27 protein-coding genes are annotated in these 42,834 nt (G+C 38.6%); 12 read left to right on the top strand and 15 right to left on the bottom strand.

Features of this window, described 5'->3' with window-relative positions; all coding sequences use genetic code 11:
* Positions 1-1,708 precede the first annotated feature (1,708 nt).
* Together F6K23_RS22270 and F6K23_RS22265 are read right to left on the bottom strand one after the other, a co-directional pair.
* Positions 1,709-2,557: a hypothetical protein gene (locus F6K23_RS22270; protein ID WP_293159903.1), complete on the bottom strand. Its 849-nt coding sequence runs from the start codon at positions 2,555-2,557 to the stop codon at positions 1,709-1,711.
* Positions 2,558-2,912: 355 nt separating this feature from the next.
* Positions 2,913-6,122: an EAL domain-containing protein gene (locus F6K23_RS22265; RefSeq protein ID WP_293159901.1), complete on the bottom strand. Its 3,210-nt coding sequence runs from the start codon at positions 6,120-6,122 to the stop codon at positions 2,913-2,915.
* A 1,884-nt stretch (positions 6,123-8,006) separates the two neighbouring features.
* Between F6K23_RS22265 and F6K23_RS22260 the strand changes: the two genes are divergently transcribed.
* The 3 genes from F6K23_RS22260 (at position 8,007) to F6K23_RS22250 (ending at position 13,355) form a co-directional block, all read left to right on the top strand.
* On the top strand, positions 8,007-9,740 hold the full coding sequence (locus tag F6K23_RS22260) for a trypsin-like peptidase domain-containing protein (RefSeq protein ID WP_293159899.1): 1,734 nt from the start codon (positions 8,007-8,009) through the stop codon (positions 9,738-9,740).
* 632 nt (positions 9,741-10,372) lie between these two features.
* Positions 10,373-11,854 carry a DUF1800 domain-containing protein gene (locus F6K23_RS22255; RefSeq protein WP_293159897.1) on the top strand — a complete coding sequence of 494 codons (1,482 nt, stop codon included), beginning with the start codon at positions 10,373-10,375 and terminating at the stop codon, positions 11,852-11,854.
* A 274-nt stretch (positions 11,855-12,128) separates the two neighbouring features.
* Positions 12,129-13,355: a DUF1501 domain-containing protein gene (locus tag F6K23_RS22250; protein ID WP_293159895.1), complete on the top strand. Its 1,227-nt coding sequence runs from the start codon at positions 12,129-12,131 to the stop codon at positions 13,353-13,355.
* On the opposite strand, the gene F6K23_RS22245 is transcribed toward F6K23_RS22250, so the two are convergent.
* From F6K23_RS22245 to F6K23_RS22220, 6 genes are all read right to left on the bottom strand, one after another.
* Positions 13,347-13,589 carry a hypothetical protein gene (locus F6K23_RS22245; RefSeq protein ID WP_293159893.1) on the bottom strand — a complete coding sequence of 81 codons (243 nt, stop codon included), beginning with the start codon at positions 13,587-13,589 and terminating at the stop codon, positions 13,347-13,349. The two genes, F6K23_RS22250 and F6K23_RS22245, sit on opposite strands and share 9 nt — an antisense overlap.
* Positions 13,590-13,705: 116 nt before the next feature.
* Positions 13,706-14,563 carry a D-alanyl-D-alanine carboxypeptidase family protein gene (locus tag F6K23_RS22240; protein WP_293159891.1) on the bottom strand — a complete coding sequence of 286 codons (858 nt, stop codon included), beginning with the start codon at positions 14,561-14,563 and terminating at the stop codon, positions 13,706-13,708.
* Entirely contained in the window at positions 14,563-16,599 is a 2,037-nt protein-coding gene (locus F6K23_RS22235; protein ID WP_293159889.1) for an IMS domain-containing protein, read from the bottom strand. Before F6K23_RS22235 ends, F6K23_RS22240 begins: the two co-directional genes overlap by 1 nt.
* A 7-nt stretch (positions 16,600-16,606) precedes the next feature.
* On the bottom strand, positions 16,607-19,225 hold the full coding sequence (locus tag F6K23_RS22230; protein ID WP_293159887.1) for a hypothetical protein: 2,619 nt from the start codon (positions 19,223-19,225) through the stop codon (positions 16,607-16,609).
* A 13-nt stretch (positions 19,226-19,238) separates the two neighbouring features.
* Complete coding sequence (locus F6K23_RS22225; protein ID WP_293159886.1) at positions 19,239-20,132, bottom strand: TIR domain-containing protein; 894 nt, start codon at positions 20,130-20,132, stop codon at positions 19,239-19,241.
* 17 nt (positions 20,133-20,149) lie between these two features.
* A complete protein-coding gene (locus tag F6K23_RS22220) occupies positions 20,150-20,644 on the bottom strand; it encodes a hypothetical protein (protein ID WP_293159884.1) in 495 nt (164 codons plus the stop codon).
* Between the two features lie 368 nt (positions 20,645-21,012).
* Here F6K23_RS22220 and F6K23_RS22215 point away from each other — a divergent pair, with 368 nt between their 5' ends.
* The 3 genes from F6K23_RS22215 (at position 21,013) to F6K23_RS22205 (ending at position 23,413) form a co-directional block, all read left to right on the top strand.
* The gene (locus F6K23_RS22215) at positions 21,013-22,734 is read left to right on the top strand and encodes an MFS transporter (RefSeq protein WP_293159882.1); all 1,722 of its coding nucleotides are present in this window, start codon (positions 21,013-21,015) and stop codon (positions 22,732-22,734) included.
* Positions 22,735-23,023: 289 nt separating this feature from the next.
* Positions 23,024-23,152, top strand: a complete 129-nt coding sequence (locus F6K23_RS22210) for a hypothetical protein (protein WP_293159880.1) — start codon at positions 23,024-23,026, stop codon at positions 23,150-23,152.
* A gap of 87 nt (positions 23,153-23,239) precedes the next feature.
* On the top strand, positions 23,240-23,413 hold the full coding sequence (locus F6K23_RS22205) for a hypothetical protein (RefSeq protein ID WP_293159878.1): 174 nt from the start codon (positions 23,240-23,242) through the stop codon (positions 23,411-23,413).
* A gap of 299 nt (positions 23,414-23,712) precedes the next feature.
* On the opposite strand, the gene F6K23_RS22200 is transcribed toward F6K23_RS22205, so the two are convergent.
* Together F6K23_RS22200 and F6K23_RS22195 are read right to left on the bottom strand one after the other, a co-directional pair.
* Positions 23,713-23,853 (bottom strand): hypothetical protein, encoded by a 141-nt coding sequence (locus F6K23_RS22200; RefSeq protein ID WP_293159876.1) that lies wholly within the window; start codon positions 23,851-23,853, stop codon positions 23,713-23,715.
* Positions 23,854-23,890: 37 nt separating this feature from the next.
* Positions 23,891-25,234, bottom strand: a complete 1,344-nt coding sequence (locus F6K23_RS22195; protein WP_293159874.1) for a nitrate/nitrite transporter — start codon at positions 25,232-25,234, stop codon at positions 23,891-23,893.
* Positions 25,235-25,831: 597 nt separating this feature from the next.
* Between F6K23_RS22195 and F6K23_RS22190 the strand changes: the two genes are divergently transcribed.
* On the top strand, positions 25,832-26,935 hold the full coding sequence (locus F6K23_RS22190; RefSeq protein WP_293159907.1) for an AbrB family transcriptional regulator: 1,104 nt from the start codon (positions 25,832-25,834) through the stop codon (positions 26,933-26,935).
* Between the two features lie 1,484 nt (positions 26,936-28,419).
* Positions 28,420-38,187, top strand: a complete 9,768-nt coding sequence (locus F6K23_RS22185; protein WP_293159872.1) for a CHAT domain-containing protein — start codon at positions 28,420-28,422, stop codon at positions 38,185-38,187.
* A gap of 717 nt (positions 38,188-38,904) precedes the next feature.
* On the opposite strand, the gene F6K23_RS22180 is transcribed toward F6K23_RS22185, so the two are convergent.
* The 4 genes from F6K23_RS22180 to F6K23_RS22165 form a co-directional block, all read right to left on the bottom strand.
* Positions 38,905-39,297, bottom strand: a complete 393-nt coding sequence (locus F6K23_RS22180) for a hypothetical protein (protein WP_293159870.1) — start codon at positions 39,295-39,297, stop codon at positions 38,905-38,907.
* Between the two features lie 173 nt (positions 39,298-39,470).
* Positions 39,471-39,860, bottom strand: coding sequence for a hypothetical protein (locus F6K23_RS22175; protein WP_293159868.1), 390 nt, complete (start codon positions 39,858-39,860; stop codon positions 39,471-39,473).
* Positions 39,861-40,040: 180 nt separating this feature from the next.
* Positions 40,041-40,469, bottom strand: coding sequence for a hypothetical protein (locus F6K23_RS22170; protein ID WP_293159866.1), 429 nt, complete (start codon positions 40,467-40,469; stop codon positions 40,041-40,043).
* Between the two features lie 271 nt (positions 40,470-40,740).
* Complete coding sequence (locus tag F6K23_RS22165) at positions 40,741-41,001, bottom strand: hypothetical protein (RefSeq protein WP_293159864.1); 261 nt, start codon at positions 40,999-41,001, stop codon at positions 40,741-40,743.
* 91 nt (positions 41,002-41,092) lie between these two features.
* On the opposite strand from F6K23_RS22165, the gene F6K23_RS22160 reads away from it, so the two are divergent.
* The 4 genes from F6K23_RS22160 (at position 41,093) to F6K23_RS22145 (ending at position 42,600) form a co-directional block, all read left to right on the top strand.
* A complete protein-coding gene (locus tag F6K23_RS22160; RefSeq protein WP_293159862.1) occupies positions 41,093-41,281 on the top strand; it encodes a hypothetical protein in 189 nt (62 codons plus the stop codon).
* The gene (locus tag F6K23_RS22155) at positions 41,278-41,631 is read left to right on the top strand and encodes a hypothetical protein (protein WP_293159860.1); all 354 of its coding nucleotides are present in this window, start codon (positions 41,278-41,280) and stop codon (positions 41,629-41,631) included. Before F6K23_RS22160 ends, F6K23_RS22155 begins: the two co-directional genes overlap by 4 nt.
* Complete coding sequence (locus F6K23_RS22150) at positions 41,632-41,757, top strand: hypothetical protein (protein ID WP_293159858.1); 126 nt, start codon at positions 41,632-41,634, stop codon at positions 41,755-41,757. It begins immediately after the preceding gene.
* A gap of 216 nt (positions 41,758-41,973) precedes the next feature.
* Positions 41,974-42,600, top strand: a complete 627-nt coding sequence (locus tag F6K23_RS22145) for an amidohydrolase family protein (RefSeq protein WP_293159856.1) — start codon at positions 41,974-41,976, stop codon at positions 42,598-42,600.
* Positions 42,601-42,657: 57 nt separating this feature from the next.
* On the opposite strand, the gene F6K23_RS22140 is transcribed toward F6K23_RS22145, so the two are convergent.
* Positions 42,658-42,816 carry a hypothetical protein gene (locus tag F6K23_RS22140; RefSeq protein ID WP_293159854.1) on the bottom strand — a complete coding sequence of 53 codons (159 nt, stop codon included), beginning with the start codon at positions 42,814-42,816 and terminating at the stop codon, positions 42,658-42,660.
* Positions 42,817-42,834: the final 18 nt, after the last annotated feature.

The raw sequence follows: 42,834 nt of genomic DNA, 5'->3' as shown, positions 1-42,834 counted from the left end.
TTATCCTTTATTCTTTTTTGGCTACCCTGATTGATTGAGCCGATACGATCGCTCCCTTTTTTATCAATCCCTTTCATTGGCCTTGGCAGTTATCATCATTGCCTACCCCATCATATTGAGTGGATACTTTTCCTGCCGAATGCTTCCCTACCGGATGCACCAAGCAAACGCAAACAAAGTTTTTGCTCAAGCTTTTACATCTGCTGATCCAGGAATTGGTTCTTTCAATGACCAACCTTGCTTTGACCCGAACTTACCCTGTTTTTCCTTCCTGTTTTTTCTGTGCCAATGATTGTTTTGCTGATAGATACAATCCGAATTTTGGTCATAATCCCAGGATAGATTTTTTTTAACTCCTGTATGATTTTTTCGCTCTTGGTATCCATGAGCAAGTAAAATAGTAATTTTAGGAATGTTTACTGGAATTGATTTAAAGTAGTCAATATTGTCTGATCACATTTCTATACTTCCGACATCATCCCATACTGATGGCATTTGACAATGGGTAAAAAAAGCGCACCCCCCGCTCTCTCGGTTTCCTCAGAGTAAGGACGGAGCAAGAAGGAAAACCGAGACAATAAAACTGCACTCCGGTCTTTTAATGCCGTTGGTAGCTTTGTCAAAACAAAATCATGATTGACTTGATACCAGCATTGCAAGTATTTTTTACTGGTTGTGAATCAATAATTATTAGAGTTGTCCCCGAGCGCTTTTTTTTTACCTGAGCAGCGTAGTTGAGAGTACAATACATCTCTAATATTCAAGGGTTACCCCTGATGCTCGCCACCGAATGTAGCTGCCAAAATACTGTTGAATAAGGGGGCAAGTATGCAGGGTAAGTCACACCAATTACCGAATAATTAATAATTAATAATTAATAATTAATAATTAAATAATTCGCGCCTTGAAGCCTCCCCTTGGATAGGGGAAAAAAGCGGTCGAGGGATGGCGAGGTCCCCTCGCCATATCCAATCGACCAAGACAGCGGTCGTTTGCGGAGCAGTCCGTTAGGATGGGATGGCGAGGTCTCGGAGCTGTCCGACCATCGACCAAGAAAAGAAATAATATCTCCTGATATTCAATTCCGTAGCGGTTAAAACCCGAGGTAATTATCAATTATCCATGATCCATTATCAATTACAGCGGTTTTCATTTCGATAGACCACAGTAGGGGCAAACGGCCGTTCGCCCCTACAAGGTTTTGGTTATGACGATGTGGTTCATCCATCTGAAAAGCGCTGTAATGAAAACCATTCTTTAATTGATACAAAATACCATCTATAGCAATGTGCGCTGGCATATTTACAAATTGCAGGAATTGTCCAATAGCTAAAAGTCTTATATTATCAGCAATTTATTCCCCCTTCCGGAGCTGTTGCCTGTTGCCAGATGAGCTGCGTGCAGCGCTATAATATTTCTCTTTTGCTCCACTTTGTGGGACAAGTTTTCTTTTTTTTTGGTATGGGATGGCTCAATCAGAACCCACTATTTGTCTTTTAAACTACTTGAAGGCTGGCATTTACCCTGGTCTTGGTTATGATAATTGGTGTACGCTACTTGATGCGTAAAGTATATACTTTTTCCCCAAAAGATACGATCGGGGGTTCTATAAACGTTTCTAGAATGCTTGCTAGAATAGGAATATTTATTTTCTGGAGATGTCCAATATAATTTGTCAGAAGCAAGTAATAGACTAGAAAATATTTACCTACATGACAACAGCATCTGGATCGTCAGTAAGACCTGTTCCCCGCACCTCTTTATCACCGGCCCATTCAGAGCCATCAAAAACATTATACCAAAGCCAGCCACTATCTCCCCGGCCTTGGTGAAACACATAGATTTGGTCATTGTATACTACTGCTGATGGACTCGAAGTCATTCCTGTTCTCTTGACCTCGGTATCACCAGCCCATTCAGAGCCATCAAAAACATTATACCAAAGCCAGCCACTATCTCCCCTACCTTGGTGAAATACATAGATTTGGTCATTGTATACTACTGCTGATGGACCCGCAGTCATTCCTGTTCTCTTGACCTCGGTATCACCAGCCCATTCAGAGCCATCAAAAACATTATACCAAAGCCAGCCACTATCTCCCCTACCTTGGTGAAACACATAGATTTGGTCATTGTATACCACGGCTGATGGATCGGCAGTAATTCCTGTTCTCTTAACCTCGGTATCACCAGCCCATTCAGAACCATCAAAAACATTATACCAAAGCCAGCCACTATCTCCCCGGCCTTGGTGAAACACATAGATTTGGTCATTGTATACTACTGCTGATGGACCCTCGCTGATACCTGTGTCGGGTACTTTTTGATCGCCTGCCCATTCAGAGCCATCAAAAACATTGTACCAAAGCCAGCCACTATCTTCCATGCCCTGGTGGAACACATAGATTTGATCATTGTATACTACTGCTGATGGACCAGCAGTAATACCTGTATTGGGTACTTTTTGATCGCCAACCCATTCAGAGCCATCAAAGGTATTAGACCAAAGCCACCCATTGTCTCCTCTGCCTTCGTGGAACACATAAATATTGCTCATGAGATTATTGTCACCAATTAAATAATTATCCAAACATTATCATACTATGTAATTATAGAATTATAAACAGATATTATATAATCAGATTCTATGTGCAATTAACTGGATTTAATATTATAGAGGAGGTAGTCGGAAAAATTGTAAGAGTGATTTTTCTGCCATAATCGTCCCAAAATACTAGCTTTATGCAGCTCTTTGAGCTGAAAAGCTGGCACTTTTTTCGACCAAAAATGCTACAACCAATATAAGTCAATGCTTTGATATTTAATCAGCAAGCCCTACTTAAAGCTTCTTGTCAAAAGCTAAGTTTTTTGACTTTTAACTTTTGACTTCTCACTTGCGCGTCGCGCTATAACTATTTTTCCGAAGAGTTGATTGTAGAAATTAAACTTGTTGCTTTTGCCATATCTAGGGGCTTAGAAAATAAATAACCCTGAGCATATTCACATTTTAACGCTTGTAGTTGAAGAACTTGTTCTGTAGTTTCCACTCCCTCAGCTACAACATTTATACCTAAGTTGTGAGATAAAGTAATAATTGAACGGATAATTTCCGTAGGATCAATTGAACCCTCACTTACCATATTAGCAACACCTATTCTATTCACAAAAGAACGATCGATTTTCAAAGTATTCATTGGGAAACGGTGTAAATAACTTAAAGAAGAATATCCCGTACCAAAATCATCAATACATAACTCTATATTTCGCGCTCTTAACTGAGACATTTTTTCTGCAACAAACTCATGATTTTCTATTAAAGCACTTTCAGTAATTTCCAGTTTTAAATTACTACCATCAAGCTGAGTTTCTAAGATAATTTGGTCAATTTGTTCGATTAAATCTGCTTGAGCAAATTGTTTCACAGACAAATTAACACTCATTTTTAAAGGATAACTATTGGAAAATTCATTTTGCCATTGACGTAACTGCCGACAAGCTTCTCTCAATACCCACAAACCAAGAGGTATAATTAACCCTGTTTCCTCTGCCACAGGAATAAATTCAACAGGAGAAATTAAACCTAATTCTGGATGTTGCCAACGCACTAGGGCCTCAAAACCAATAATATTGTTTGTAGCGAGGGAAACAATTGGCTGATAGTTAAGCAAAAATTGAGATTGAGCTGTAGGTTGATTTTTAACAGCTTGTAGAGCACTTTGTAAATTGTTCTCCAACTTTAAACGTTTCAGAATTTGAGTGTGCATAGAGGTACAAAAAATTTGATAACATCCTCTACCTATATCTTTGGCAGATTGCATAGCTATTTCTGCATCTCGTAAAAAATTTTCTGCTGACCCCATACTTGGGGAGTTGAGAGCAATACCAATACTAGCAGTAATAAATACTTCATTTCCTTCTAAAATAATTGGTGAAGTTAGTTGTTCGTGAATCCGATTAGCAATACAGGTAGCATCACTAATTCCTGAAATATATTCTAGCAAAATTGCAAACTCATCTGCACCAAGACGAGCAACTGTATCTCCAGGAGAAAGTAATGCTTTTAGTTGTTCAGCGATCGCAATAATCAGTTGATTTCCCATGCTATGGCCAAGGCTATCATTAACAACTTTAAATCGATCAAGGTCTATAAATAGGACGGCAAAGGAAAAATTGTTTCGGCGTTCCGCATATTTAATTGTTTGCTCCAAACGATCCATAAATAGAGTACGATTAGGCAGATGGGTTAGTGGATCGTGTAGTGCATCATGTTTTAATTGTTCTTCAATTAGCTTGCGTTGAGTAATATCATGACTATTAATAATAATACCTGCTACCGCTGGGTCGTGTAAAAGGTTAGTGGCAACACCTTCAAAAAAGCACCAAGAACCATTACTATGTTTAACTCTATACTCAATAGGTGGTTGACTAATACCAGGATTTTCAATTGCTTTGTGAAAAGTGTGGGTGATGAGAGATAAATCATCCGTATGAATTAGATCGAAGATACCCTGGCCAACAGCTTCTTCTGGTATATATCCCAAAACCCTTATTAGTGATGGACTAATATAACGAGATATTCCCTCAGCATCAATAATCAAAATCAAATCGTTAGCATTTTCAATTAGGGCACGAAACTTCACTTCATGATTTCGTAAGGCTTGTTGTGCTTGTTTGCACTCTGTAATATTACGGATAAGCATCATCATAGCTACAAGCTGCTGTTGACTAGCAATAACAGTTTCTTCTGCGTGCTTATATTGTGTAATGTCTGTATTTGTTCCCATCATTTTGTTCGTTATTCCGGTTTCATTTTGAATAGCAACTCCGCAACAAAAAAACCATCGATAACTTCCATCTTTATGTTGCACCCTATGTTCGATTTCGTATTTTGGTGTCAGTCCTGCTAAGTGAGCATTTTTTGCTGCCATTACCTGTTCTCTATCTTCTGGATGCACCAATTGATGCCAATCATCCATCATGTTTCTAACTTCCCAATCTTCATAACCAAGCATTGCTTTCAATATAGGATCGAGGTAAATTGCATTCGTTTGTAAGTCCCATTCCCAAATTCCCACATGACTTGCTTCAATTGCAAGAGCATAGCGTTCCTGACTTTTGCGTAGATGCTCTTCTACTCGCTTGCGTTCAGCGATTTCAATTTGTGCTTGTTGATATAGTTCAGCTTGATGAATGGCAATAGCACAATGGTCAGCTATTGATTTCAATAGAGATAGTTCATCTTCTGTCCATTTTCTTTCTTGATCGCACTGGTCTAGAATAATCCCACCTTGGTAAGTATCCTGATACAACAGGGGTGTAATCAAGACTGAAATCACTTGAAACTCGTCGATAAGATTTTTAACTTCTGAGTCTATAGTTGTATCGAATTTACTAATTTTTACTTGCTCTCCTCTAGCGAGTAGCTCTGAATAATATTGATGAACATCGTAAGAAAAACTCACTTGACGATCGCATTCAACTGTCATATTATTTAAGTGACAAAGATTAATGTTTTTCTGATAGTCCAGCCTGACAATTATACAATGACTAACTTGCAAAACCTCATGTAACTGTTCAACAGTATTTTGTAGCACTTCATCCAGTAATAAAGTATTACGCATTCCTTGAACAATGCGATTAATAATTGCTTCTTGTTGAGCTTGTTTTTGTAACTTGAGAATGGCACGTTGCTGTTCTTTTTTTAACCTAAATTCAGCGATCGATCGCTCTAAAATAATAGATAAACTTAATAATTTATCTTTAAAAATATAATTATCAACCCCTGCTTTTAAACATTCAAAAGCTTCTTCTTCCTGTAAACAATCTGTGATTAAAATCACAGGAACTTCTTGTCCTAATTTTTGTAGTAATGTCAGTACCTCGAAGATATCAAAATCGGCTAAATAGTAATCTGACAATATTGCATCATATACATTATCTTGAAGTAATTTTTGGTAATTTAGTTTACTGCCTGCAACATTATAGGTAAATTTTACACCATTAGACTTTAAGGTGTTGACTATGAGCGCTAAATCTTCCATCACATCTTCTACAATTAGCAAATTTAGTTCTTTGCTAGATTTTAGTATTTTTTGATACTCGATATGTTTTCGCTCCACCATATAAAAGCCACTTAAACAAAATCAGCTTAATTTATTATAATCCATGTTTTCTATAGGCTACAATATTAAATTTTAGAAACATCATTAAATTAGTAGCTTTGGGGATAAGAGCATATAGCATTTTTTTTGCAAATAGTAAAGGTCTGAAAACTATTTGATTGCTGTTATTAGTCCAATCGTTTAGTAATATTTCGATTGAGCCGAATAAAATGAACTTTGATGATACTCCTATTTAAGTTATATATAGCATTTTTGCCTTAGTTTGGATTGACGAATGTAATACTGCGCCACCAAATTTATGGAACACAAAAGTTGCTATTGAACTATTAGTAATTAACTAACTGCATCTAGATTTTAAATTTGAAAAAACAAGAAAATCCTTGAAGGAACAATAAATGGTGGAGGTTAGATATATAGTAGGGAACAGCGGTGCGACCCCACGGGGTGCGACAGACGCCAGCAGTCGGAACCAGGCGTTTTGCTCCGCAACATTAAAAGCGAAGCTGCTCTGAACTTTTCGGGTTTCCTGTCCCTCCGGGACGTTAAGCGTTTTGCTCCGCAACATCTAATATCATGTCCGGATAATTAGTGATCAAAAAACTTTCTCCTTTTCCTCCTCTTTATTCTTTCTTTCTTCTTCTTTGTTGCTTCTTTCTTACCTTCTGAATCCTGACTCCTCTGTAATTGATTTATAACTGTCCTTCTGAATCCTGACTCCTCTGTAATTGATTTATAACTGTTCAACCGGACATGATATAAAACGTAGTTGTGCGAAGCGCAAACGCCATGGGAATGGCGACCAAGAGAGGGAAGGCGCACTCCTGTGAGGGAAGACAGGATCTGGTAACAGTGGGAAAAAAAATTCCGGCGTTGGTGATTGGAGGTATGAAATAAGTAATTTAGATAAATTAAGAGTCATTCAAAGATGGCAAAATTAGATATTGTCTTTACTTAATTGACCGAAAAGCACTTTCTTTCTCCTGACTTCTGATCTCAAATCCGTTTAATTCGGCACGTAAAAAATGTTCCATCTTCAACCATTACCAAATATTTCTAGATATCCCCTACTCCCCTACTCCCCTACTCCCTTACTCCCCTACTCCCTTACTCACTATCTAATTACACCGATGCTACCGGATTTGATCTGACTCCCCCTCCTGGGAGCAAGGGTGGGTTGACTCCTACAGCGGTTTTCATTTGGGTAGACCACAGTAAGGACGTTCCATGGAACGTCCCTACAGGATTTTGCTTGTGAAGATGTGGTTCATCAAGAGCGAAAAGCGCTTTAAGTAATTAAAATTAATATCATATACGCGCTTCAGCAACCCCACATTTCTCTGTCTGAGGTTCATCATCACTCTATGTCCTCACCTACCTGTCTATTGCTATAGATACATGATATAATAGACTTGTGGCTTTATAACTTAAAAAAATCCCAAAAACTTTGTTCTGTAAGGATTGTAGCTATTAGATGTTCAACAATGAATAATGAATAATGAATAATGAATAATGAATAATTACCTCTCCTTGAAAGAAGAGGATTGACTAATAATGAAAATTTTCTTCTCTTGGTCGATTGGATATGGCGAAGAGACCCGTTCTTGCAGACCCGCTCCGAATGGCGCCATCCCATCCTACGGAATGCTGCGCAAACGACCGCTTATTATCCCCTTAGAAGGGGAGGATTTTTACCACAATTTTTCGGTAAAAATCTTGGAATTATTGCTCTGTCTAGGTTAGAGTGATTTTACCCCTTTATTTAGTGACAACTCTAATGTCTATAAATAATATTCATAATTCGGCATAAAATATCTACTTCGGTTGGGAAGTAAAGTATTTGATTAAACATCTGAATCAAAAAAGCTGTTGCTGACAAATAAAAAAATGAACTTTCAGAAAATCATCACCATAATTATTATTAGTATTTTACCTCTAAAGACTATTAATATCAGAAACTTAATTATTAGTATCACTACCCTAATGCCACTAATAGCATCAGAAGTTGCTCTTGGTTTAACAGAATCAGAAATTAACAAAATAGCAGGAGAAATTACAGTTAGAATTGATGGACCAAACAGAGGCGGTTCAGGTGTAATTGTCGAAAAACAAGGAGATACATATTATGTACTCACCAACTGGCACGTTGTCAATAAAGTAGGAGATTATCAAGTACGCACACCCGATGGAGAAATGCATCCAGTGTACTATAGTCTCATTAAACAAGTACCAAATGTAGATTTAGCAGTCGTGCCATTTACCAGTTCTCAAAATTACCCTGTTGCCGAAACAGGAGACCCAACTCAGTTAATTCCGGGAAAAACAGTTTTTGTGGGGGGATGGCCACGTTCTGGCAGTAACCTCCAACAACGAATTTTTCTGAGTACACCAGGGGTAGTCAAAGGGCGTCAGCAACCTATCGGTGGTTATAGTTTACTTTATGATAATTTAGTCAGAGCGGGGATGAGTGGCGGACCAGTGCTAGATACAGAAGGTCGTCTAGTCGCTATTAACGGTATTGTCAAATTGCAAGAAAACTCTGATGCGATCGTTTCTGGAGGAATAGAAATTAATACTTTTTGGCAGTGGCGACAACAGGTTTCGTTGCCGACCATTTCTCAACAATCCCAGACACCTCAAACTACAACTACTCCAACAGAAGCAACAAACCCTGTTTCTACAACTATCTCGACAAAAGAAAATGGAACAGAAACTGCCGTAAATTTTACTTTGGCAAAGGCAATTTCTAATGAAGTAGGTGGAATAGTGAATTCTGTAGTTGCTTTAAATTCCTATATCATCAGTGGTAGTAGTAACGGGATGATTTCAGTCAGGGATATTAATAATGGCGAAGTCATAGCTATTTGGAAAGCTCACGCAGAATCAATAAATTCAGTGGCAGTATCTCCCAATGAAGAGTTAGTTATCAGTGGTAGTGATGACAAAACTATCAAAATTTGGAAACTACCCAAAAATAAAAATGTAACTGATATTACTCTGGTACAGACTCTCACTGGACATAACGATGTGGTAGATGCAGTAGCGATCGCTCCTGACGGTGAAACATTGGTAAGTGGGAGTTGGGATCGAACTATTAAAATTTGGAATTTAGGTAGTGGAGAGTCGAACCGAACCTTAGAAGGACATTCTGAGATTGTTAATGCGATCGCCATTAGTCCTGACGGTCAATTTCTAGCTAGTGGTAGTAAAGATAATATGATTAAATTATGGAACCTACAAACAGGTCAACTAATTCGTAGTATAAATACTAATTCTCTATCAATTTTGTCTGTAGTTTTTAGTCCTGATAGTCAGATATTAGCTAGTAGTAGTAGTAATGGCACGATTAACATTTGGAACTTGCAGACATATGAATTAATTCATAGTTTAAAAGAACATATAGACGGAGTATGGTCAATAGTCATTACTCCTAATGGTAAAACTTTAATTAGTAGCAGTTGGGATAAAACCATCAAGTTTTGGGAGCTGAGTACAGGTAAATTAAAAGGTAGTTTAAACGGACACACCAGTTATATTAGTACAGTAGCAATTAGTCCTGATGGTCAAACAATAATTAGCGGTGGTTGGGACCGGAAGATTAATATTTGGAAAGTTCCTTAATTTCATTAAAAATGAAGGGGTGCATCTCAATTCTGAATCAAGCCAAAAATTTATCGCTTTTAGGGAACAGGGATTAACGAAGTCAGAAGTCAGAAGTCAGAAGTCAGAAGTTATTTTTGTAACGGGGATGCGTGAGCAACTCTCCAAAAATATTTCGCCTTAAAAGGCGGGGTTTTACACCCACATTATTTTGATAAGAAAAAAATTTTTTTGCAAATATTGAGATGCACCCAAATCAAGTTTAGGTACTTAAAGAAGATAAAGTAATTCCCGATTTTTACAGAGAAATTTGGTAGTGGTAAAATTAAAATATTTAAGTTATGATTATTGATATGTTTTGCTGTAAATAACGTTTACTAAAATCAAAAACTTTCAGAATAGGACTCCCATACAAATGTATATAAAGCAATATAAAGATAGGGTACGAACATAGACTGATAATAATCTTTAGACAGGGAAATATTTTTCTTACTGTTGCCTATTGCCTATTCCCTGACTTCTGCAAGAAGTCTAATAGACATCTCCCATAATAAAAAATAAAATCAATTATTCAATATAAATTATCAATTATTTCCCCCTACTCCCTACTCCCTACTCCCTACTCCCTACTCCCTATTTTCTGGAGAAGTCTAATGAAAAAATCCTCTAATTACTGGATTATATCTCTGCTATTAAGCTTAATTATCTGGTTAGGATTACCAAGTCCTAGCTACGCTGATAGTCAATCTATCAATACCCAAACTATCCATATTTTGAATCGTCTAAGTTTTGGTCCTAGACCAGGAGATATAGAACGAGTTAAATCAATGGGAATTAACAGTTATATTCAGTCTCAACTTCAACCAGAAACCATTAGAGAACCTCAACAATTAACTAATCAACTGTTAACATTAACAACCTTAGACTTAAACCCAGTTCAACTTTATAACGAGTATGGTTCCCTACCTCCCAGAAAACAAAAAAAACTAACTCAAAAACAGAAAGAAGCAAGAATTAATCGGATGAGAATAATTCTGAACGAAGCTAGAAAAGCAAACTTTCTCAGAGCAATATTGAGTAATAGACAGCTCCAAGAAGTAATGATTAATTTTTGGTTCAATCACTTTAGTGTTTCTGTGAGTAGAGGAAGACCAATTCGCGTCTGGATAGGTACCTATGAAAGAGATGCAATTAGACCTTATGCACTTGGTAATTTTCGGACTTTATTAGGAGCAACAGCTCATCATCCAGCCATGTTATTCTATTTAGATAATTGGCTAAATACTGCACCGGGAAGTAAAGGTGCTAATAACACATTTAAAGGTTTAAATGAAAATTATGCCCGCGAACTTATGGAACTTCATACTCTCGGAGTAGATGGAGGTTATACACAAAAAGACATAGTAACCTTAGCAAAAATTTTTACTGGGTGGGGAATTATACGTCGAACAGGAGATGGTAGCGGATTTAAGTTTTATCCAGACCGCCACGATAATAGTGACAAAATATTTCTAGGAATACCGATCCAAGGAGGTGGGATAGAAGAAGGAGAAAAAGCCTTAGATATTCTGGCAAAGCATCCATCTACTGCTCGTTTTATTAGCTATAAATTAGCTCAATATTTTGTGGCAGATCGGCCTCCAGGAGCTTTAGTTAATCAACTAGCTCAAACATTTCAAGAAACTAATGGTAACATTCGTTCTGTTTTAGAAACCTTGTTCAACAGTAGTGAATTCTGGAATGAAAACTACTACGACCGCAAATTTAAAACTCCGTACCAATATATTATTTCTGCAGTTAGAGCAACAGGAACTAATAAATTTAGATGGAACCAAATTGCTGGAATGTTATACCAATTAGGAATGCACATTTATGCTTGTGGCACTCCTGATGGTTATAAAAATACTAAAGAAGCATGGTTAAACCCTGATGCAATGATGCGTAGAATTAGCTTTGCCACAAATATCTCCCGTGGTCAGTTAAATCAAGGAAAACCCAAACCCATAAACCGTCAGCAACTTTCTGCAACTTTAGGAAATAATTTTTCTGCTCAAACTCAAGCAATAATCAAAAATAGCCCAAATGATTTACAAGCAGCTTTAATGTTAGGTAGTCCAGAAATGATGTACAAATAAAGATGGAGGAGTCAGGAGTCAGGAGTCAGGAGACAGGAGAAATGGGAATTATAGAGGAGGTAGGAGTAAGAATTGTAAGAATGATTTTTCTGCCCAACTATGCGCCTAAAATACGCTCCTTTTTGAGTGTTTTAGACTGAAACAGGCGCACTGCAATTCGACCCTAAAAAGGCTAAAATCTTTGTGATTCTTTCTACTCCTGACTCCTGACTCCTGACTCCTGACTCCTAAAAACTTAACCATTCTATAACTGTTTAACCAGATTTGATATAATATGAAAAGACGTAATTTTTTACAATTTGCTAGCTTACTATCAGCTTCAGGAATAATCTCTGTTGGTAGTCATGGTTGGGTAGCAAAAGGATTAGCTCAAACCAACAACCGTAAAAGATTAATAGTTGTTTTTCTCCGAGGAGGAGTCGATGGATTAAATGTAGTTATTCCCCATCAGGAATACACTTATTATAATGCACGACCAAAAATAGCAATTCCTGCTCCAGGAGAAGCAGAAGGAGCGATCGACTTAGACGGTCAATTTGGCTTACATCCTGCTCTAGCAAGTATCATACCCCTCTGGCAAAATCGCAGTTTAGCATTTGTTCACGCCTGCGGTTTAAATAACGACACTCGCTCCCATTTTGATGCTCAATATTATATGGAAACAGGTATTCCAGGTAATAAAAAAATACCTGATGGATGGATGAATCGTTTGTTGGCAAATCTCCCAAAAGATAAACCTACTCAAGCTGTAAACTTAGGAGATACACCACCTCGCATTCTTATGGGTGCAATGCCAGTTGCCAGTCTTCCTACAGGGAGAAAATCAACCCGTAGTTTACCCATAGACCGCCCCAAAATTTATGAAGCATTCGATCGCCTTTATAGTAGCAATGACGAACTTAGTAGAGTTTACCAAGAAGGTCGCCAAGCAAGAGACTTACTGTTAGCTGACTTAGAGCAAGAAATGGCAGCAGCTTCAGCGGGAGCACCACCTCCACAAGGTTTTGCTGCCGATGCCAAAAATTTAGCTCAAATCATGGTGGGTGATTCTAAAACACAGTTAGGATTTCTCGCTCTCGGTAATTGGGATACTCATGTTAACCAAGGAAGCAGTCAAGGTGCTTTAGCAAGAAGACTAAAACCTCTGGGGGAAGGTTTGGTTACTTTAGTTCAGGAGTTGGGTCCGCTTTACTCAAATACAGTGATTTTAGTAATGTCAGAATTTGGTCGCACAGTTAACGAAAATGGTAATGGTGGCACCGATCACGGTCATGGTAACGTAATGTGGGTCTTAGGTGGTGGCGTGCGTGGTGCTCAGGTTTATGGACAATGGCCTGGTTTAGATGAGTCAGAATTGTTTGAGAAACGGGATCTGGCGGTGACAACGGACTTTCGGAATGTGATTTCTAGTGTGTTAGAACAGCATCTTGAGATTGAGCGATCGCAAATAGCACGGGTTTTTTCTGGTTATTCGTCTAATCAGCGTTTAGCTTTATTGTGAAATAAGTAATGGTTGATGATTTGGTGGTAAGAGTATTAATTCTTCTTCTGAGGGCGAATGCCATTCGCCCCTACATATGGGATTTTTAAGGTGAATTTTTGCGTAAGTCCTGATTATATGGTAGTCCTGCTTGCGTAATGGTTTACAGGAAAAAGGAATATCTGGCACGGGAGCAAGATGCTCCCACTGCCGTGCTTCATAAAAATCAGTTAATATATTTACAGCGCTTTTCAAATTGATGAACCACATCGTCATAACCAAAAACCTGTAGGGGCGAATGGCATTCGCCCTCTTGATTTAGTGTCCGTGCATAAGTCCTGAGATAGTTACATTCCAGACAACGGCCTGGACTAAAACTTTCTCGCTTGAGCAAAAGCAGCAGCAGCTTCTGGCGAACCTATATATCTCCAGTGCCAAGGTTCATAGCTTACTCCTTGTGAATTGTTTGGAGGAAAAGATAACTCAAAACCAAACTTCTGAGCGTGACGGGTTAACCACTGGAAAGCTTTGGTATTTTCAAAATCGATAGTTATATCCTTTTTGGGAAAGTTCCCATCAGTTAAGTCAATGGCAAAACCTGTATGATGTTCGCTGTATCCTGGTGGGGCAGAAACTTTTGCAGCAATTTCAGGCGAACCACGACGTTGAATCTGAGCTTTAAATAGCTCTTTCTGTTGTTCAACAGTGCGAAATCCTGAAACTGGAACTACCCATACCCCTTCGTCTCTGGCAGAGTAAATCATTTTCATTAGTGCTAGTGCTGCTTCAGGGGCTAGTTTTTCAAATCTTTGATATTCATCTTGAGCATAGCTGGCAAACGTCATCATTTGTTCGCGATCGCTTTCTTGATAAGGAAAATGTCCAAATTTTGGTTTTTCTGATGGTTTAGTTTCTATTGAAGTAACTGGTGGTTTGGTTGTTGAAGTTGTGGGAGAAGGAGTTGGTGTTTGGGAGGTTATTGGGGATGGAGGCAAATTTTTCGGCTTGGGTTGAGTAAATGGTGTGGTTTGTATTGAGGTAATAGGTGGTATGGTTGTTGAGGGTGTGAGAGAAGGAGTTGGTGTTTGAGAAGTTATTGGGGATGGAGATGAGAATTTGTGATTTATGAATTTAATTGCTGCGTAGCCATTCAAAATAATCCCTATTGTAATTAGGGTTATAGGTAGAGCAAAACGCAGCCAAAGCCATAATTTTTCTAAAAATTTCATTAATTTATTTTTTCAGAAGCAGCTATTTTCCAACGGTTATCCTTATCATCAAACTGTAAAGTCCAACTATATATGCCTTCATTAGAATACCTGCCATCAAATATTCCATTGTTCCAGAAACCATAACTTTCAACTACTTTGACATAAATTATTACTTGATTACCTTTCACAAAAAATTCTTTTTGAGGCTCAGTTTTAGGTGTGTAAAAAGTGTATCTCTGCCTGTTACTCCTTAACTCATTGATTGCTTCAATTCCATTTCTTAAATACTTACCTGTTGTATACTGCCGAAGAATTCTACGATCATAAGAAGAGCCAAAAACCCTTGACTTAACCTTGAGCCATGACTTAATTCGATCAACTGCTTGATATCTAGTAATTTTCCGACCACTACTTGTTGTTACAAACTCTGGGTTATTTAATTTGGGATGATCGTTAACAGTAATAGGAACTCTTTTAGTAGTAGTTTTTTCCCCGTCATTGGCAGTTATTGTCAGGAAATCTTTACCACTATAGTTTTGATTACTTTCATAGATAAGATTATTCGTTCCTGCCAAAGTGTTATTAATTCTTTCAACACTACCGTCGAGAGTAACTTTATTTGTCTCATTATCTTTAATATTATCAGAGGGTAATCCTTCAGCTATATCAGTTTTCAGGATGAGCTTTCCCCTGTTTACTTCCAGAGTAAGAGAAACATTCTGATTATTAAGATCGCTAATTGTGATGCCACCTATACCGATACCTAATTTTTCGTTTTCATTAGTAGTAAGTTGCGAACTAGGAACTGTAATAACTGGAGCAGGGTTAGCAGCTTCAACTTTTATGTCAATACTCTTACTCACAGACTGAGGATTTTGAGCAAATGGTGGCCACATCACAATGTTTTTTACTCCGCTTCTGTCTTCACTTACAGTGATAGTCAGAGAGTCATCACCGCTAAATTTTTGCTTTCCCTTATAGATGACAGCACCAGTATCAGCTAGAGTTGTATTGACTTCAGCAACAGTGCCACTGATAGTCACTTTTGAAGTTTGATTATTTGCAATACCATTGGTGCTGATACCATTCGCCACATTTTCTTTGACTGAAAGCGTGCCGTTTTCGACCCCCAAAGTTACAATTACTTTCTGACTATCAGAAGCATTGATGCTTATGCTACCAATAGGTAAGTTAGTATTTTCTTTGACTGTTTGGGAATTAGGAGCATTTATAGCTATGGGATTATTTTTATTAACAACTTGAATAGTTTGACGGAGGAGACCTTTCTTCAGGCTGTCTCCACCATCACCATCAGTAACTTGAAACTCTATGGTGCGAGAGCCATAGCTAGGATTTTCTGAGTCGTCCAATGAATAGGCAACTCTCCTTGCTACAGCTTGTACTCGTTCTCCTGTAGCTTTTTCATTAAAATCAACTACGAAAGTTTCTGCTCCTTCGCCACCTTGAAAACTGCCAATAACATTTCCTTCGTAGATAACATTACTACCAATAATACCAATATCACCCCCTTTGAGGATAGCAAGACAGTCATTAGGTGTGCCATTTTGGGTAAATTTTACGGTCAACTTACCGCCATTAAAGTCAGGAGAGTAATTATCCTCAAGCTCTACAAATTCAGCTACAGGAACATAATTGTTGAGTGTTTTACAAACTGGTAATGGTAATTCTGGTGTAGTAATAGAATCATTTTCTGATGCTCTGGTAGCTAAAATTCCTATAGCAGTCAATCCTAATCCTATTATTCCCAAAGTTATCGGCCATATCCATTGATTTAGCCATATTCCACGTTTTAATAGTTTTGAAATGGTATGAAATTGGAGTTCTTCACCACTATCTTCAGGAAAGATTCCCCACTTTTTCAATACATTATCCATTTCTGCTTGGGATAATTTGTTTTGTCTTAAAACTTCAGGTAATAAACCCTGAATAATTGTCCTATATTCTTTTTTTCCTAAAGTGATAAAAAACGCTACGAGTGAAACAACAGAAAAATTTGAACTTTCTTTTTCATGTGCTTGGTTTTGTATATTCATCAATTTTTTACTCCGGGAGTTTAGCGAAAGAAACTAAAGCTTTTATAGCAATTTGTTGAGCGGGAACATTCTCTTGCTTCGCCCATTTGTTCATGGCCTTTTCTACAGTAGTTAGTTCGTTTATTTTTTTTGATTGAACGCGCTCTTTGATATATATTGCAGTTAACTCTATGACCAAATTTTTTTGTTCTGTCCGGTTAAAATTTGAGACTAAATCTGATAACCATTCTTCAATTTTGTCCGATTTATCAAAATATTCATTTGTTAAGACAAAAACTGTAAAAATAACAATCTTGCGTACCAAGGGATGGTTATCCATTTTGAGAATTTCTGCCAAACATGAACAGGCATCTTCTAATAAAATTGGAAATCTTTCATCATCATATTTAATTAGCCCATAAGTTAGTGCAACAGTTCTCAGTAAAGCCTCTTTCTCTGTGATATTTTTACTTTTATTGTTTGGGTATACATTGCTTCCTTCTCGATACCAACTCTTCAGAATATCTTTTACCTGTTCGCGATTTTCTGGATAATTATAAGCATGAGTTAAACTTCTAGCAACAGCATTACTTAGACTTATTTTTGGGTGATTATCGGCGTTATATAAACTCATAAAAGTAGCTTTATTTAGACTTAGATCGGGCTTTTCAGATAACCAATCTTTATGGTCTTGTACTATTTCCTTCAGCAAATCTCGCATTTTTTCTAAGTGAAGTGGCACTACCCAAAACAGAGTATAATAACCAAAGTAAAAATGAACGAAACGTAGTCTACTTTTTGATAATTCCTGAAGCCAGTCATATAACTTATCATCCATGGCTTTATTCTTATGATACTCATAAATGACATCACCAAGGGTAACAGCTACAGTAGCTCCAATATAATCGTGTAAGTCTTGTTTTTTGTTTATATAATATTCTTCCTCTTCCTGAGACCTTTTTTTTACTTCTTCATTTTTTTCTAAAAGACTTTGGTAGCTTTCATAAAATTTGTCTCTAGCTAGATCTATCTTATTTTGATTTAGCTGTTTTTCAGATTCTTTTAGGTTAGATTTATCTTGATTTTCAACATTATCACTATCTTCTTCTGTTACTTCTTCATAAAGCTGTTGACTTGCCTTTTCTTTTTCTAGGGAAAAATTATAGAGGTATTGCAAAATTCTAAATAGTTCTTCCTTTTTATCAAGCTCATACCAGCTAGCAATAACACTGGCAGCAACATCCCGCACTTCTAGCTTTTCATGTCTAGCTAACTGTAACAAAGAACTATATACTGCATTAATAGAAACTACACCGATACTGCTGAAAGTATTAGTAATTGCTTTACGCACTTTCTCACATCGTATTGGGTTCCTATATAAATCCAATTCTCCTAGAAGATAATAATTTTTTTCTAAAGCAGACTCTTTAACAATATTGACTAATACCTCTAGAGCATTAATAATTTGTCTACGGTGACTCTGCCATGCTATTTCAAAAAGTTGGTCACGATTTCCAAGAGATAGAATATTTATTGAACGAATATCAATCTTATAAGTTTTAGTTTCGACAACTTTAAAGATATTAGAAACTCCTTCATATAAATTATTTTCTTGAAAATCGAAATAATTATATATAAGTTCTTCTAAGTCAGAGTAATCAAGAGCAATAAGAGAAGGGTCTCGTTTCCGCCAAGCTTCCGTAAATACTTTTTCTAAGGCAGTAAATAACTGGTCTTCAAACATACCGTTGAAGAAGCTGATCCCCAATGCCATAAGTTGCTGGCGATCGCTCAAAATATTTTGGAATAAATTCCTAACAAATTCATCACTTTTAGACTCTTTAATTAGATCGTTAATATTTATATCTGTTTGTGATTCTTGGATTTTTCTATCAAATAGTTTGACAAACCGGAGAATATTTCCCAAATCACCTAATTGTTCAGCAATTGATTTAAGTCCTTGAGCATCATTTTTTAAATATTTATTTAGTTCTAATTTGAGATTTTTTCCGAGTTTCTTTTCAAGCTCATTGACTAAAATATCCTGACCATAAATGTCTTGAGGGTTTAGATTGGGGTTAAAGAAAATTTGGGCATTATCGTTTAAATGCCAACTAGAAAAACTTCTATTTGTGCTAAATAAAACCCAATGTTCGAGTGATGGAACTATGTCATAAATATGTTGTAAGCTACAATTAATGTCTTTAGGTTCAATATCAGTAAAAACAAAAATGGTAGGAGATTTTCTGTTTCGGAGTTCTAGTTCTAAATCAATAATTTGTTGACTAGAGCTATGTCTCCACAACTTAATAGATACATCAGCCTTTTGAGGATTAGTTTTGTCAGAATCAGTTTTTTGGGAATCTTGAGCCACAAGATAAGCAAGCTGTAAGATTAATTCATTTTTATTAATTCCTCCCAGTTCGCCCCCTAACACTAACATCCTATGTTCTTTCAGTTGATTAAGGAAGTCTGGTTGAATTTCTGGTAACTCTTTAGTCTGTGACTCTAAATCTTCAAAACTTATCTCATCAAAGTCAGTTTTTCCGAAAAAGTTCTGAAAAATATCTCCTTCCTGAGTAACGCCATAAGTGTTACCAGAGGTATTTACATTTTGTGGATTTTCAGAATTAGTAGAGTTGCTCATTTCCTTTTACCCTTCAATGATTACTAAAATTCTGCTTAACATCTCCAGTTTGAGTTATGCCATAAGTATTGCCTGTAGTGTTATTATTCTGTCTCGGAGTGCTAGTGTTTTCTTGCTTTACTTTTTGAATTTCTTCAACTAAAGCCTTAGTTGCTTTTTCGCCCCACTTCTTGTGGATTTTATCGCGAATTAGAATTCCTTGGTTTTCAACTTTAACAACAATGTTGTAACCTACAATGACGTTAATTAAATACTCAATATTACCATTATCTGTATTTAGCAACTTACGCAATTTTTTTAAGTCAGCTTCAGTATACTGTTCTTGAATTATTGGTTCTAAAGTTTCTTTAACTTTCTCTAAACTGTTGCTCATAGTGTTAATTCTATCCTCTACTTGAATATTGTTTTCCTTAGTTTTATTATCTGCATTTTTGTCCGAAGTTACTACTACTTCTGTCGCTAGATTATCGTTTTTCTGAAACTTCGGAAATCTTTTTAATAATTCCCTAATCCCAGCATCATCATCTAAACTTTTTAGACGTATAGAATGAAACTGTGTCAAATAATTAAACTTACTGGGAAGGTCTTTGAGGCTAGCTTCAGGCAAAAATATAGGACCAATTCTAGGATTCTTTTTTCCACTATTTACATATAGATGGTGTGAATACTCTATTTCCTCATCTTGCCATTTTCCTACACCATTTGTTCCCAAAAAAACAAAAACTACCTCAGCTTGATCGAGGGTTTCGTAAAGCTGATTTTTCCAATCATCACAAACGACAATTTCTCTTTCATCTAGCCAAGTTTTTATACCTGCTTTTTCCAGCTTTTCCCCAATAATTCTCACACTATCTTTATCACGACTATTATGAGAAAGAAAAACATCAAATTCTTTTTGTTCAGTCATTTATAAACTCCTTTTTTTCAATTTTCTACACCAGCAACTTGAGCCAGAGCTTGAGCATACTTATTTAGCTCCTTTCCCAAAACTTCCAGATCCTTTCGCAGTTCAGGCTCTTCTGACCACTGCTTCTCATGTTCTTTAGAACTAACGCCATCGGGTCTCTGAGTTTCCCAAACCTCCAAACTAGGATGCCACTTAGTTAAAAAAGGCCGTAACCCTTGGTTGAGAACAGCGATCGCGATACCACCCACTGAATTACAAGAAGCACCCACATCTGGACCTGCTTCTTTCAAAATTTCACGAGTGGTTTCAAATAAACTATAGAGAGAGTCTAAAGCTTCTCTAAAAATGCCCTCCTCTTGCCCTAATGGTTGTACTGAAATGCGTGTCACCAGCTCAACATAGAGCGACCAAGCCGCATGACGTTCTGTTTGGTCTGCCTCCCACTCAGCAGACCCCAGGCCAAAAGGAAGACTCACCGACACTTTTTTTAAAACAGCCGGGTCTCGTTCCATTAAATTTTCTCCATTTCTCACCGTATCTACTAAGGCTCAGTTGACCACCCTGTACACCCTTTGAGTAAGCCTAGTTAGCAAAAATTTTTACTATGTATTGTAGACAATATTATCATAGAACCATAATAATACGACTGTCAAGATGAAAACCATAAATATTCATTTTGCCTATGAAGCTACCATACTAAGGAACCATGGACGCATAATCTTGGAAACTAAGCGTAGTACAATGCGTTTACCTGGAGAAATAACTATTGCTGTTAAGCCACAGCAGTAGAGAAGTAAATCTTCTCCCATTGCTGATAGGAGCAGCACTTCAGATCGTAGTTTCTCAAAAAATCTACTTGTTACATTTCGACTAAAATATAATGGTAAAACCTGGTAAAACCCTTTTTATTCTCTTTTTAAGTGTCTTTATCGATCTTATTGGCCTTGGCATTGTCATCCCCCTTTTGCCCTTTTATGCCAAATCCTTCGGTGCTTCAGCCAGCACTGTCACCCTACTATTTAGTGCTTATGCCGTAGCCCAACTTGTGGGGACACTGATTGTAGGAAGCTTGAGCGATCGCATGGGACGACGACCCCTACTACTATTAAGCTTGGTTGGTAGCGGAATATCTTACCTTTGGTTTGGTTTAGCCAACTCCATCACCGCTCTGTTTTTAGCTAGGGGGTTAGCAGGTGCGATGAGTTATAGTATAGTGGTGGCCCAAGCCTATGTTGGTGATATCACAACCCCAGAAAATCGTAGTAAGGGTATGGGTGTTCTGGGAGCTGCCCTAGGACTTGGCTTGACCTTGGGTCCAGCTCTATCTGGGATTTTGGTAGGGTTAGGGGGAGATAATCCTAACCTACGTTTACCATTTATAACAGCAGCCATACTTTCTTTCCTTGCCTTTTTGTTAGCTTGGAAAATGTTGCCAGAATCTCAACCTAAACCCGAATCATCAAGCAACACCGTTGATACTACCTCTAAAAAGTCACCAACTCTTAGTATTTGGTCTCTCATCAAACAAAATCCTCTCATTGCATTTTTAATTAGTCTTGGTTTTTTTCTGCGATTTGGTATATTCATTATCCAAGTAATTTTAGCCCTGTGGTTAAACGAAATTTGGGGATGGAGTGCAGAAAATACCGGATATGTCTTTCTTCTATTTGGCTTGGTTACAGCTATTACCCAAGGGAAGTTAATTGGCCCAACAGTCAAAAAATTGGGGGAAGTAAATACACTGATGCTGGGGTTGGTTGTGACAATGGTTGCACTTATTTCTTTTCCCTTAGCCAGAAACCTTTATATATTACTATTGGCCGTGGTACTCCTGAGCTTTGGAAATTCCCTGTTTCGACCGTGCCTAAGTAGCTTATTGTCCCAGTCCGCAGGAACCAAATACCAGGGAACCGTGTTAGGTGCTGCCGAGTCTTTCATTGCTCTAGCAGGCATTTTAGGGCCTTTTTCCTCTGGTTTATTGTTTGAGAATATCAGTCCTGGGGCTCCCTTTATCGCCAGTGCGCTATTGTTTGCAACTCAATTTATCTTAGCCTGGGTATGGTTGAGGAAGTCTAATCTATCTAATAGCATGAGTAAACGCCGTCAACGCAAACTACAAAGACTATTTCAAATGCTTGACTATGATGGCAATGGCACAGTTGAACCTGAAGACTTTGAAAAAACTGTGGTGTCATTAGCAGACATTCGCGGTTGGTCAAAGCAATCCCAGGAATATCAGCTCATGATAACTTCCTGGCTTGGTTTTGGTGAACGATTGATACAGTTAGCTGATGCCAATGGAGACAGAAAAATTGAATTACATGAATGGTTAGATTATGTAGGCAAGCGCTTCGATCATAGTCTTGCGGATGCCTTTTTACAATTGATGGATGTCAATGTAGACGGACAGATAGCTGTAGAGGAATTAAAGGGATTTTATCAAGCCTATGATATTGATGTGAGCGAAATTTCCAACAATTTCCAGAGTTTAGATATGAATCAAGATGGGCACATTTCCAGAACGGAAATGCGGGAATTATTCGATCAGTTTCTCTACAGCGAAGAGGAAATTGCCATAGGCAGTTGGCTATTTGGTAGCTGATTCAACAATTAATAATTAATAATTAATAATTAATAATGGCTTTGTTGATTGATGTTTGATTTATTTATTGTCCAATAGTTATGTTGAGTTTAGATACAGTCATCCAAAGCGATCGCTTTCGGGAGATTAATGTTGGATTTATCTATTGTCCAATAGTTATATTTAGTTTATATACAGTCAAAGGAGGCGATCGCTGACTTTCGGGAGATTGGTGTTTGATTTATCTATGGTCCAATAGTTATTAGGACTTACGCATGCTTGACTGTTAAACTACCATCTGTAGGGGCGAATGGTATTCGCCCTCCCTATAAGTAGAGTCTGGTGCGTAAGTCGTGGTTATATTGATTTTAGATACAGTCATCCGAAGCGATCGCTGACTTTCGGGAGATGGATGTTTGATTTATCTATTGTCCAATAGTTATATTGATTTTAGATACAGTAATCCGAAGCGATCGCTCAGTTGAGGGAGATGGATGTTTGATTTATCTATTGTCCAATAGTTATATTGATTTTAGATACAGTAATCCGAAGCGATCGCTCAGTTGAGGGAGATGGATGTTTGATTTATCTATTGTCCAATAGTTATCTTGAGTTTAGATATAGTCAGAGGAGGCGATCGCTAGAGGGAGATGAATGTTTGATTTATCTATTGTCCAATAGTTATGTTGAGTTGAGATAGAGTCATCTGAAGCGATCGTTCAGTTGAGGGAGATGAATGTTTGATTTATCTATTGTCCAATAGTTATGTTGAGTTGAGATAGAGTCATCTGAAGCGATCGCTCAGTTGAGGGAGATGAATGTTTGATTTATCTATTGTCCAATAGTTATGTTGAGTTGAGATAGAGTCATCCGAAGCGATCGCTCAGTTGAGGGAGATAGATGTTTGATTTATCTATAATTATAGAACCCCTGAGTGGATCTTTGGACGCGGTATGTGCTTTTGGCTTCCCTCCTCAGTCTGAGCGAGCCAGTGGAAATTCAGGAACGAGAATGGGGAAAAAGCGGATGAGACCCCGCGTCGCCCAATAGCAAACCTGGTAGCGTACCAAGCAGGTAGAAAAATACTCTCATCCCCCCATCTCCCCATCCCCCCATCTCCCCATCCCCCCATCTCCCCATCCCCCCATCTCCTTTTTAAATAGATACCAAATGGGTTCTATACAGATTTGCGAGGGTGACGGGCAAAAAAGGTGAGAATTAAAATCAAAATCACCAATATCAAACAACTATAAAGACCAGGTTGATAAGAACCCAATTTATCCTTAAATATGGCTAAAAAAGAAGGTCCTATGGCACTAGCTATGACCAAAATCATCATCTGAAAACCAGAAATAGCACCCAAATAAGCTCTACCAAAAAAACGCGGTAAAGCTACTGCCGATAAAGTACCAAAACATCCCGTACTAATGCCAAATCCGACAATAGTTAATACCCGAAATAATGGCACGCCAAAATTAGCAATAGAAGTCACACCTATTGCCTGACCAACCATCATCACCATGAATAAATATTTTATATTAACTCGGTCTGCAGCTAACCCCATCAAATAACCAACAATAGTAGATACAACTGCCTGGGGTAAAAATATACTCACTGTCTGTACTTGGGATAATCCAAATTCGGCACCAATATCAACGATATGGAAAGTGATACCTGTAAATATCAAAGACTGGGAAGATAATACTAATGTTACCACCCAAAACATAATTGTGCCGATAGCTTCAGCGCGGGTAAAATCTTGCAAGTTGTTTTCAGATGAGTTTTCTACTTCAACCGTAGGTGTTTGTAACTCTCCATCCATTAATAAACCGCATTCTTCAGGAAGATCGCGATAAAATGCCCACCCTATTAACCCCATACCAATACCAACAACTGCTGCCATAGTTAGCCAAGCATTTCGCCAACCTAAAATATTAATCAATGAACTGGAAACTATGGGTGCAATAGAAAACCCAAAAACCATGAATAAACCATTAATACCAGAAACCAAACCCCGGCGACGGTTAAACCATTTACCAAGAGTTGTACGACTGGTCATAGTTAACATACCTTGGCCGGAAAAACGCAGGCAGACAAAACCTAATATCAGCATTAATAGCGCTATAGTTGAATCGGGAATTCTAGGAAATGCGTTACTGACGAGAGTAGTTAGGCGATCGCTCAAACTGAGATAACACAAAGTTAAAGCCAAACCCACTGATGCACCAACAACAGTGACTCGCGCCCCAAAACGGTCTAATAATACTCCGCCATAAGGCAATAGTAAACCACTGGTCAAAGTACCAAAAAAATAAGCATTACTCAGTTGTAAGCGTGACAGACCAGTAGCAGCTAGTAAATAGTCAGTGAAAGCACTCATCCCAATAGTTTGACCGGGTATGCTCATTATTACCCCAATGGTGCAAACAATTAAAATTACCCAACCATAAAAAAACGGGAAATTTTTAGGAGCGAAGGGATAGTCGGGATGTAACAGATTTTTGGGAGTAATTTTAAGCATGGTTAAATTAGGGAACAGGTAATAGGGAACAGGTAATAGGGAACAGGTAATAGGGAACAGGTAGGGACGTTGCATGCAACGTCCCTACAGATTATTTCGTTTATGGGTTGTTCGGGAGCAAGTTAAAGTCATAATTATGGTGATGTTCTCCAGTAAATAGACATAGGCGTGAAAATAAACTTGCCCTTTATTTGCTATCAACTAGAGTGTAATAACTAAAACAATCATTTTCCGTATTTTTTTCCTCAAAAAATCTTCCCTGTTCCCTATTCCCTACTTTTACAAAAAGTCTATATCTTTTTCACGCCTATGTCTAATAGACATCTCCAAAAATAAAAAATAAAATCAATTATTGTACATAAATTATCAATTATTTCTTCCTGTTCCCTATTCCCTATTCCCTATTCCCTCTTTTGGTGGAGATGTCTAATATAAATATTCAACTACAATAACTAATATTAATCTGTTGGCACAGGAATATTGTCAAAAGTGTATGGTGATACCTGAATATGTTGAAAACTTACCCCAGTATATTGACAATTCTAAAGCTGCCAGAATAGATATAAGTTATCTGCCAAATTTTATATATTGTTAAGCGTGTTAAACAACCAAGAGATTATCTCCAAATTATCAACTATCAAAATTGCCATTGTCCCCATAACCTTAGCTATTTTAGTAGGGTTTATATTCGACTGGCTCAATTTTCCCGTCGGTTGGTTGCTAGGGCCAATGATTGCCGGAATTATCTATGCGATCGCTCAAGGTACTCCCCAACCGTTACCGAAAGTAACAATGATGATAGGCAAAGCAATAATTGGTATTGCTACAGCATTTCGTTTTTCTCCAGAAACAATTTTTTTAATTAGCACTTACGCTATTCCTGTAGTGGGGTGTATTCTGATTACTGCTGCCTTAAGTATGTTTAAAGGTTATCTGTTGTCGCTGTGGAGTGGAGTTAGTCGATCTACAGGTTTTCTGGCATCTATTCCTGGTGGCGCTTCTGCTATTGTTGCTATGAGTGAAGAGCTAGGTGCAGATGCAATTGCTGTTGCTATACTTCAGTATTTGCGATTGTTATTAGTGGTATTTATTATGCCAACTGCTGCTATATTCATTTCTCCAGCTATTGACCAGACTCAAACTACAACTTTATTAGCATCAGGTCAAACAAGCATATCCATATTTGGGAATTTATTAGTAATAGCAGGATGTTGTGGTTTAGGAATTTGGGGCGGAAAATTATTACGTTTGCCTTCCTCTGCTTTTTTAGGTAGTTTTATAGTTGGGTTAACTACTTTGTGGGGAGCGCCATATCAATTACAAGTTCCTCAATGGTTATTTGCAGTCGGACTCCTCCTAGTAGGAATTTCTATAGGCGTTCAGTTTGATTGGGAAAATGCTCGTAAATTGTGGAAAGCTATTTTAATTGATCTGGGACTGGTAATAGTGTTAATTATCGGTTTCTTTGGAGTAGGGTATGAATTTTATAATATAACAGAAGTGGACTTAATTACTTCTGTGTTAAGTTTCACCCCTGGGGGGATAGAAGCCATGATCGCAACTGTTAATGAGTTGGGTGGTGATACTGGTTTAGTATTGGCAATTCAACTTACTCGAACGTTAACTATTATCTTAGTAGGGCCTGGATTGACGACTCTGATAGTTAAGAAAATAAAGACCTCTAGTATTATATCAAAATAGCAATATAATGGCAAAAGGAAGAAGGAAGAAGGAAAAATCTTGCATTTATCGATGAACGATACTATTGGTTGTGCATCCCTGGGCAAATGTTTGAGAATTTTTAATTCTACATCTATGAACGCATCCACTTTACCTAATAATTAAGGTTTAAAGTCTCTCAGTCGCCGTGGAGAAACAGCGGTCGTTTGCGGAGCATGACCTTAGGATGGGATGGCGAGGAAACCTCGCCATACCCAATCGACCAAGAGAGAATTTTTTTTTCCTTTGAGTCAATCCTCTTGTTTTCAAGGAGAGGTAATTATTAATTATTAATTGTTGAAAGAGCTATCTAAATAATTAAATAATCAGGATTTACGCAAAGATACTATATAGAACCGATTTGATATCTATTTACAGCAGTTTTCATTTGAATAGACTACAGTAGAGACGTTCCATGGAACCTCCCTACAAATATTATTGTTTTGAATTTGTGGTTCACCAATCTCAAAAGCTCTGTAATATCATGTCCGTTGATATCGTTTGTGTAAAAGTTAGGGTGAATATCTACAGGAAATTTAAGTTTTTTTCTTGCTCTAAGAGCTGATTTATAAAGTAAATTTAAGAGGCTAAATTCTTTGCAATACAAGGGTTTTGGCAGTTATAGCCCCATAACACCTAAATCCCTGAGAGTAAGATTATATGGTAGTGCGTCAAGGAAGTGTGGGAAGTGTGGGGAGGGTGGGAAGTAGAAGGAATAACTGTACCTGTATCTTTTTGTGCAAGTCTGCCACTGATCATAGCTTTTATGGTCTGATCTCAAATCCGGTTAAACAGTTATAGATTGGTTAACTCAACCATGAGACAGTCCTAACTCCTCAGGAGGAGAAAGAATCACAAACATTTATTAGTGATGACGATTCGAGATTTTTTTTGATGTCCAATTAAACGGATTTGATATTAAAGGCTGAAAAATTTGCACTTTTTTCCCGACAAAAATCCAAAAAACTCACTCTTGACAGTGGTTTTAGATGATTATTGACCAGCCCTACTTACTTATCCCACACTTTACGCTCTGCACAACCGATTATATCAGGGTTTTAGCTAAGTTTACAAATCATATCATGTCCGAAGGCAATCGTTTGTGTAAAAGTTGGCGTGGATATTTGCAGGAAATTTAAGTTTTTTTCTTGCCTTCCGGAGCTGTTGCCTTCCGGAGCTGTTGCCTATTTACTATACAAGACCGATGCTACCGGACATGATATCAGCTCTTAAGCCTTCCTACCTTCCGGAGCTATGGATAAGAATTGATTTTATTTTTGATTTTTGGATATGTCTAATGTTATATCGCAATAGAAAGATTAGGCTGTTCAGTTTAGTGGCATGAACAGGAGGATCGTTGCTACAATCTCTAGAAGAAAAATACGATGATATTTTGACTAAAAATATTGTCGTTGCCTAATTTCTCTGTTTACTTAAAATAAATATTATAACTGCAGAAGTTTTTTATGAAAGCTAATAGATTAGAATCTTACAGTATAACAGCTCTGACTGTAATTTTAGGGATATTGGCTACAACTCCCGCCAAATCTCAACCGATAACCCCCTCAAACGACGGCACAGGTACAACCGTCAATCAAAACGGCAATCAATTTAATATTCAAGGTGGTACTCACAATGGGACTAACCTTTTCCACAGTTTTGACCAATTCAACCTTAACTCCGGTCAAACAGCTAACTTTCTCACTACTCCAGATACTCGCAATATTCTCGGCAGAATTACAGGAGGTAACGCCTCAATTATCAATGGTCTGATCCAAGTCATCGGTGGTAACTCTAACCTCTTCCTGATTAACCCCGCAGGCATAATGTTTGGCCTCAACGCTAGCCTTAATGTCCCCGCCTCATTCAGCGTGACTACTGCTACAGGTATAGGTTTTAATGGTAATAATTTCTGGTTTCAAGCCATGGGAACAAATGATTATGCTAACCTAGTAGGAAACCCCAGTGGCTATAAATTTAATGTCTCAAACCCAGGCGCTATAGTTAACGAAGGGAACCTCAGTTTAAACCCAGGGGAAAATCTCACTTTGTTGGGTGGCACGGTGATCAACACGGGGCAACTCTCTACAGCAGGCGGCAACGTTACTATCGCAGCAGTAGAAGGAGGTAGTACCCTGAAAATATCCCAACCAGGACATTTATTAAGTTTGGAAGTAGGTGCAACAACAGCGAATGGTGAAGAGCTTCCTGGTATAACCCCCTTATCCTTACCCGCACTTTTAACAGGTGGAGAAATAACTCAGGCCACATCTATGACTGTGAATGGAAATGGTGATGTGGTGTTGATAGATTCAAATACAATAATTTCTGATACTGCGGGAGATGCGATCGCTTCGGGAAACATAGATGTCTCAACAACTTCCCCCTTTTTAAAGGGGGGTCAGGGGGGATATAATATCGGTGGACAAGTTAATATTTTAGGCGATCGCGTAGCAATTATTGATGCTAATATTAACGCCGATGGTCTAAAGGTCGGGGGAAGAGTATTAATTGGAGGCGACTTTCAAGGTAATGGAATAGTACCCAATTCTCAGCAAACATTTGTTAACAATAACTCATTTATTTCTGCTGACTCTACCACAAATGGTGACGGCGGTCAAGTAATAATTTGGTCGGATGGAATAACTAATTTTGCCGGGAATATTAGTGCCAGAGGAGGAGAATTTTCTGGTGATGGAGGGTTTGTTGAAGTATCTGGAAAACAACAATTAATATTTGATGGAAATGTCAATGTTAGTGCAGTATTTGGCACCCCAGGAACAATATTATTAGACCCAGAAAATCTCACAGTGGGAGAGTTAGAAAATACTGAAAGTTCAGAAGATAATAATTCGGAAGTGGCATCTGGTGAAAATTCCGAAATCACAGAAAATTCAGAAACAGAAACAGTAGATAATAATTCGGAAGTGGCATCTGGTGAAAATTCTGAAAATTCAGAAACTACAGAAAATCTTGAGAATTCAGAAATAGCAGAAAATACAAATTCAGAGACAGTGGATAATAATGAAGTGGCATCTGGTGAAAATTCTGAAAATTCAGAAACTACAGAAAATCTTGAGAATTCAGAAATAGCAGAAAATACAAATTCAGAGACAGAAGTTACTTCTACAGCAATTGCTGAGAACTCAGAAACAATAGAAACAGAAACACCAATAGACCCCTTTGCTCAAGATGAAAATTCTGATGTGACAATTTCAGCCGAAAATATTGAGGGGTTATCAGGAGATATAATTTTATTTGCAGACAACGATATAACGATTAATGAAAAGATAGAAACTACGGAATCTGTAGAATTAAAAGCAGGTAGAAGTATTAATATAAATGCTGATATTGACACATCAATTGGTAATGGAAATATTGATTTACTTGGTAATAATGATGAAATGAATATTGCTAACCGGAGCGACGGAGCAGCATCAATAAATCAACGGGATGGAACAACATTAAATGCTGGTAGTGGCACCATTAATATTCAGTTAGGAAGTTTAGGAGAAGTAGGGGATATAAATCTGGCAAATTTAACAACAACAGGGCAAGTTTTAGTTAATGCTAATGGTGGAAATATTGCCAGAGTTTCTGAGAATTCAATTATTAATGCGGGTAGTGTTTTATTTGAAACTTTGGGCAGTGGAGGAATAGGTTTAACTGATGCACCTTTGCAGTTGAATGTGGAAAATTTAGAAGCGGTTTCTGGCAGTGGTGGAGCATTTTTTGATGTGTTGGGAGATGTGAATATTGGTGATGTGAGTGAGGATGTGGATGGTATTGTTACTGCTGGGGGAGATATAGAAATTCAGAGTGCAGGAAATGTGACTTTAACAGAAAGTATTTCTATTTCGGAGCAAGATGCTCCTACTTTGGAGCAAGATGCTACAGAGAATAATTCTGAGGTGGCATCTAGAGAGAATACAGAAGTTGATAGTGGGACAGGTGGTTCGATAAATATTGAAGCTACGGGAGATATTGTTGCTACGGGTAGCGGAATTAAAGGTGGTGGGGAAAGTGTTTCTTTGTCTGGAACGAATATTACGATAAATGATGAATTTGATGAAACTTCTGGGGATGCGGATGTTAAGTTGGAGGCGACAAATGATATTACAGTTGAATATATAGCAGATGATGCACTGGAATTTCTGCCTGGGGAAGGAGAGATAGAATTTCGTGCAGATGTGGATGGGGATGGAATTGGTGCTGTTACCATGTTGGATAATGAGGCAGATGTTGGCAGCGACCCTAATACTCTTACCAATGATGCGGATACTATTAAGACCAATGGGCGGAATTTAACTATTGCAGGTGCCGGTCTTGTTTTGGGGAATATTGATACTTCGGCGTTGTCATTTGATTCTGGTGGGGAATTGGTGGCAACTATAGATGTGGATGAGGGTGGAGTGATCGACTCTGCTTCTGGTCAAGGACATGGAGGTGCTATCAACCTTAATGCTATTTCTGGAGATATTCTTACTGGTTCGTTAGATGCTTCATCTATTGATCGGGATGGAGGTAATATAGAAATAAATGCGGTAGGGGATATTACTACGGCAGAAATTATTACTAATTCTGGTGAATTTTTTGTTGATGAGGATGGAATTTCTGAAATCAGGGGTAGCGGTAATGCTGGTAGTATCAGTATAGAAAGTACAGAAGGTTCAATTGATACTACAGGAGGTTTAATTTTTGCCGGATCTGGAACGGGAGATGGAGGTAAGATAAGTCTCACTGCACAAGGTGATATTACAACAGCAGATATAAATTCTTCTTCTGAGAGTGGTATTGAAAATCTCGATTCTGATTCTGCCAACATAGAACTCAACTCAGGAAATGGAGGAGATATAAATCTTACTACAGAGGGTAGGATCACAACAGGCAATATCAATTCTTCTTCTGGTGCCAGCATAAAAAATTCTTCTGTTGATAATGGCAGTATAAAACTCAACTCAGGAAATGGAGGAGATATAAATCTTACTGCACAGGGTAGTATCACAACAGCAAATATCAACTCCTCCTCTAATAGTAGACTTGAAGCTTTCAGCTCTTCTGGCAATCTTAGCATTGAAGGCAATTCTGGAGATGGAGGTAGCATCATCCTGGACTCACAGAGTGACATCACAACATCGGAGATTGATTCGTCTTCTTCTAGTATTGAAAGTTCTGGAGATGGGGGTAGTATCATCCTGAATTCACAGAATGATATCGCAACATTGGAGATTGATTCGTCTTCTTATAGTTTTCCTGGTCGTAACACTGAAGGCAAGTCTGGAGATGGAGGCAATATCACCCTTAATTCAACAGTAAGCGGTGATATTACAACAGAAAATATATATGCTGATTCTGCTGTTTATGGAAATGGTAACTCAGGTAATGGTGGAAGTGTTACTATAAGTTCACTGGTTAGCGGTGATATTACAACAACAAATATTTATTCTGGTTCTTCTGTCTATGGAACTGGGAATTCACAAGATAGCGGAAGTATTATTATAGAGGGCAATGGTGAAATAACAACAGGCAACCTATCTTCTAATTCAACTGCCTCTGGAAGTGGAACTGTCAACTCAGGAGATGGAGGAAGTATTACGATTGATGGCAATAGTGACATAACAACAGAAACCATTTCTTCTAATTCAACTGCCTCTGGTTCTGATAGTAATTCAGGGAATGGAGGAGATATTACTATGACTGCTGGAGGTACTATAATAACCGAATTACTTGATTCCTATTCTTATTCAAATCAAGGCAAATCAGGGAATGGAGGCAACATTTCTCTAATAGCAGACACAGTAAAGCTTAACATTCCAGAGTTCTCAGACATAGAACAACTGCAAATAAACACATTCTCAGTCGGAACAAACGACTCCGGAAAAGGTGGAGACATTAACATTACCACCAACAACCTCAGCAATGCAGAAATACTCACACTATCTAGCAACTCCGAATCAGGACAGGTAACAATAGAAAATAAATCAAGAGGAAACCTTCTACTGAATGATTTATCCATCATTACCAGTAAACAAGTAACTATACAATTACCTGGCGAACTAATAGAAGTAGATGTAGGCAGCACAGAAGGTCAATCAGGAAACGTCAACATCTTCAGCTCAGGCAACCTCAACCTCAACAACGTCACTATCGAAAGTGACACCAAAGGAGACCAAGCTGCCGGAAACGTCTACATCAATAGCCAAAAAAATATCACCCTCGACAACACTGATATTCTCAGTATCACCAACTCCCAAGGAGATTCTGGCAACATTACCCTAGAAACCCCCCAAGATATCCAACTCACAAACAACAGCCAACTCCGAGCAAATACAGAAGGTACTGGCAACGCAGGCAGTATCGACATCCAAGCAAACAAGCTCAACCTAGAGCAAGGCACTAGCTTAATCACAGAAACTTATGCAGCAGGCACACCGGGAGACATCTTCATCCAAGCAAACACTGTAGATATCGGTCAAGATGCCCAAATTAGTGCCACAGCAGTATTAGGTGCAACCAACACCGGAGACGGAGGCAATATTACCATCAACACCAACGAACTCAATATCACAGGAAAACTAGGAATATTCGCCGAAACAGAAGCATCAGCAAACGCTGGCACCCTCACCCTCAGTCCCTACAGAGACAACCCAGACCTCAACATCAATTTCAGCAACGACGGTTTCATTTCCGCTTCTACCTCCTCCACAGGCAATGGAGGTAATATTAGTCTCAGTGCCCCAGAAAGCATAGATATCGCTGGACAAGGATTCATTGCTGTAGAAACCTCAGACAAAGGAAACGCTGGCACCATCAACATTGAGACCCAAAACCTCACCCTCTCAGATGGAGTAGTTATATCAGCTTCTACCACAGACAAAGGAAATGCTGGAGCGATCGAGATCGATACCGAAGAATTCACCCTAGAAACAGGAACAAGTTTAACTACAGAAACCAATAATCAAGGAAAAGCTGGAGATATAGAAATCAACACTAGAAAACTCAGCATAGGAGAAGATGCGCAAATTAGTGCCACAGCAAGAGAAGGAGCAACTAATACCGAAGCGGGAGGCAACATTACTATTAATGCTACAGATTTACTAATCTCAGGTCAACTCGGAATATTCGCCGAAACAGCAGGAGAAACTCCCGCAGGTACTCTTACTCTCAACCCTTATAAGAGAGGGGAGCAGGGGAGTAGAGAAAATCGTTCCCCTCGCTTTGACCCCGACCTCAATATTACTTTTACAGAAAACGGCTTGATCTCTGCCCGCACTACTTCCAGTGGGGACGGAGGCAACATCAATATATTTGCTCCAGAAAACATAAATATTTCAGGGGAAGGCAGAATAACAGTTGAAACAGAAGGTAGGGGAAACGCAGGTATCATCAACATCGAAACAGAAAACCTCACCATAACGGAAAACACTACTATATCCGCAGCTACTTCTGATAGTGGAGACGGAGGCAGCATCAACATCAACCCCAGTGAAAGCTTTCAACTCGAAGGTCAAATTATCACAGAAACCACAGGTGTTGGAGACGGAGGAAAAATTACTATTAATACGGGGGAACTTTCAGCCGAAAATAGTACCATCTCAGCTAAAAGTACCGATGCAGGAAACGCAGGCGCAATAGAAATCATTGGTCAAGAAAATATCACCACAGGTATTATCCAATCTTCTGCTTCAGAATCAAAAGAAGCTGCTGACGGAGGTGACATTACCATTACCAGTGAACAGGGGGAAATCAATGCTACTCAACCCATCCAATCATTTTCAGAAAATGGTAACGCTGGAGATGTAACTCTGAGTGCGAAAACAGATGTAACTACTAATACTATCAGTTCCCACGGAGAACAACAAGGCGGTCAAATTACCATCGTTACAGAAACAGGAAACATAGACACCAGCAATGGATTTTTGGCAAACTATTCTGGAGAGGGAACTGGAGGCAACGTAACCCTAGAAGCATCCGCAGGAAACATCACGACCAGTGACATTTACTCCTTTGCCGATGCAGACGGCGGTCAAATTCTTTTAAAAGCAGGAGGTGACATCAACATCGCCGAAAATAGTAATATTATCTCTGCCTCCGAACCTGCAACTACATCCGATACAGAAAACCCAGGCAAAGGAGGAGACATTATTTTAGAAGCGGGTGGCAATATTAACACTACAGCAGCTAGAATATATTCCGGTGCAGATGAAGGCGATACAGGTAGAATAGATATTGTTGCGGATGACGCAATAGAAGTAGGTCAAATAGACCTGGCATCAGGCTTTGTCAGAGAAGAAAGACCGGTATTTAACAATTTTACCCTTATACCTATACCCCAAGAAGAAGCCACCCAAGGAGTAGCAGGAAATATCAGTATTACTAGCAACAACGGCACAATAGACACCACTGCTGGAGTAATAAACTCTCGTTCCCCTGACGGCACTGGAGACATTAAGCTCAACGCCAGAGAAAATATTACTGTAGGCAAACTAGAAGCTAGCGCTCTCAACGAAACCAAACCAACCACAGGCGGAAACGTTGAAATTATTAGTGAAAATGGCGGGGTCAATTCAAACCAAGCAATAGAAACATTTTCAGAACAAGGTACGGCTGGAAATGTGAATATTCAAGCCGAAAGTTCGGTTAATCTAGAAAATATTCTATCCCAGGGAAGGATGCGTGGGGGTGATATTACTATTGACAGTCGGAGTGCAAATAGCATAGATGTTCAAGGGGAATTAAACACTTTTTCTACGGAGGGTATCGGTGGGGATGTTACTCTTACATCTCTGGGTAATGTAAGTATTAGTGGAATTCGTTCGGAAGGGATGCAACAGGGAGGTGACATTACATTGGTGAGTGAAATAGGAGAGATTATCTCAAGGGGAGACATTACTTCTTTTTCAGAGGAAGGCAGAGGAGGAAGTATTGAGATTGATGCCCCAGAAAGTGTGAATCTGGAAAATGTATCATCCTTTGGTGCCACTGAAAGTGGGGATTTGAGGATTAAAAGTCAGATAGCAACGGTGAATACAGGGAATGTGACGACTCAAGCACCGGACGGCCCCAGTGGTGAAGTTACTATTAATGGCAGTCAAATAACTACAGGAAACTTAAGTTCTTTAGGTACGGTCAGTTCAGGTATTATTCAACTAGAAGCAACTGATGGCTCTATTACTACTTTGGACTTAGAATCTATTGCTTCAGAGGGGGAAGCAGGTGGTATCGATCTAGATGCAACAGGAGATATCAGCAGCGAAGACCAAACTGTATTCTCTGGAGATGGAGATGCTAATATTGATATTGATGCTGGAGGAGATGTTTCTGTAGGTAATCAAGAGGCGATCGCCAATCTAGGAGATGCTAATATTGATATTCAGGCAGGTGGGGATATCAATGTCGAGAATCAAAATGCACAGGCCAATCAAGGAGACGCTAATATCAATATTCAACCAGGTGGGGATATCAGCGTCGAGAATCAAAATGCACAGGCCAATCAAGGAGACGCTAATATCAATATTCAACCAGGTGGTAATATTTCCGTAGAAGAGCAAACAGCTATTTCTGAAGGCGGGAATGCAACGATTAATAATACTCCAGATAATACCAATACCCCAGAACCAATAGCGATCGCCCCAGAAGAAATAGAAACAATTACTAATATTGATAGTGCCGACACTGTTATACCAGAAGATACCACTGACAACCAGATTCTTCCAGTAGAAACTAACCCCATCCAAGTAGAAAATCTCAATGATTCAACAGAGATTCCAGTAACCACCTCAACTGACACCACTGCTACCCAGACAGATAATAATCAATCCCAGTCAATATTACAGCAAATATCAAACAATAGCAGTTTTTTCACCCTGACCTCTCCCACTAACTATAACCAAACAACCAATGCAGGCACTGCTCAAGAACAAACAGAAACATCTATCAACCATACAACTGACACCCAACAAATCTTAAAAACAATTAATCCTGTTAATACCAAATCTCTAATAACAGCCACAGCTTCAGACCAAGTAGTAACAATGTTAGAACGAAACAGTCTCCAGGAATATTCAGATTTCCTGGGAGCAAATCTTGAGGAAAAATTAATTTCTACACAAAGCGTCCGAGAAATCTTAAGCGACATGGCAAATCAAACCGGAAAAGAATCTGCCATTGTTTATATTAATGTCTATCCAGAACAATTACAAATAATCTTATATACCAAAGAAGGTCAACCAATCATCAAAACCATTCCCGAAGTCAACCGCGAACAAATCATGAAAGTTGCCCTAGAATTACGAATAAAAGTTACAACTCCGGCCAACCAAGATAATGATAGTTATCTATCACCAGCACAAAAATTATACAATTGGCTCATAGCACCCATAGCATCGGAACTAGAAGCAGCCAATATTGATACCTTACTATTCAGTATGGATGAAGGTTTGCGCACTTTAGCCGTAGCAGCATTACACGATGGCGAACAATTTCTGATCGAAAAATATAGCCTGAGTTTAATTCCCAGTGTCAGTTTAATGGATACCAACTACCGACCGCTTCAAGATACTAGGGTATTAGCAATGGGAGCAAGTGAGTTTATTGCTCACAACTCCTTACCAGGGGTACCTATTGAGCTAGAAGTTGTTTCCCAAAAACTGTGGCAGGGTAATATGTTCCTCAATGAAGATTTTACTCTGAATAATTTAATTACTCAAAGAGAAAGTTATCCTTATCCTATTATTCATTTAGCTACTCATGCTGATTTTAGACCGGGAAAAATTAGTAATTCTTACATTCAGTTGTGGGGTGAAGAACAAATAAAATTAGACCAAATTAGGGAGTTGGGTTGGAATGAGAGTTCTGTAGAATTGTTAGTATTATCAGCTTGTCGCACCGCCTTTGGGGATAAAAATGCCGAATTAGGATTTGCGGGGTTAGCAATAGCAGCAGGAGTAAAGTCAGCTTTAGCTAGTATTTGGTATGTCAACGACCGAGCTACCTTGGCATTAATGACTGAGTTTTATAGTCATTTGAATCAGACCAAGATTAAGGCAGAGGCAGTAAGACAGGCGCAGTTAGCAATGTTGCGTGGGGATGTGGTGATTAGGGAAAATCAGATCGCGAGGGTTGGAGAGCGTGGGTCAGTAGAGTTACCATTGGTACTTGGGGAAATGAGGAATCGAAAATTATCTCATCCTTATTATTGGGCAGGGTTTACCATGGTGGGTAGTCCTTGGTAGGGGAGTGTGGGGTGATGGGGTGATGGGGTGATGGGGTGATGGGGTGATGGGGTGATGGGGTGATATCATGTCTGGTAGCATCGGAGCGTGTATAGAATTAAGTTTCAATTGAAAGAAACCCTTTCCTAGGTCATGCTACGCAAACAGCATAAGTTCCCCCTTTCAAAGGGCCGGGCTGTTTCATTCTCACTAAGCGTGTAGAATTATAGAGTAATATCATGTCCGGATAATTAGTTATCAAAAAACTTTCTCCTTCAACTCCAGTTCTTCTTCTTTCTTCCCTCTTTACTCCTGACTCCTGACTCCTGACTCCTGAGGACTCCGTAGTTATTTATTTATCACTGTTCAACCGGACATGATATAAAACCTCATCAAAAGAGTTAACAGAATTCAGGTCCTATCCCAAAACGCGAGCTAGATGATCTTGGGATGGGCAGAGAGAGGAGCGATCGCGCGTTCGCCTCCCCATCTGCCTTGCCTAAAAAGGTGCGTTCATTTGAACGCACCCTACCAAACTTTTAGCGTCAATCCTCAAACAACCCTGAAGTCACAAGAGGTCGTAAATATTTCTGAATTTGGTGCGTGCCTTCGTTCGAGAAGAAAACGATGACCAAATCGCGCGACGGCTTGCTAGCGCAAAGCTCCGTTAACACAGGTTGCTGCTAACTTGACGTTAGTCTTACACTATTTGCCAACTCCTACAAAAAATTATCTTAATTAACGACTATTCCCAAATACTCTGATTCTTACTAGTGTATCTGGAACAGGACTTTCATTTGAGAATGTAACTGAGCTTCGTGGTACGACTGGATAATTTCTTTGGACTGGACGGTCATCTGGGCCTATTACTATTGGATAGTCAATATCACTGTTAACTACAGCTTCATTGCCATTTGAGAAATTGGTTAAAATAACATCTATGGAGCTAACTCCAAATTCAGGTATATCTACATATAACAAGTCTCCAGAGAACGGCAATTCTCGAAAACATTGTGGCTCTTGTCCTAAAAAACAATATTCAGCTGCCATTGCATTACTGGGGGAAACTACTCCAAAAGATAGTAAACAGACAAAAAATGCAACGATGACTTTGCCTAATGCTTTTTTCATTTTTATTACTCCGTAAGTCACTTTGTGTGTGAACGTTTTTTCTAAATCTCCAGAAGAGTTTCTTCCTCTATTATTACAATTGTTTCGTGATGAGTAGGGTGGGCAAACATCAAGTCTATTAACTGCTAATATCAATCACTACGTTAGCCCACCCCTAAAAAAAATTATCTTAATTAACGACTATACCCAAATACTCTGATTTGTACTGTTGTATCTCGAACAGGACTCGCATTTGAGAATGTAACAGAGCTTGCTGGTACGACTGGATAATTTCTGTCTGCACCACCAAATGGGGGCATTACTATTGGGCTGTCAATATCACTGTTAACTACAGCTTGGTTATCTGAGAAATTGCTGAAATTAACATCTATGAAGTTAACTCCAGATGGAGGTATATCTACAAATAACACGTCTCCAGACAACGGTAATTGTCTTAAACAATCTGGTTCTTGTCCTAACATACAATAATATTGATCTGCCATTGCAGGACGGGGGGAAACTACTGCAAAAGATAGTAAACAGATAAGAAATGCAACGATGACTTTGCCTAATGCTTTTTTCATTTTTATTACTCCGTAAGTCACTTTGTGTGTGAACGTTTTTTCCAAATCTCCAGAGGAGTTTCTTCCTCTATTATTACAATTGTTTCATGATGAGTAGGGTGGGCAAACATCAAGTCTATTAACTGCGAATATCAATCACTATATTAGCCCACCCCTACAAAAAATTATCTTAATTAACCACTATTTTGCAACTACTGTGATCCGTATTGGTGTATTTGTAACACGACTCGCATTTGAGAATGTAGCTGAACTCGATGGTTGGACTGGATAAGTTATTACTTCACTAGTTTTATATGGGGGTAGTTCTATTGGGTTGCCAAGATCGGTGTTAAATATAGCATAATACTCTTGTGAGTAATTGCTGACAGTAACATCTATAGCGTTAACTCCAGATGGAGGTATATCTACAAATAACAAGTCTCCAGATTCCTGCAAGTCTTCTACACATTGTGGCTGTTGTGCTAAATCACAATCATATCTACTAGCTGCCATTGCAGGGCGGGAGGAAACTACTGCAAAAGATAGTAAACAGACAAAAAATGCAAGGATTACTTTGCCTAATGCTTTTTTCATTTTTATTACTCCGTAAGTCACTTTTTGTGTGAACATTTTCTCCTAATGAAAAAGTATAACAAACTTGATTGGATTGACTATTATTTAGCTTTTCTTTATATTTCACGAAGTTTAAGGCTTTGTTGCACAAAAGAAAAGATGAAAATAGAGTATAAATACGGTTACAGTACAAAAAATCTGTACCTACTGGATATGAGTAAGTCCAAATCCCAATACAGAGTAAGTAACTGGTCTGAATACGATGCTTCTTTGAAACAAATGGGAAGTCTGACATTATTTACCTAAATTACTGATTTCATACCTCCAATCACCAACGCCCAATTTCTTTTTTGCCCACTCCCGTAGTTTTTGATCTGGGTAATTTTTGGCTCTCTCTTGTCATAGTGGGAAAGTTTGGGGATGGTCTGGATATTATTGAGCGATCGCCTCTAGTGCAGAATGTTCCATCTTCAACAATTACCAAATCTTTCTCGATATTCCACTCCTGGGACTGGTTAGGGGTGTGTCCCCATCTCCCCATCTCCCCACAGTCCCCACAGTCCCCACACTCCCCACCCTCTTTATCCAATTACACCGATGTTACCGGACATGATATTACTCCCCTACTCCATTAGCATAAAATATAGACAAAGTTATTGCTAAATTGTTGGGGATACATAATGTCAGAAGTATTAGATTTCGATTTAGTTATTAAAAATGTCCGGGTAGTGCGCCCAAATCAGAATTTGATCGCTCATCTCGACCTCGGAATTAAAAATGGCAAGTTTGCTCACATCGCCCCAGAAATTAACCCAGAATTAGGTAAGGAGGTCTTCGATGCCAAAGAATTATTAGGTTTTCCAGGGTGACAACAGGTTTAACTTATATTCGTACCGGGCAATATTATCTCAACCGAGGCGGTACTTACAAAGATTTTTTTCCTCAAGCATTGAAACTTTCAGAAGGTAATTTTTATGTAGACTACGGTTACCATCTCGCCCCCATTAGCAGCAGTCATATTGATGAATTACAATTTTTATTTGAGGAATATGGGGTGCCATCATTCAAAATATTTATGTTTTATGGTGGCTATGGTTTGCACGGAATGTCAGACCAACAAAACCTATTTTTGATGATTGATAAATCAGAAAGATATGATTTTGCTCATTTTGAATTTATTATGCGGGGGTTAACTAAATTACGGGAAAGTTATCCATAAATGCAGGATTATATTAGTTTGAGTTTGCATTGTGAAGTAGCTGATATTCTCAATGCTTATACTAAAATCGTAGAAAATGACAGCTCTCTCACTGGTCTCAAAGCTTACAGTGATTTTCGCTCTTGATGAACCACATCTTCACAAGCAAAACTTTGTAGGGACGTTCCATGGAACGTCCCTACTGTGGTCTACTAATCATGAAAACCGCTGTATAGTGCTGCTCGTCCTCCCCATTCGGAAGCACTAGCAATTGTTATTGCTTCCTATTTAGCTTATGAAACCAATTGTGTCAATATTAATTTATTACATCTGAGTTCCCAGAAAGCTGTGGAAGCAGTATTAATGATGCAAACAACATTCCCTCATATTAATTTTCGCCGAGAAGTGACAGTGGGGCATTTATTATTAGATGTGGATGCACCTACAGGCAAATGGGCGAAAGTAAATCCACCTATTCGTTCCCGTGAAGATGTAGAATATTTATGGCAGGCAGTGTTAAATCGACAAATTGATTGGATAGTCAGCGATCATGCCTGTTGTTCGGCGGAGAAAAAAGCGAGTAGTCAAGACCCGGAGAATATTTGGTTAGAGAAATCGGGTTTTGGTGGTACGGAATATTTATTGTCTGGTGTTTTCAGCGAAGGCAAAAAAAGAGGAATGTCTGAAAATAAGATCGCCGAGTTGTTGTCATGGAACCCCGCACAACGTTATGGTTTGTTGGAAAAAGGTGATGTTGCTGTTGGTTATGATGCAGACTTAGTACTTTTCGACCCCAATGAAACTTTTGTGGTGCGTGCGAGTGAGTCGGAGTCGCAGCAGGGTTATACACCGTTTGAAGGAATGGAGTTAACTGGAAAAGTCAAGAGTACATTTTTGCGGGGAAACTTGATTTATGACAAAGGAGAAGTTTTAGGGTCGCCCCAAGGAAAATATTTGAAGCGACCTTATGGGAAAACAGTTAGCAGTTAACAGTTATCATAAAGTAGTGGCGTGACACGCCTAAAACTGTGTAATAGATTTTTGTTTCTAGGTGTCTTGATCTCCCCACACTCCCCACACTCCCCATACTCCCCATACTCCCCACACTCCCCACACTCCCCACACTCCCCACACCCCCCATCTAATGCACCATTTAAGGTGTGTCAGTCTAGTAGGGTGCTGAAGCGCGATAGCGTAACGCACCATTTTTGATATTGCTGGTGC

Origin of the sequence: Okeania sp. SIO2C9 (assembly GCF_010672455.1) — a bacterium.
GTDB lineage: Bacteria > Cyanobacteriota > Cyanobacteriia > Cyanobacteriales > Microcoleaceae > Okeania.
This window is presented reverse-complemented; position numbering and strand designations above follow the sequence as displayed.

What these genes read in the sequence shown, in the direction of transcription:
- F6K23_RS22175 (WP_293159868.1), bottom strand. Translation starts at nt 39,860, where the DNA reads ATGAAAAAAGCATTAGGCAAAGTCATCGTTGCATTTCTTATCTGTTTA.
- F6K23_RS22270 (WP_293159903.1), bottom strand. Translation starts at nt 2,557, where the DNA reads ATGAGCAATATTTATGTGTTCCACGAAGGCAGAGGAGACAATGGGTGG.
- F6K23_RS22220 (WP_293159884.1), bottom strand. Translation starts at nt 20,644, where the DNA reads ATGGAACGAGACCCGGCTGTTTTAAAAAAAGTGTCGGTGAGTCTTCCT.
- F6K23_RS22240 (WP_293159891.1), bottom strand. Translation starts at nt 14,563, where the DNA reads ATGAAATTTTTAGAAAAATTATGGCTTTGGCTGCGTTTTGCTCTACCT.
- F6K23_RS22170 (WP_293159866.1), bottom strand. Translation starts at nt 40,469, where the DNA reads ATGTTCACACAAAAAGTGACTTACGGAGTAATAAAAATGAAAAAAGCA.
- F6K23_RS22215 (WP_293159882.1), top strand. Translation starts at nt 21,013, where the DNA reads ATGGTAAAACCTGGTAAAACCCTTTTTATTCTCTTTTTAAGTGTCTTT.
- F6K23_RS22160 (WP_293159862.1), top strand. Translation starts at nt 41,093, where the DNA reads ATGTCAGAAGTATTAGATTTCGATTTAGTTATTAAAAATGTCCGGGTA.
- F6K23_RS22265 (WP_293159901.1), bottom strand. Translation starts at nt 6,122, where the DNA reads ATGGTGGAGCGAAAACATATCGAGTATCAAAAAATACTAAAATCTAGC.
- F6K23_RS22200 (WP_293159876.1), bottom strand. Translation starts at nt 23,853, where the DNA reads ATGGGGAGATGGGGGGATGGGGAGATGGGGGGATGGGGAGATGGGGGG.
- F6K23_RS22180 (WP_293159870.1), bottom strand. Translation starts at nt 39,297, where the DNA reads ATGAAAAAAGCATTAGGCAAAGTCATCGTTGCATTTTTTGTCTGTTTA.
- F6K23_RS22250 (WP_293159895.1), top strand. Translation starts at nt 12,129, where the DNA reads ATGAAAAGACGTAATTTTTTACAATTTGCTAGCTTACTATCAGCTTCA.
- F6K23_RS22210 (WP_293159880.1), top strand. Translation starts at nt 23,024, where the DNA reads ATGGTATTCGCCCTCCCTATAAGTAGAGTCTGGTGCGTAAGTCGTGGT.
- F6K23_RS22260 (WP_293159899.1), top strand. Translation starts at nt 8,007, where the DNA reads ATGAACTTTCAGAAAATCATCACCATAATTATTATTAGTATTTTACCT.
- F6K23_RS22230 (WP_293159887.1), bottom strand. Translation starts at nt 19,225, where the DNA reads ATGAGCAACTCTACTAATTCTGAAAATCCACAAAATGTAAATACCTCT.
- F6K23_RS22185 (WP_293159872.1), top strand. Translation starts at nt 28,420, where the DNA reads ATGAAAGCTAATAGATTAGAATCTTACAGTATAACAGCTCTGACTGTA.
- F6K23_RS22255 (WP_293159897.1), top strand. Translation starts at nt 10,373, where the DNA reads ATGAAAAAATCCTCTAATTACTGGATTATATCTCTGCTATTAAGCTTA.
- F6K23_RS22195 (WP_293159874.1), bottom strand. Translation starts at nt 25,234, where the DNA reads ATGCTTAAAATTACTCCCAAAAATCTGTTACATCCCGACTATCCCTTC.
- F6K23_RS22140 (WP_293159854.1), bottom strand. Translation starts at nt 42,816, where the DNA reads ATGGTGCGTTACGCTATCGCGCTTCAGCACCCTACTAGACTGACACAC.
- F6K23_RS22225 (WP_293159886.1), bottom strand. Translation starts at nt 20,132, where the DNA reads ATGACTGAACAAAAAGAATTTGATGTTTTTCTTTCTCATAATAGTCGT.
- F6K23_RS22150 (WP_293159858.1), top strand. Translation starts at nt 41,632, where the DNA reads ATGCAGGATTATATTAGTTTGAGTTTGCATTGTGAAGTAGCTGATATT.
- F6K23_RS22145 (WP_293159856.1), top strand. Translation starts at nt 41,974, where the DNA reads ATGATGCAAACAACATTCCCTCATATTAATTTTCGCCGAGAAGTGACA.
- F6K23_RS22235 (WP_293159889.1), bottom strand. Translation starts at nt 16,599, where the DNA reads ATGAATATACAAAACCAAGCACATGAAAAAGAAAGTTCAAATTTTTCT.